At 65.0% G+C, this 57,083-nt stretch carries 52 protein-coding genes and 1 pseudogene (1 of these 53 running past the window's edge); 31 read left to right on the top strand and 22 right to left on the bottom strand.

What is annotated here, in order from left to right; all coding sequences use genetic code 11:
* Positions 1–1,378: the 3' portion of a ribonuclease J gene (locus tag CH293_RS24880; protein ID WP_230595701.1), read on the top strand. The gene continues 461 nt to the left of window position 1, outside the view; only the last 1,378 of its 1,839 coding nucleotides appear in the window; its start codon lies beyond the left edge, outside the window; its stop codon occupies positions 1,376–1,378.
* A 59-nt stretch (positions 1,379–1,437) separates the two neighbouring features.
* Here the strand turns inward: CH293_RS24880 and CH293_RS24875 are convergent, their stop codons facing one another.
* Positions 1,438–2,217, bottom strand: a complete 780-nt coding sequence (locus CH293_RS24875) for a sulfite exporter TauE/SafE family protein (RefSeq protein WP_037113336.1) — start codon at positions 2,215–2,217, stop codon at positions 1,438–1,440.
* Between the two features lie 61 nt (positions 2,218–2,278).
* Here CH293_RS24875 and CH293_RS24870 point away from each other — a divergent pair, with 61 nt between their 5' ends.
* Complete coding sequence (locus CH293_RS24870) at positions 2,279–2,902, top strand: TIGR03085 family metal-binding protein (RefSeq protein ID WP_037113337.1); 624 nt, start codon at positions 2,279–2,281, stop codon at positions 2,900–2,902.
* 60 nt (positions 2,903–2,962) lie between these two features.
* The gene (locus CH293_RS24860) at positions 2,963–5,671 is read left to right on the top strand and encodes a DNA translocase FtsK (RefSeq protein ID WP_176460117.1); all 2,709 of its coding nucleotides are present in this window, start codon (positions 2,963–2,965) and stop codon (positions 5,669–5,671) included.
* Between the two features lie 33 nt (positions 5,672–5,704).
* Here CH293_RS24860 and CH293_RS24855 read toward each other — a convergent pair whose 3' ends face one another.
* Together CH293_RS24855 and CH293_RS24850 are read right to left on the bottom strand one after the other, a co-directional pair.
* Positions 5,705–5,986: a YciI family protein gene (locus CH293_RS24855; RefSeq protein WP_019664124.1), complete on the bottom strand. Its 282-nt coding sequence runs from the start codon at positions 5,984–5,986 to the stop codon at positions 5,705–5,707.
* 43 nt (positions 5,987–6,029) lie between these two features.
* Positions 6,030–6,614 carry an amino-acid N-acetyltransferase gene (locus CH293_RS24850; RefSeq protein WP_230595699.1) on the bottom strand — a complete coding sequence of 195 codons (585 nt, stop codon included), beginning with the start codon at positions 6,612–6,614 and terminating at the stop codon, positions 6,030–6,032.
* Between the two features lie 116 nt (positions 6,615–6,730).
* Between CH293_RS24850 and pgsA the strand changes: the two genes are divergently transcribed.
* The 5 genes from pgsA to CH293_RS28295 all read left to right on the top strand — a co-directional run bounded on the left by pgsA (position 6,731) and on the right by CH293_RS28295 (position 10,076).
* Positions 6,731–7,351, top strand: coding sequence for a CDP-diacylglycerol--glycerol-3-phosphate 3-phosphatidyltransferase (gene pgsA / locus CH293_RS24845; RefSeq protein WP_037142456.1), 621 nt, complete (start codon positions 6,731–6,733; stop codon positions 7,349–7,351).
* 222 nt (positions 7,352–7,573) lie between these two features.
* Positions 7,574–7,948, top strand: a complete 375-nt coding sequence (locus CH293_RS24840) for a helix-turn-helix domain-containing protein (RefSeq protein WP_037112849.1) — start codon at positions 7,574–7,576, stop codon at positions 7,946–7,948.
* Positions 7,949–8,112: 164 nt separating this feature from the next.
* Positions 8,113–8,931, top strand: a complete 819-nt coding sequence (locus CH293_RS24835; RefSeq protein WP_037112851.1) for a PspA/IM30 family protein — start codon at positions 8,113–8,115, stop codon at positions 8,929–8,931.
* Between the two features lie 45 nt (positions 8,932–8,976).
* On the top strand, positions 8,977–9,768 hold the full coding sequence (locus CH293_RS24830) for a hypothetical protein (protein WP_052059520.1): 792 nt from the start codon (positions 8,977–8,979) through the stop codon (positions 9,766–9,768).
* Positions 9,769–9,902: 134 nt separating this feature from the next.
* Positions 9,903–10,076: a hypothetical protein gene (locus tag CH293_RS28295; RefSeq protein WP_176460116.1), complete on the top strand. Its 174-nt coding sequence runs from the start codon at positions 9,903–9,905 to the stop codon at positions 10,074–10,076.
* On the opposite strand, the gene CH293_RS24825 is transcribed toward CH293_RS28295, so the two are convergent.
* Together CH293_RS24825 and CH293_RS24820 are read right to left on the bottom strand one after the other, a co-directional pair.
* Positions 10,030–10,944, bottom strand: coding sequence for a diacylglycerol kinase (locus tag CH293_RS24825; protein ID WP_176460115.1), 915 nt, complete (start codon positions 10,942–10,944; stop codon positions 10,030–10,032). The two genes, CH293_RS28295 and CH293_RS24825, sit on opposite strands and share 47 nt — an antisense overlap.
* Positions 10,941–12,530, bottom strand: a complete 1,590-nt coding sequence (locus CH293_RS24820; protein ID WP_037112854.1) for an FAD-binding oxidoreductase — start codon at positions 12,528–12,530, stop codon at positions 10,941–10,943. The genes CH293_RS24825 and CH293_RS24820 overlap by 4 nt, the downstream gene beginning before the upstream one ends.
* Before the next feature lie 130 nt (positions 12,531–12,660).
* On the opposite strand from CH293_RS24820, the gene CH293_RS24815 reads away from it, so the two are divergent.
* The 6 genes from CH293_RS24815 (at position 12,661) to CH293_RS24790 (ending at position 18,072) form a co-directional block, all read left to right on the top strand.
* Positions 12,661–13,269 (top strand): TetR/AcrR family transcriptional regulator, encoded by a 609-nt coding sequence (locus tag CH293_RS24815; protein ID WP_037113342.1) that lies wholly within the window; start codon positions 12,661–12,663, stop codon positions 13,267–13,269.
* Complete coding sequence (locus CH293_RS24810) at positions 13,266–14,852, top strand: glycerol-3-phosphate dehydrogenase/oxidase (protein WP_094721764.1); 1,587 nt, start codon at positions 13,266–13,268, stop codon at positions 14,850–14,852. Before CH293_RS24815 ends, CH293_RS24810 begins: the two co-directional genes overlap by 4 nt.
* 42 nt (positions 14,853–14,894) lie before the next feature.
* A complete protein-coding gene (locus tag CH293_RS24805) occupies positions 14,895–16,043 on the top strand; it encodes a glycosyltransferase (protein WP_176460114.1) in 1,149 nt (382 codons plus the stop codon).
* 23 nt (positions 16,044–16,066) lie between these two features.
* A complete protein-coding gene (locus CH293_RS24800; RefSeq protein ID WP_019664112.1) occupies positions 16,067–16,261 on the top strand; it encodes a DUF3046 domain-containing protein in 195 nt (64 codons plus the stop codon).
* A 211-nt stretch (positions 16,262–16,472) separates the two neighbouring features.
* Positions 16,473–17,507, top strand: a complete 1,035-nt coding sequence (recA, locus tag CH293_RS24795; RefSeq protein ID WP_019664110.1) for a recombinase RecA — start codon at positions 16,473–16,475, stop codon at positions 17,505–17,507.
* Positions 17,508–17,523: 16 nt separating this feature from the next.
* Complete coding sequence (locus CH293_RS24790; RefSeq protein ID WP_094721762.1) at positions 17,524–18,072, top strand: regulatory protein RecX; 549 nt, start codon at positions 17,524–17,526, stop codon at positions 18,070–18,072.
* Between the two features lie 94 nt (positions 18,073–18,166).
* Here the strand turns inward: CH293_RS24790 and CH293_RS24785 are convergent, their stop codons facing one another.
* From CH293_RS24785 to CH293_RS24770, 4 genes are all read right to left on the bottom strand, one after another.
* Positions 18,167–19,048 carry an amino acid ABC transporter permease gene (locus CH293_RS24785; protein WP_094721761.1) on the bottom strand — a complete coding sequence of 294 codons (882 nt, stop codon included), beginning with the start codon at positions 19,046–19,048 and terminating at the stop codon, positions 18,167–18,169.
* Positions 19,048–19,725, bottom strand: a complete 678-nt coding sequence (locus CH293_RS24780) for an amino acid ABC transporter permease (RefSeq protein ID WP_094721760.1) — start codon at positions 19,723–19,725, stop codon at positions 19,048–19,050. Before CH293_RS24780 ends, CH293_RS24785 begins: the two co-directional genes overlap by 1 nt.
* A gap of 82 nt (positions 19,726–19,807) precedes the next feature.
* Positions 19,808–20,635, bottom strand: a complete 828-nt coding sequence (locus CH293_RS24775) for a glutamate ABC transporter substrate-binding protein (RefSeq protein WP_094721759.1) — start codon at positions 20,633–20,635, stop codon at positions 19,808–19,810.
* Between the two features lie 62 nt (positions 20,636–20,697).
* Positions 20,698–21,426, bottom strand: coding sequence for an amino acid ABC transporter ATP-binding protein (locus CH293_RS24770; RefSeq protein ID WP_170945372.1), 729 nt, complete (start codon positions 21,424–21,426; stop codon positions 20,698–20,700).
* Between the two features lie 237 nt (positions 21,427–21,663).
* Here CH293_RS24770 and miaB point away from each other — a divergent pair, with 237 nt between their 5' ends.
* Together miaB and CH293_RS24760 are read left to right on the top strand one after the other, a co-directional pair.
* Positions 21,664–23,187 (top strand): tRNA (N6-isopentenyl adenosine(37)-C2)-methylthiotransferase MiaB, encoded by a 1,524-nt coding sequence (gene miaB, locus CH293_RS24765; protein ID WP_080733089.1) that lies wholly within the window; start codon positions 21,664–21,666, stop codon positions 23,185–23,187.
* Positions 23,184–23,792, top strand: a complete 609-nt coding sequence (locus CH293_RS24760; protein WP_037112866.1) for a hypothetical protein — start codon at positions 23,184–23,186, stop codon at positions 23,790–23,792. Before miaB ends, CH293_RS24760 begins: the two co-directional genes overlap by 4 nt.
* 192 nt (positions 23,793–23,984) lie before the next feature.
* Here the strand turns inward: CH293_RS24760 and CH293_RS24755 are convergent, their stop codons facing one another.
* Positions 23,985–25,385, bottom strand: coding sequence for a DUF349 domain-containing protein (locus tag CH293_RS24755; RefSeq protein WP_037112869.1), 1,401 nt, complete (start codon positions 25,383–25,385; stop codon positions 23,985–23,987).
* 209 nt (positions 25,386–25,594) lie between these two features.
* Between CH293_RS24755 and CH293_RS24750 the strand changes: the two genes are divergently transcribed.
* The 5 genes from CH293_RS24750 (at position 25,595) to CH293_RS24730 (ending at position 30,866) form a co-directional block, all read left to right on the top strand.
* Positions 25,595–26,359 (top strand): hypothetical protein, encoded by a 765-nt coding sequence (locus CH293_RS24750; protein ID WP_217900785.1) that lies wholly within the window; start codon positions 25,595–25,597, stop codon positions 26,357–26,359.
* A complete protein-coding gene (miaA, locus tag CH293_RS24745; protein WP_094721757.1) occupies positions 26,356–27,273 on the top strand; it encodes a tRNA (adenosine(37)-N6)-dimethylallyltransferase MiaA in 918 nt (305 codons plus the stop codon). Before CH293_RS24750 ends, miaA begins: the two co-directional genes overlap by 4 nt.
* A gap of 19 nt (positions 27,274–27,292) precedes the next feature.
* The gene (dapF, locus tag CH293_RS24740) at positions 27,293–28,162 is read left to right on the top strand and encodes a diaminopimelate epimerase (protein WP_094721756.1); all 870 of its coding nucleotides are present in this window, start codon (positions 27,293–27,295) and stop codon (positions 28,160–28,162) included.
* A gap of 222 nt (positions 28,163–28,384) precedes the next feature.
* Entirely contained in the window at positions 28,385–29,833 is a 1,449-nt protein-coding gene (gene hflX / locus CH293_RS24735) for a GTPase HflX (protein WP_052059547.1), read from the top strand.
* A 7-nt stretch (positions 29,834–29,840) separates the two neighbouring features.
* The gene (locus CH293_RS24730) at positions 29,841–30,866 is read left to right on the top strand and encodes a hypothetical protein (RefSeq protein ID WP_094721754.1); all 1,026 of its coding nucleotides are present in this window, start codon (positions 29,841–29,843) and stop codon (positions 30,864–30,866) included.
* Between the two features lie 4 nt (positions 30,867–30,870).
* Here CH293_RS24730 and CH293_RS24725 read toward each other — a convergent pair whose 3' ends face one another.
* From CH293_RS24725 to CH293_RS24710, 4 genes are read right to left on the bottom strand one after another with little or no spacing between them, the layout of a single operon-like run.
* On the bottom strand, positions 30,871–31,128 hold the full coding sequence (locus tag CH293_RS24725; RefSeq protein WP_019664096.1) for an HPr family phosphocarrier protein: 258 nt from the start codon (positions 31,126–31,128) through the stop codon (positions 30,871–30,873).
* Between the two features lie 54 nt (positions 31,129–31,182).
* Positions 31,183–33,264, bottom strand: coding sequence for a fructose-specific PTS transporter subunit EIIC (locus CH293_RS24720; protein WP_037112878.1), 2,082 nt, complete (start codon positions 33,262–33,264; stop codon positions 31,183–31,185).
* A gap of 10 nt (positions 33,265–33,274) precedes the next feature.
* Positions 33,275–34,291, bottom strand: coding sequence for a 1-phosphofructokinase family hexose kinase (locus tag CH293_RS24715; RefSeq protein ID WP_094721753.1), 1,017 nt, complete (start codon positions 34,289–34,291; stop codon positions 33,275–33,277).
* Positions 34,288–35,055 (bottom strand): DeoR/GlpR family DNA-binding transcription regulator, encoded by a 768-nt coding sequence (locus CH293_RS24710; RefSeq protein WP_037112882.1) that lies wholly within the window; start codon positions 35,053–35,055, stop codon positions 34,288–34,290. The genes CH293_RS24715 and CH293_RS24710 overlap by 4 nt, the downstream gene beginning before the upstream one ends.
* Before the next feature lie 188 nt (positions 35,056–35,243).
* Here CH293_RS24710 and ptsP point away from each other — a divergent pair, with 188 nt between their 5' ends.
* The 3 genes from ptsP (at position 35,244) to CH293_RS24695 (ending at position 39,486) form a co-directional block, all read left to right on the top strand.
* The gene (gene ptsP / locus CH293_RS24705) at positions 35,244–36,953 is read left to right on the top strand and encodes a phosphoenolpyruvate--protein phosphotransferase (protein ID WP_094721752.1); all 1,710 of its coding nucleotides are present in this window, start codon (positions 35,244–35,246) and stop codon (positions 36,951–36,953) included.
* Between the two features lie 23 nt (positions 36,954–36,976).
* Positions 36,977–38,242 (top strand): uracil-xanthine permease family protein, encoded by a 1,266-nt coding sequence (locus tag CH293_RS24700; protein WP_094721751.1) that lies wholly within the window; start codon positions 36,977–36,979, stop codon positions 38,240–38,242.
* 101 nt (positions 38,243–38,343) lie between these two features.
* Positions 38,344–39,486, top strand: a complete 1,143-nt coding sequence (locus tag CH293_RS24695) for an acyl-CoA dehydrogenase family protein (RefSeq protein WP_037112885.1) — start codon at positions 38,344–38,346, stop codon at positions 39,484–39,486.
* A gap of 132 nt (positions 39,487–39,618) precedes the next feature.
* Here the strand turns inward: CH293_RS24695 and lexA are convergent, their stop codons facing one another.
* A complete protein-coding gene (lexA, locus tag CH293_RS24690) occupies positions 39,619–40,317 on the bottom strand; it encodes a transcriptional repressor LexA (RefSeq protein ID WP_019664089.1) in 699 nt (232 codons plus the stop codon).
* A 423-nt stretch (positions 40,318–40,740) separates the two neighbouring features.
* Between lexA and CH293_RS24685 the strand changes: the two genes are divergently transcribed.
* Together CH293_RS24685 and nrdR are read left to right on the top strand one after the other, a co-directional pair.
* Positions 40,741–41,139, top strand: a complete 399-nt coding sequence (locus CH293_RS24685; RefSeq protein WP_094721750.1) for a hypothetical protein — start codon at positions 40,741–40,743, stop codon at positions 41,137–41,139.
* 127 nt (positions 41,140–41,266) lie between these two features.
* The gene (nrdR, locus tag CH293_RS24680) at positions 41,267–41,731 is read left to right on the top strand and encodes a transcriptional regulator NrdR (RefSeq protein ID WP_026347603.1); all 465 of its coding nucleotides are present in this window, start codon (positions 41,267–41,269) and stop codon (positions 41,729–41,731) included.
* An 11-nt stretch (positions 41,732–41,742) separates the two neighbouring features.
* Here the strand turns inward: nrdR and hrpA are convergent, their stop codons facing one another.
* On the bottom strand, positions 41,743–45,642 hold the full coding sequence (gene hrpA / locus CH293_RS24675) for an ATP-dependent RNA helicase HrpA (protein WP_176460113.1): 3,900 nt from the start codon (positions 45,640–45,642) through the stop codon (positions 41,743–41,745).
* Between the two features lie 84 nt (positions 45,643–45,726).
* Here hrpA and CH293_RS24670 point away from each other — a divergent pair, with 84 nt between their 5' ends.
* On the top strand, positions 45,727–46,371 hold the full coding sequence (locus CH293_RS24670) for a Pr6Pr family membrane protein (RefSeq protein ID WP_019664085.1): 645 nt from the start codon (positions 45,727–45,729) through the stop codon (positions 46,369–46,371).
* A 10-nt stretch (positions 46,372–46,381) separates the two neighbouring features.
* A complete protein-coding gene (locus tag CH293_RS24665) occupies positions 46,382–47,641 on the top strand; it encodes an aspartate aminotransferase family protein (RefSeq protein ID WP_094721748.1) in 1,260 nt (419 codons plus the stop codon).
* Here CH293_RS24665 and CH293_RS24660 read toward each other — a convergent pair.
* The gene (locus tag CH293_RS24660) at positions 47,625–47,849 is read right to left on the bottom strand and encodes a hypothetical protein (protein ID WP_037112892.1); all 225 of its coding nucleotides are present in this window, start codon (positions 47,847–47,849) and stop codon (positions 47,625–47,627) included. The genes CH293_RS24665 and CH293_RS24660 overlap by 17 nt on opposite strands.
* Positions 47,850–48,058: 209 nt before the next feature.
* Here CH293_RS24660 and CH293_RS24655 point away from each other — a divergent pair, with 209 nt between their 5' ends.
* Positions 48,059–48,721, top strand: coding sequence for a hypothetical protein (locus CH293_RS24655; RefSeq protein WP_037112893.1), 663 nt, complete (start codon positions 48,059–48,061; stop codon positions 48,719–48,721).
* Here CH293_RS24655 and CH293_RS24650 read toward each other — a convergent pair.
* Positions 48,711–49,388, bottom strand: coding sequence for a PhzF family phenazine biosynthesis protein (locus CH293_RS24650; protein WP_037112894.1), 678 nt, complete (start codon positions 49,386–49,388; stop codon positions 48,711–48,713). The two genes, CH293_RS24655 and CH293_RS24650, sit on opposite strands and share 11 nt — an antisense overlap.
* A 78-nt stretch (positions 49,389–49,466) precedes the next feature.
* Here CH293_RS24650 and CH293_RS24645 point away from each other — a divergent pair, with 78 nt between their 5' ends.
* Positions 49,467–50,402, top strand: coding sequence for a LysR substrate-binding domain-containing protein (locus tag CH293_RS24645; RefSeq protein WP_037112896.1), 936 nt, complete (start codon positions 49,467–49,469; stop codon positions 50,400–50,402).
* On the opposite strand, the gene CH293_RS24640 is transcribed toward CH293_RS24645, so the two are convergent.
* The 4 genes from CH293_RS24640 to sthA all read right to left on the bottom strand — a co-directional run bounded on the left by CH293_RS24640 (position 50,390) and on the right by sthA (position 56,794).
* Positions 50,390–52,900, bottom strand: coding sequence for an RNA helicase (locus CH293_RS24640; protein WP_037112897.1), 2,511 nt, complete (start codon positions 52,898–52,900; stop codon positions 50,390–50,392). The two genes, CH293_RS24645 and CH293_RS24640, sit on opposite strands and share 13 nt — an antisense overlap.
* Before the next feature lie 60 nt (positions 52,901–52,960).
* Positions 52,961–53,998 carry an alpha/beta fold hydrolase gene (locus tag CH293_RS24635; protein ID WP_037113345.1) on the bottom strand — a complete coding sequence of 346 codons (1,038 nt, stop codon included), beginning with the start codon at positions 53,996–53,998 and terminating at the stop codon, positions 52,961–52,963.
* A gap of 216 nt (positions 53,999–54,214) precedes the next feature.
* Positions 54,215–55,192, bottom strand: a complete 978-nt coding sequence (locus CH293_RS24630) for a proteasome assembly chaperone family protein (protein ID WP_094721747.1) — start codon at positions 55,190–55,192, stop codon at positions 54,215–54,217.
* A 186-nt stretch (positions 55,193–55,378) separates the two neighbouring features.
* Complete coding sequence (gene sthA / locus CH293_RS24625; protein WP_019664076.1) at positions 55,379–56,794, bottom strand: Si-specific NAD(P)(+) transhydrogenase; 1,416 nt, start codon at positions 56,792–56,794, stop codon at positions 55,379–55,381.
* Positions 56,795–56,849: 55 nt separating this feature from the next.
* Between sthA and CH293_RS28685 the strand changes: the two are divergent.
* A pseudogene (locus tag CH293_RS28685) lies at positions 56,850–57,083 on the top strand (hypothetical protein); the annotation flags it as partial.

The following is a 57,083-nucleotide window of genomic DNA, read 5'->3' as shown; positions in this document are numbered from 1 at the left end:
CTCCAAGTTCACGTTGGCCCTGGTCGCAGCCAAATGCCGCGAGCACCGTCTGCGCCCGAACCTCGTCGAGGTCATCGAAGGCCAGAAGACCAAGCACGGGCCCTTCGAATGCGAGTACTTCGCCGTCAACCACTCGATCCCCGACGCGCTCGCCATCGCGATCCGCACCGACGCTGGTCTCGCGCTGCACACCGGCGACATCAAGCTCGACCAGCTGCCGCTCGACGGACGGCTCACCGACCTCGCAGGCTTCTCCAGGCTGGGCGACGAGGGCGTCGACCTGTTCCTCGTGGACTCCACGAACGCCGAAGTGCCCGGATTCGTCACACCCGAGCGTGAGATCGGTGGCGTACTCGACACCGTCATCGGCAAGGCCAAGCAGCGAGTCATCGTCGCGTCGTTCGCCAGCCACGTGCACCGCATCCAGCAGGTCATCGACGTCGCCGAGCGATACAACCGTCGCGTCGCCTTCGTCGGTCGATCGATGGTCCGGAACATGCAGATCGCCCAGGACCTCGGCTACCTCCGGGTGCCCGACGGCCTGGAGGTGAACATCGACACCGCGGCGACGCTCCCCGACGATCGCCTGGTGTTGATCTCCACCGGTTCGCAGGGCGAGCCATTGTCGGCACTGTCGCGCATGGCCCGTGGGGAGCACCGTCAGATCAACGTCAAGGCCAACGATCTCGTCGTTCTCGCGTCGTCGCTGATTCCCGGAAACGAGAACTCCGTCTTCGCGGTCGTCAACGGCCTCGCCAAGCGCGGCGCTACCGTCGTGACCCAGCAGAACGCCAAGGTCCACGTCTCGGGCCACGCATCCGCGGGTGAGCTGCTCTACCTCTACAACGCAGTGCGCCCCACCAACGCGATGCCCGTACACGGCGAATGGCGACACCTGCGCGCCAACGCTGCACTCGCGAAAGCGACCGGTGTTGCCGAGGACCGTGTCGTTCTGGCCGAGGACGGCGTCGTCGTCGACATGGTCGACGGTCTGGCCCGCATCGTCGGTCAGGTGCCCGTCGGTCACGTCTACGTCGACGGCCTGTCCGTCGGGGACGTCGGCGATTCGACCCTGTCCGACCGCCTCGTGCTCGGTGAGGGTGGATTCATCGCCATCACCGTGGCCGTCGATTCGACGACCGGCCGTGCCATCACGACTCCCGAGGTGTCCGGTCGCGGCTTCTCCGACGACCCGGCTGCGCTCAAGGAAGCGGCCCAGCTCGTCGAAGCGGAACTGCAGCGACTGGCGTCCGACGGCGTCACCGACACCCACCGCATCGCGCAGGCTGTTCGCCGCGTGGTCGGTCGGTGGGTCGCCGACAAGTACCGTCGCAAGCCGATGATCGTCCCGACCGTCATGGCGGTCGGCCAGAAGTAGCGTCGTACGACACTTCGTACGATCTACTCCGGCGCTTGCTGGCTTGACGCGTCCACGCGTCAGGCCAGCAGCCGCCACAGGCCGATGAGGCCGATCACGACGATGGTGATCCGCAGCGCCCACGGCGACAACTTCCGGCCGTAGCGTGCGCCGACGGATCCGCCCACGAGAGATCCAGCTGCAATCAATCCGGCCGCGGCCCAACTGATGTCGTCGAACGCCACGATGGTGTAGGTGACCGCGGCGACGACGTTCACGATGAGCGACAGCAAGTTCTTGGCGGCATTCATGCGCTGCATGGAGTCCGGTAGAAGGACGCCCATGACGCCGATCAGCAGAATGCCCTGCGCTGCAGTGAAGTAGCCGCCGTAGATTCCCACCACGAACGTCCCGATGGTCAGCAGCGTCAACTTCGTTCGGCTGACGTGGTCCACCGCGACTCCCGCCGCCTCGGAACGCCGTCTGGCCCACCCCTGGATGCTCGGCTGAGCCACCACCAGAACGAGTGCGCCGATCAGCAGGACCGGAACGACCGCGCTGAACACCGACGGGGGCAGGTGAAGTAGCAGCCACGCACCGCCGAGCGCACCGAGGAACGACGCAGGCATCTGCCATCGCAGCCGCGACCACTGGCCCGAGAGCTCGCGACGATAGCCCCAGGTACCCGATACGCTCCCCGCCACCAGCCCGATCGCGTTCGACATCGTCGCCACGACGGGCGGGTAACCGAAAGCGACCAGAGTCGGGAACGTGATCAGCGTTCCCGATCCCACCACGGCGTTGATCGCACCTGCGCCGAATCCGGCAACGAGAATGACGAGAATTTCGGAGATCGGCACCGACCCGAGATTACGGTCCATGTCGTCCGCACAGCGCAGCGGGCACGTACGGTGGATCGATGTGACCCTTGCACAGCACGAACGCGCAGAACTGGTACTGAGTTTGACGGCAGCGGGGGAGTCCGCACCGACACTGTGCGGCGACTGGACCACGCGGGACCTCGCGGCCCATCTCGTTGTCCGCGAACGCCGGTTGGATGCGGCGCCGGGGATACTCCTCCCACTGTTCGACTCCTACACGCAGAAGGTGCAGAACGAGGTGGCGCGCCGGCCGTTCTCCGAACTCGTGGCGGAGGTCGCAGCCGGGCCGCCGGTGTGGTCGCCCTTCAAGGTCCTGGACCCCCTGATCAACGTCGGCGAGATGTTCGTTCACCACGAGGATGTTCGACGCGCCCAGTCCGGATGGTCTCCCAGGCTGCTGTCCGCCGATCTCCAGAATCGACTGTGGAGGCTCGCGACGGTCGTGGGACGCCTCGCGTATCGGCGGTCACCGGTAGGTGTCGTTCTCGAGACCCTCGATGGACGCTCGGTCACGGTGAAAAGAGCCGGGGGAGAACAGGTCGTGCTGGCGGGTCGGCCATCGGAGCTGCTGCTTCACGCGTTCGGGCGCAGTGAGGTCCACCTCGACAGGACCGGAAACGCGGCGTCGATCGAGGCTGTCGACGACCTGGATCGGAGTTTCTGACGGGCTGTTACTCGTGTTGCGGATGGTTTCGAAGGGGCCGTTGCGACTAACCTAGGGGCCATGGCAGGAAAGACCAGCACACGGAGTTCGAACGCCGGCAGCGCCGGAGGTTCGTCGACATCGCGTGCTTCGGGGGGATCACGCAAGCCGCCCGGAGGGCGAACCGCACGTACGGTGACCACGCCGAAGAAGCCGACAGCGCCCCGCAAGGCAGCGCCGAGAAACGCAGCCCCACGGAATGCGGCGCCGCGCGGATCAGGATCGAGGCGGCCGCCCAAGAAGAAGTCGGGTGGAGTGATGTCCGCCGTCGGACGCGGTATGTCGTCCGGGTGGTCGATGGCTGCCCGCGGAGTAGGGGCCACCACCCGCACTGTCAGCAAGGCAAAGGACATCGAGCACGGTCATCGCCGTGACGGACTTGCCCTCGGCTTGATCGCCGTCAGCGTCGTCGTTGCCGCCGCGGTCTGGTTCTCGGCTGGCGGTCCGGTGGGCGAGTGGATCGAGATAGCGGTCCGAGCGATCGTCGGGGACGCCGGGTACATCGTGCCCGTCCTCGGAGTCGCCGTGGCCGTTCTGCTCATGCGAACCGAACCGAATCCGGACATCCGCCCGCGACTGGTCCTGGGCTCGATCCTGCTGATTCTCCCGATCCTCGGTCTCTGGCACATGGCGGCGGGGTCGCCGACGGACGCCGAAGGTCGCGCGTCGGGGGCAGGATTCGTCGGGTACGTCGCAGGTGGACCGATCGCCGACGGTCTGACCGTGTGGCTTGCCGTGCCATTGTTGCTGTTGGCCGGTCTGTTCGGTGTGCTGCTTCTGACCGGGACAACCGTGCGGGACGTTCCGGATCGCCTCCGATCGCTGTTCGGGACCGACAGCCGCGGTGACGAGTACGGCGACTACGACCCGGCCGACTACGGTTCGGAGTTCGGTGACAACGACTACGGCGACGGTCGATACGGGGACTACGACGCGGCGGCCTTCGACGCTGACGGTTACCCCGTGGACAACTCTGCCGGGCATCTCGGTGGGGATCCGTACGGCAACTACCCGACCGAGGAGTACATCCCGGTCAAGAAATCCCGAGCCCGCAAGCCCGGCGCGGAGCAACTGCCGACCGAGGTGATCGAACCGGTCGCGTCGGAACCCGAACTTCCACTCGAGCCACCGACGGCGCCGACGCCACCGCGACCCAGGCCCAAGCCCGTCGTGAAGGCGGCCGAGCCGAAACCGGCCGCGGACGAGGACAAGATCGTCGTCGACCGCGTCGTCGACGGGGATTACACGTTGCCGTCGCTGTCGTTGCTCATCGACGGCGATCCGCCGAAGACTCGCAGCCAGGCGAACGACGCGATGATCGAGGCCATCTCCGAGGTTCTCGAACAGTTCAAGATCGACGCAGCGGTCACCGGATTCACGCGCGGCCCGACGGTGACGCGCTACGAGGTCGAGCTGGGACCGGGTGTCAAGGTCGAGAAGATCACGGCCCTTCACCGCAACATCGCGTACGCGGTCGCGACGGACAACGTCCGACTGCTCGCCCCGATCCCCGGCAAATCAGCCGTCGGTATCGAGGTACCCAACTCCGATCGCGAGATGGTACGACTCGCCGACGTACTCACCGCTCCGTCGACCCGCAAGGACCACCATCCTCTGGTGATCGGCCTCGGCAAGGACATCGAAGGCGATTTCGTCAGCGCGAACCTGGCGAAGATGCCGCACCTGTTGGTCGCCGGTTCGACGGGGTCCGGTAAGTCGAGCTTCGTCAACTCGATGCTCGTGTCGTTGCTGGCGCGAGCCACGCCCGACGAGGTTCGGATGATTCTGATCGACCCGAAGATGGTCGAGCTGACGCCGTACGAGGGCATTCCGCATCTGATCACCCCGATCATCACGCAGCCCAAGAAGGCCGCAGCCGCCTTGGCCTGGTTGGTCGAGGAGATGGAACAGCGCTACCAGGACATGCAGGTCAACAAGGTGCGCCACGTCGACGACTTCAACAAGAAGGTACGTTCCGGCGAGATCACCGCACCCCTGGGAAGCGAGCGGGTGTACCGCCCGTACCCGTACATCCTTGCGATCGTCGACGAGCTGGCCGACCTGATGATGACGGCGCCCCGCGATGTGGAGGACGCGATCGTCCGCATCACCCAGAAGGCGCGTGCTGCCGGTATCCACCTGGTGCTCGCCACGCAGCGGCCGTCGGTGGACGTCGTGACCGGTCTGATCAAGACCAACGTGCCGTCACGCCTGGCTTTCGCGACGTCGTCGTTGACCGACTCGCGGGTCATCCTCGATCAGGCGGGTGCGGAGAAGCTCATCGGCATGGGCGACGCGTTGTTCCTCCCCATGGGTGCCGGCAAGCCGACCCGTCTGCAGGGTGCGTTCATCACCGACGAGGAGATCTCGGCCGTCGTCGACTTCGCCAAGAACCAGGCGGAGCCGGAGTACAACGAGACGGTCACCGCCGCCAAGGCGTCGGACAAGAAGGACGTCGACCCGGATATCGGCGACGATATGGACGTGCTGCTGCAAGCGGTAGAGCTCGTCGTCACCAGTCAGTTCGGGTCGACGTCGATGCTGCAGCGCAAACTCCGCGTCGGATTCGCCAAGGCGGGACGGCTGATGGACCTCATGGAGAACCGTGGCGTCGTCGGGCCGAGCGAAGGCTCCAAGGCCCGCGAGGTGTTGATCAAGCCCGACGAGCTCGACGGCTTGCTGTGGTCGATCAGGGGCGGCGACCCGGACGACGCGCCGGCAGAGGACTGACGGCGCGTCACCGAGCGGGGTCCTGACGCGGTGTCAGGACAGGGCGCCCATGACCGGCTTCCACTCGACGATCGTGGACGTCTCGACGAGATTCTCCACGGCGAACGGATCCTGCTCGAACAGCGTGGCCACCGACGCGGTGTCGGTTCCCTCGACGATGATCAGCGCGCCGCTACCGTCGACGTACGGACCGGACGACACCAGCACGTTCTGCTCGAGCAGATCGGCGAGCCAGGCGCGATGCGTCGCGCGGTGGGTGTCGCGGCCGTCGGTGGTGCTGGGCGAATAGGTGTAGTGGACGGCGAACAGTGCCATGTGAGATTCCTTCGTCTTCGAACTGCGGGACGATGAAATCCTGTCAGAGCGACAGCAGCATCCGGGTGTTGCCCAGTGTGTTGGGCTTCACATAGCTGAGGTCGAGGAACTCCGCGACACCGGTGTCGTAGGACCTGCACATCTCGGCGTACACCTCCGCGGTGACGGGCGTGCCGTCGATCTCGACGAACCCGTGTCGGGCGAAGAAGTCGGTCTCGAAGGTCAGGACGAACAGACGTTGCAACGACAGGTCGCGAGCGACCTGGACGAGCTTGTCCACGATCAGGCGGCCCGCACCGTGTCCCTTGGCCGACGGGTCGACCGCGACCGTACGTACTTCGCCGAGATCGGCCCACAACACGTGCAAGGCGCCGCAACCGATGACAGTTCCTGCGCGTTCCGCGACCCAGAATTCCTGGACTGCCTCGTACAAGGTCACCAGATTCTTCTCGAGGAGGATCTTGCCTGCGTAGATGTCGATCAGTCGCTTGATCTCCGGGATGTCGGACGTCCGTGCTCGTCGAATCACCAGATCGTCGCCTCCGCGGGAAGACTGTCCGGTGTTCGAGGCTGGGTCCGAGGAGGTGTCGAGATCGTCTCGACTCGCCCGGTTCGGCGCAGAAGTCATGTGGTGAACAGTAGCCAACACACGAGCAGATATTCTTCTGGTGTGTCCGTCTCCGAACTTGCCGCCGCACTACCGGGACACCTGTGCCGACACGTACACCTACGGATCGGTACGGCATGACCGAACGCGTACCACCGACGCCGCAGTTGCCCCACGGCAATTCTGCGACCGGCAGTACCGAGGTCGTCCCGATCCTCAACATCGCCAACGTCCTCACTGTTCTCCGCATTGCGCTCGTTCCTGTGTTCCTGGTCGTCCTGTTCGCCGGCGACGGTCACGACACGACGTGGCGAATCGCGGCAACCGTCGTATTCGCGGTAGCCGCCATCACCGATCGGATCGACGGACAATTGGCGCGCAAGTACGGGCTCGTCACCGATTTCGGCAAGATGGCCGACCCCATCGCGGACAAGGCTCTGATCGGCGCAGCCCTCATCGGGCTCTCGATTCTGGGCGACCTTCCCTGGTGGGTGACCATCGTGATCGCAGCTCGCGAAATCGGGATCACCCTTGTCCGGTTCATCGTGATCCGTCACGGCGTCATCCCGGCGGGACGGGGCGGCAAGATCAAGACTCTGGTGCAGAGCTTTGCGATCGGGTTCTATCTGTTCCCCCTCCCGGACGACGTGCGCTTCGTGTCGGTGACTCTGATGGGCGCCGCCGTCGTGCTCACCGTGTACACGGGCATCGATTACATCGTCCAGGCAATCCGGCTTCGGCGTGGCGTCACGTCATGACCCACCCGCTGCACCGGGAGGACAAGACCTGACCCGAAATACGGTCGGAAAAGGTGTGTCGATGTCGCTTCGGCGGGTAATCGAGAACACGGCCGTATAGGGTCGGGAACCAATCGCGCACGGTCCTTCGTTGTAGCTGAAGATGAACGTCCCGTACGTACAGATGAACAAGAACCACAGATGACGAAGAACCACAGATGACGAAGAACGAGGAGGAGCGAGATGGCGCTGCTATTGCGTGAAGCACTCGGCGACAGTCTGCGGCGCACTCGCGTTGCGCAAAGCCGGACCCTGCGCGAGGTCTCCAACACTGCACGGGTGAGTCTCGGTTACCTCTCCGAGGTCGAGCGTGGCCGCAAGGAAGCGTCGAGCGAGCTGCTCAACGCGATCTGCGACGCATTGGCCGTCCCCCTTGCCGACGTCATGAGCGACGTCAGTGAGTCGCTGTCGGAATCGACGCTGGCTGCCCGTGCTGCCGACGCAGATGCTGCTGTAGGTGCGGACGCGGCTACCGACGTGGACGCGGTGTCGCCTCGTATCGCCGACGACACTCGTGTTGTCATTCCTGCGCCCGCGCGGGCTCTAGCCGCTGCCTGATCGGCAGACATGAGCCCTCGTACCGCTAGGGTGGAAACGACACTCACGACAAACCGACCAGACCAGTATTCTCGTGTCACTGGCAGTTCTTCGACGGTCGCTGTACACCTCAGCTGACCCCCTACGCGCGAACCCGGCGCTCGATATGGAGGCAGGATCAACCCATGGCTAATCCTTTCGTCAAGGCCTGGAAGTACATGATGGCCCTCTTCAATTCCAAGATCGACGAGAAGGCCGACCCCAAGGTTCAGATTCAGCAGGCCATCGAGGACGCGCAGCGGCAGCACCAGGCGCTGTCCCAGCAAGCTGCTTCGGTGATCGGCAACCAGCGTCAGCTGGAAATGAAGTTGAGCCGTCAGCTGGACGAGGTCGAGAAGCTGAACGCGAACGCCCGTCAAGCGGTCACGTTGGCCGATCAGGCTGCGGCAGCCGGTGACGTGGACAAGGCAACGCAGTACACCAACGCCGCCGAAGCGTTCGCCGCACAGCTCGTCACGGCCGAGCAGGGCGTCGAGGACCTGAAGGTCCTGCACGATCAGTCGCTGCAGGCAGCGTCGCAGGCCAAGAAGGCCGTCGAGCAGAACGCCATGGCGCTGCAGGCCAAGGTCGCCGAACGCACCAAGCTTCTCAGCCAGCTCGAGCAGGCCAAGATGCAGGAGAAGGTCAGCGAGTCGCTGCGATCCATGGACAGCACGCTGTCGGCGCCGGGCAACACGCCCAGCCTCGATGCGGTCCGAGACAAGATCGAGCGACGCTACGCGGACGCACTCGGTTCGGCCGAGCTCGCACAGAATTCCGTGTCCGGTCGCATGATGGAGGTGCAGCAGGCGTCGGTGCAGATGGCCGGTCACAGCCGTTTGGAGCAGATCCGCGCGTCCATGGCAGGGGACTCCCTTCCTTCGGGTAACTCCGCAGCGGCGCCCAAGCCGTCGATCCAGAAGGCCTCGAACGCCACTCCCGAGCCCCCGGCACAGAACCAGTAGCTCGTGTCGAACGAACAGCATGGCCGGTCACGAAAGTGGTCGGCCATGCCCGTCTCCGAGTCGGTTTCGATGGTGCGAGCAGCCACCGACACGGCTCGGCGGTCTGTGGAGTCCGCCGTCGACGCGGTCGGTCGGTGGAACGATCCTCGGCAGAAACATCTCAGACGGATCAAGCGAGCTCGTCGAAGGGGTACCTGGCTGGGCAGTGCGTCCGGTGCGACCGCCGCGTCGACCGCGGGTTTGGCCGTCGCCTCGGCTCCCGAGTGGACGTTGTTCGCCGGAGGCGGTGGTGCGGCGTTGCTTGCGGTACCGGCTGTAATGGCCTTCGGTCGCTACCGACGTCTGCGAGCGGAGCCCCTCCCGGCTGCTCGTCCTGGTAAGGCCGTGTTGCCGCCCAGATCTTCGGCAGCCTACGAACCCGTGCGTCGACTCGTGGGTGCACAGAACAGCCTGTACGAGCTCGTGGGGATTCTGACCCGGTCCGAGTTCGTCGACTCGGCAGAGGTGTCCGACATCACGGACGTCGCCGACGCCGCCGCCCGTACGCTGCGCGACATGGCCGCGGACATCTCGTCGTTGGAACGAGCGGCGGACGGAAGCGCCCGGGCTGCCTCGCACCTGTCGCCCACCATTGCGACGGCAGCCGTCGAGTTGGACAAGGGCGTCGACCAATTCGAGGACCTCGTCGCGGCGGCCGCACGTCTGACGAGCCCGGGCGGCTTGCCAGGCAGTGCGGTGGAGCTACGCAAGGCCGAGTTGCTCTCCGCCACCGATCGTCTGGAAGGGTGGGCCAGTGCGCTGGCAGAACTGGCGGCGATCAGAGGCCGGCACTCCTGAGTCTTCCGCGTCCTCAGGTGTGCGTTCCGAGACTTAAGGGTATTCCCCCATCTTCCCCTGAATTCCCTGCTGGAGTGGTGTTTTCGCGTCTGCGGCATGCCAGGATCGGAAGCACACCAAGGAAAGGGAATCACATGTTCTGGAAAGTTCTCGGCATCATCGTCCTGGTCTGGCTCGCGTTCGCCGTTCTCGGCACGGTGATCAAGGGATTGTTCTGGGTGGCGGTGGCGGCGGCAATCGTGTTCGGCATCTACTGGTTGGTCAAGTCGATCTCTGCGGGCGACCAGCGCGATCTGACCAAGCTGTAGTTCCCACGAGGGCGGTGACGGCTCCGGGAACCGAGTCGATCCGTACCGGCAGCGGCGCGATCCTCTCACCGTCGGCGTACGCGATCATCCCGGGAGCACTGAGGTGCACCCGCGAGGCGCGGTAGGTCTCGACATCGGGGAGGTCGACGTGCGTGCCCTTGTACAGCGTGGGGGAGAGCCGGACCAACCGAGTGCGGCTGGACGCCCTGACGATGGTCACGTCGAACAGTCCGTCGTCGGGATCGGCGCTCGGACAGATTGCCATACCGCCCCCATAGGTAGGACCGTTGCCGACGGTCACCAGCGTCGCATCGACGTCCATCGACTGCCCGTCGAACTCGATGGAGTACGGGATGCATCGAAACCGGCTCAGTTCCAACAGCATTGCGATGTTGTACTTCGACGGGCCGGAGGGCCACGTCATTCTGTTGGCGCGTTCGGTGACCAGGCTGTCGAATCCGCTCGACAGGACGGTCGCGAACCACCTGTTTCCCACGCGCCCGAGGTCGAGCGACCGACGTCGATCGTCGATGACGATGTCCGCCGCCGCCACCGGGTCGTCCAGTGGGACTCCGACGAGGCGAGCGAAGTCGTTGCCCGTCCCGGCAGGGGCGACAGCCAGCGGGGTCGTGGTCGTGGCGACTGCTTGCAGAGCGAGGTTGACCAGTCCGTCGCCCCCGACGGCCACGAGACAGTCGGTGCCGGTGCGGACCGCTCTCCTCGCCTGATCGAGTGCCTCGCCCGGAGTTCTGCCCTCGATGGTGACGACGTCGACGCCTCGCTCGCGCAATCGTGCAACGACAGCTGTGGACACGCGGACTCCGCGCCCGCGGCCCGCAGTGGGGTTCGTCAGAACCGTGACAGTCACGGAATCAGTTTGCCAGGATTCAGAATTCCCGCGGGATCGACCGCGCCCTTCACGGCTCGAAGGACTGCGGACCCGACGGGTCCGATTTCGTCGGGCATCCACGATCGGTGGTCGCGGCCCACGGCGTGGTGGTGTGTGACAGTCGCTCCACTGTCGACGATGGCTTCGGTCGCCGCACGCTTGGCGGTCGTCCACTGCGCCGACGCGTCGGGTGCTGCCGCGCAGACCACTGTGAAGTAAAGCGACGCACCGGTGGCGTACAGATGCGACACATGACACATCACGATCGGAGGAGTGCCGAGCCCGGTGAGCGCCTCGACGAGAGCGGTGGTGACCCGGGTGCGTACCGTGCTCAGATTCGACCAACTCGTTGCTGTTTCGAGAGTCTCGGCCAGGGCACCTGCGTCGAGCAGCGCATCACGTAGGTACGGCGAATCGAACCGCTTCTCTTCCCATCTCCTTGCACCCTCGGCGTCCGTCACATGCCCGCCGGAGGCGAGCACCACCGCGTCGGCGGCCGTTGCAGCGTCGATCGCCGAGTCGTCGCCGTCCGGGCTGTCGAACGTCGCCACGACGGTGCAGCCGCCCTGCTCACCGTCTGGACCGGCCCGGCCCGACAGGGCGGCGTCGATGGCGGATTCGGCTTCGTCCGACAGCCTCACGACCGTCGGCCTGCCCGTCGCCACGGACAGCTCTCGCAGTGCCTCGACTCCGGAGGCGAAGTCCGGAAAATGCCAACACCGGTATTCGGTGTGACGAGGGATCGGCCGGACTCGTACGGTCACCGACGTCACGATTCCCAGAGTGCCCTCGGAACCGAGGAAGATCTGACGCAGGTCCGGTCCCGCCGCAGACGCAGGCGCTCGTCCGCAGACGGTCGTACCGACCGGGGTGACGACGGTCATCGCCTCGACCATGTCGTCGAAACGCCCGTATCCCGAGGACGACTGGCCCGACGACCGTGTCGCGGCGAACCCTCCGATGCTGGCAAAGGCGAACGACTGCGGAAAATGACCGAGGGTCAGGCCGTGACGGCCGAGCATCTCCTCGGCTGCCGGGCCGGTGACTCCTGCCTGCAACGTTGCGGTGCGAGATTCGACATCGAGATGTGTCAGCGCGTCGAGTCGACGTGTGCTGACCGTGACGACGGTGTCGAACCATTCGCGGACCGGGTCGACTCCGCCGACGACGCTGGTGCCACCGCCGAACGGAACGACGGCGATTGCGAAGTCGCTGCAGTACCGAAGAAGGGATTCCAGCTGCTGTGTATTCGCGGGGAAGAGGACTGCGTCCGGTGCGTGCTGCACCCCGCCGCGGCGCCTGGCGAGCAGATCGGTCGTGCTCTTGCCGCCGAGATACCGAAGTCGAACGTCGTCGTCGGTGGAAACGTATGCGGCACCGACGATGTCCTCGAAACCTCGGCGTCGGTCGTCGGTCAGTCGCGACCGAGTCGGTCGCACCGGAGCGACCTCCCGCTCGGACCGATCCGGTGCGCCGGAAATGCCCAGCGCGGACTGCAGCAGGTCTCGAACCTCGGTCGACAGAACGCGCTTGTTCTCGGCGGTTCCCCACGCATCCCAGGCCATCGTCGAGGGCGACGCGCCGGGCAGCTCCACCGGGGGATGTTCCTGCATGATCTATAGTGTTACACAGCTTGCATATTTGTAACCCGGTCTCGGTATTTCGTTCTCGAGGCCACCGAGCGAGGTGCCGACAGTGAGTGACCAGTCCGTTGCAGGCTCGTCTGCCGTGAAGGATTCGTCCTCCGTCGAAGACCAGGTACTCGACGCGGCGCGCTCCTGCATCCTCGAACACGGTGTCCGGCGCACCACTCTCGCCGAGATCGCTCGACGTGCCGGGGTCAGCCGGCCGACGGTCTACCGGCGCTGGGCGGACACACGGGCCGTCGTGTCGTCGTTGCTGACACGTGAGATCGGTTCGGTAATGCCGTCGTTCGATCTCGACGCTCCTGTCCGACCACAGGTGTCCTCCGCGGCACGCGATGTGGCGGACAACGTGCGTTCACACCCTCTGTTCGTCAAGATCATCGAGTCCGACTCGGACATCCTGTCCACCTACATCCTCCACCGGCTGGGCACCAGCCAGTCGCTGATCATCGACGCGCTGGCGCCCGTCGTAGCTGCAGGGCAACGGGACTCGTCGATCCGCCACGGGAACACGATTCATCTGGCGACCGTCGTTCTCCTCATGGTCCAGTCCGCAGTCCAATCGGCGAACATGGTCGCGCAGCGCATTCCCGGTGACGAGTTGATCGCGGAAGTCTCCTACGCCGTCGACGCGTACCTTCGCCCGGCTGGTCCGTGAGACCCTCCGGCAGCTCGGCTCCCTCCGGCAGTTCGGCCCCCTCGGGCAGTTCGGCGCTGAACGGCTCCCGACGTGAACGCGATATCGAAAAGCTCTGGGGCGGTGACGTTGTCGACGTTCTGGTCGTGGGTGGCGGTGTCACCGGTGCAGGCATTGCGCTCGACGCGGCGTCACGCGGACTGAGCGTTGCTCTCGTCGAGAAGCACGATCTGGCATTCGGGACGAGTCGGTGGAGTTCCAAACTGGTGCACGGCGGCCTGCGGTACCTGGCGTCGGGCCACGTCGGGATCGCCCACGAGAGTGCGGTGGAGCGCGGAATTCTGATGACCCGTACAGCCCCACATCTGGTTAAGCGCCTCGCGACGATCATTCCGTTGCACGAGTCGATATCTCGGGTCGATGCCGCCGTGATGAGGGCCGGCCAGGCCGCAGGAGACGCACTCAGAGCGGCCGCCGGGACGTCCGCGGAGCTGCTGCCGCGCGCAGATCTCATCGGAGCGGGCAGCGTGGTCGACGCCGCGCCCACCGTTCGGCGTCGCGGACTGCGCGGCGGCGCACGATCCTGGGATGGGCAGTTGGTCGACGACGCCCGGCTCGTCGTGGCCATCGCGCGTACAGCCGCGTCGTACGGCGCCTCCGTCCTGACCGGACTGGGCGCATCCGACGTGGACCGAACGTCGGCTCTGATCACCGACACCGAGTCCGGGGAGCACACTCGCATCAGGGCGCGGATCGTCGTCAACTCCGCAGGGGTGTGGGCTGGTGAAATCGACCCCCGAATCACCCTGCGTCCCAGCCGCGGGACGCACCTCGTCTTCGACGATGCGACGTTCGGCGGGCTGAATTGTTCGCTCACCATCCCGATACCCGGTGAGCGCAACCGCTTCGTGTTCGCACTTCCAGCGCCGCTCGGCCGCGTGTACGTCGGATTGACCGACGAGGCGACCTCGGGTCCGGTACCGGATGTCCCCGTCGCCTCGGACGCGGAGGTGGACTTCCTGCTCGCAGTTCTCGCAACCGTCGTCGACCCGGCGCCGACGCGCTCCGACGTCATCGGAACCTTCGCTGGTCTTCGTCCGTTGCTGGCCGCTGGTGATGGAGCTTCGGCCGACCTGTCCCGTCGGCACGCCGTGCTCGACGACGGTGCCGGACCCATCGGTGTGGTGGGCGGCAAGCTGACGACGTACCGATTGATGGCCGAGCAGGCCGTCGACGTGGTGGCGACGGCTCTCGATGAGACACTCGGACCTTCACGCACGGCATCGATTCCGCTCGTGGGGGCCGCGACGCAGCAGACCCTCGATGCCATCGACGCCCCGGAGTCCGTGGTCCGACGGTTCGGAGCCGACGCCATGCTCGTCCGAGCACTCGCGGACCGGATGCCGGGTGGGTGGGCACCGGTTGCGGAAGGGATCGACATCTGCGAGGCGGAGTTGGCTTTCTCGGTGCAGTACGAGGGTGCTCGGTCCGTGGGTGATCTGCTCGACCGACGCACGAGGATCGGGCTCGTGGACGTCGACCGGGAGCGAGCCGTGGACTCCGCGGAGCGAGCCCTCGTGCAGTTCCTGCACACGCGTCGGTGACCACAGATACGCGTATGTGAACAACTGTGGCACGCTGAACCCGTGCGCGTAGCGGTAGTGGCAGGCCCCGACCCAGGCCATGCTTTTCCGGCGATAGCACTGTGCCTGAAGTTCGTCGAGGCGGGGGACGAGCCGGTGTTGTTCACCGGTTCCAGGTGGATCGACGGTGCGCGAGCAGCTGGTGTGGACGCCCGGTTGCTCGAGGGCCTCACTCCACGGCCCGAGGACGACGACATGGATGCGGGCCAGCGAATTCACTCGCGCGCAGCATTCGTCGCGACGGAGTTTCTTCCGGATCTTCGGTCTGTATCGGCCGATCTCGTCGTCTCCGACATACTGACTGCCGGAGGCGGTATGGCGGCCGAGAAACTCGGCGTTCCCTGGGTGGAGCTCTCGCCTCACCCGTTGTACACGCCGTCGAAAGGGTTGCCTCCCATCGGAAGTGGTCTTGCGTGTGGCGTCGGATTCCGCGGCAGGCTTCGTGATCGGATGATGCGCGCCGCGACCGGACGATCCATCGCCCAGGGCAAAGCGCAACGCAGTGCGGCACGGATCGGGATCGGGCTTCCCTCCGAGGACCCGGGTCCGACGGCCAGGCTGATCGCGACGATTCCCGCCCTCGAAGTCCCGAGGCCGGATTGGCCGTCGGAGGCGCATGTCGTGGGTCCTCTGCACTGGGAGCCGACGAACGAGATTCTCGAACTCCCGCCCGGCGACGGCCCGGTCGTGATGGTGGCGCCGTCGACGGCGTTCACCGGGGCGGCGGGAATGCTCGAGATGACACTGGAAGGAATGCAGGGCAGCGGTACGCGCGTGGTGGCGTCGATACTCGACGACCCTCCGTCGTCGTTGCCGACGTGGGCCGTAGCTGGTCTCGGGCGTCAGGACGCGCTGTTGCGCGCAGCAGACGTCGTGGTGTGCGGTAGTGGGCACGGTCTCCTGTCGAAGGCTCTGATCCACGGTGTTCCGGTGGTCGCGGTCCCCGGCGGCGGGGATCAGTGGGAGCTGGCCAACCGCGCCGAGCGGCAGGGAAGCGCTATCGTGGTTCGTCCGCCGACCCCGGAGTCGATCGGATCCGCCGTGCGGGCAGTGTTGGAGGGCCCGTCCTACGCCCGCGCTGCTGCTGACGCCGCGGCAGGAGCACACGACGTCGAGGATGCGGTCGAGGTGTGCCGCGCTGCTCTCGCCTGACACCGTTTCGGTACGGTTGTACGGTGCGATTGACTGAATTCCGTGAACTGCTCGTCGAGGAGTTCGGCCAGATTCGGGGTGACTCGATCCTGGTCGATCACGTCATCACCGGTATCGACGGGCTCACCGGCGCCGAGGCGATAGAGGCCGGGGTCGATCCGCGTGAGGTCTGGCGCGCGCTGTGCAAGGAGTTCGACGTGCCGCGTAGTCGCTGGTGACAATTCTCGGCCCTTTCCGCGTGTCGGATGACGCAATCGAACACGTGTTCGCCTATGCTGGGTGTCATTCGGTTGGGCTCGTCGAGTGCGGCTGGATCGAACGTGTCGGTGGGCGGCTCTACGGTTACCGACAACACGCTGAACTACGAACCACGCTGACAGACCGCACCGATACAGACCACACGGATACAGACCACTCAAGGAGATCACGATGCCTGCATACGATCGCGACAAAGCGCTCGATCTCGCACTAGCGCAGATCGACAAGAACTTCGGCAAGGGATCGGTGATGCGGCTCGGTGACGAGGTTCGTCAGCCGATCGCCGTCATCCCCACCGGGTCGATCGCCCTGGATGTAGCGCTCGGCATCGGTGGACTGCCGCGTGGCCGAGTCGTCGAGATCTACGGTCCGGAATCCTCGGGTAAGACCACCGTGGCACTGCACGCAGTCGCCAATGCGCAGCGCAACGGCGGAATCGCCGCGTTCATCGACGCCGAGCACGCACTGGATCCGGACTACGCTCAGAAGCTGGGCGTCGACACCGACGCACTGTTGGTCTCGCAGCCGGACACCGGTGAGCAGGCGCTCGAGATCGCGGACATGCTGATCCGCTCGGGTGCGCTCGACATCCTGGTCATCGACTCGGTCGCTGCGCTCGTGCCGCGCGCCGAGATCGAAGGCGAGATGGGAGACAGTCACGTCGGTCTCCAGGCTCGTCTCATGAGCCAGGCGCTGCGAAAGATGACCGGTGCGCTCAGCAATTCCGGCACCACGGCCATCTTCATCAACCAGCTGCGCGAGAAGATCGGCGTCATGTTCGGCTCCCCGGAGACAACCACCGGCGGTAAGGCACTCAAGTTCTATTCGTCCGTTCGCCTCGATGTCCGCCGTATCGAGACGTTGAAGGACGGCACCGACGCAGTCGGCAACCGCACGCGTGTGAAGATCGTGAAGAACAAGGTTGCGCCTCCGTTCAAGCAGGCAGAGTTCGACATTCTGTACGGCAAGGGCATCAGCCGTGAAGGCTCGCTCATCGACATGGGCGTCGAGCACGGGTTCATTCGCAAGTCGGGCTCCTGGTTCACCTACGACGGCGATCAGCTCGGCCAGGGCAAGGAAAATGCTCGGAAGTTCATGCTCGAGAACCCGGACATCCGCGACGAGATCGAGAAGAAGATCATGGAGAAGCTGCAGATCGGGGCCGACGTCACGGCCACCGACGAAGCCGCACCTGTCGAGTTCTAAGTCTGGGTAGTTGTCAGTGGATTCAGGCGACGGTGGTGGCACCGAAGCGCAGGCACAGGATGTCTGCCTTCGGCTGCTGACCGACCGAGCACGCAGCAGGCATGAACTCGAAACGCGTTTGACGAAAAAGGGATTCACGTCCGCCGTCGCAACGGCAGTGCTGGACAGGTTGACCACAGCGAAATTGATCGACGACGCAGCGTTCGCGGAGCAGTGGGTGCATTCCCGGCACACGTATTCCGGCAAAGGCAAACACGTCCTGAGTCGGGAACTGCGTACCAAAGGCGTCAGCGACGATCTTGCTCGCGTCGCACTCGATCAGATCGACGCCGAAGACGAGCGCGAACGCGCCGGTGAGTTGGTACGGAAGAAGTGTCGGACGTTGTCTCTTCCGGAGCCGGGGAGTCCCGATGCGCGGTCCGAGCGAGACAAGGTGGTGCGCAGGCTCGTCGGCATGCTCGCGCGTCGCGGCTACTCGCAGGGAATGGCATTTGCAGTCGTGAAGGAACAGCTCGACCGTCTGGGAGCCGAAACCGAAGACTTCGACGGTGATGATCTCGGGTGATCGTCCACCCGTGACCAGCACATCCCGTCGAACACACGAGGCCCGCAACACCGATGGTGTTGCGGGCCTCGTCTTGTATCCGATCGACGCGAGGTCAGGCGGCGCCTGTGGGCCCTCCGCCGAAGTCGGCCGCCGGTACGACGGTACCGCCGGTCTTACGCTTCTTCTGACGCATCCGACCCTCGACCACGGTCGCGAGCTTCGTCAGCAACGAGTTGATGACGATCATGATGATCGCGACGATGATCAGCGACGGCAGGTAGTTGCCGTAGAACGCACCCACCTGCTGGCCGGCACGGACGACTTCGACGTACCCGATCAGGTAGCCGAGAGCCGAGTCCTTCAACGCTACGACCATCTGGGAGATGATCGCGGGCAGCATCGCGGTGACCGCCTGCGGCAGCAGGATCAGACTCATGACCTGGCCCTTGCGCATGCCGAGGGCGGACGCCGCTTCGGTTTGACCCTTCGGCAGCGAGTTCACGCCTGCACGAACGATTTCCGCGATGACGGATCCGTTGTACAGAGTCAGGCCCGTGACCACGGCGGCCAGTGCCAGGTATTTGACCTTGAAGACTTCGTACTCGGCATACACCGCGTACAGGAAGATCATCAGGATCAGTACGGGCACGGCGCGGAACAGCTCGACGATGACGCCGCTGATCACGCGTATCGAACGGTGATCGGAGAGCCGGCCGATGCCGAGAACCGCGCCGAGGATCAATGCGAACACGATCGACAGCGCCGCGGCTACGAGCGTCCCTTGGATGCCCGGTAACAGGTAGGTCGTCCACGTGGTGGATTCGAGGAACGGGTCCCACTTGTCCGCGGTGAGCTGACCTTTGGAATCGAGCGCGAGATAGATCAGGTAGGCGATGCCCAGCGAGATCAGTAGGACGACACCGGACAGAATTCGGTACCGGAGTTTGGCCTTGGGGCCGGGAACATCGTAGAGAACGGCTACGGCGTCGCTCATCACTTCACCGCCAATCGCTTGCTGAGGTAGCCGAACAGCAGTCCGGTCGGGAGCGTCAGGACGACGAACCCGAGGGCAAAGATTCCACCGACGACGAAGATGGCGGCCTCGTTCTCGATCATCGTCTTCATCAACAACGACGCCTCTGCGACTCCGATGACCGACGCGATGGTGGTGTTCTTGGTCAACGCGATCAACACGCTGCCCAGCGGGCCGATCACCGCGCGAAATGCCTGGGGTAGAACGATGATCGTGATGTTCTGGGTGAACGTCATGCCCAGGGAACGGCCGGCTTCGGCCTGCCCGACCGGGACGGTGTTGATGCCGGACCGAAGCGATTCCGCGACGAACGACGCCGTGTAGACGCTCAGACCAAGCACAGCCAGGCGGAAGTTGTTGTCTACGAGGAACGTGGTCGATTCCTGCGGAGCCAATGCAACGCCCAGGGTCTGATAAAGCCCGAAGGACGTGAACAGGATGATCAGTGTCAGAGGCGTGTTGCGGAAGATGGTGACGTAGCCGGTCGCGATGGCGCGCGCGATGGGGATCGGTGACACGCGCATCGCGGCGATGATCGTGCCGAGGATGAGGGCGCCGATCGCGGACAGAACCGTCAGTTTGATCGTCATGATGAACGCGTCGACGAGTTGATCGCCGTACTTGCTCAATAGGTTCAAGGTAGGGGTGTCCAATCGGCTGGAGCGGACTCGACTGCGGGTGCATCCGAAGAATCGGATGCACCCGCAGACGGGTGGTGCGTCAGTAGCGGTCGACGGTGGGCTCGGCCGGGAGCGTGTACCCCGACGCACCGACGGTGTCGTTGAACGCCTGCTCCCATGCGCCGCTCGAGATCATCTCTTCGATGGCGTCGTTGATCTGGTTGCGGCCTTCGGTGTCATCCTTGGCCAGGCCGATGCCGTAGTTCTCCGTCGTGAACGGCTCGCCGACGACCTTCAGCTCACCCGGGTACTGGGCAGCGTAACCGGCGAGAATGATGTCGTCGGTGGTGACGGCGTCGATCGCACCGTTGCGCAGACCCTCGACGCAGGCGGAGTAGGTGTCGTAGTTCTGCAGTTGAACGCCGGGGTACTCGTCGGCGATGTTCTGTGCGGGGGTGGACCCGGACACCGAGCACAGGCGCTTGCCCTCGAGCGATGCCGGACCGGTGATGTCGGTGTTGGCGTCCGTGACGAGCAGCGACTGTCCTGCAACGAAGTACGGTCCGGCGAAACCGACCTTCTCCTTGCGGGTATCGGTGATCGAGTACGTGGCGACGACGTAGTCGACCTCGCCGTTCTGGATCAGCGTCTCGCGCTGAGCAGACGGAGCTTCCTTGAACTCGATGTTCTCCTCGGACACGCCCAGTTGACCGGCAACGTACTTGGCGACCTCGACGTCGAAGCCGCTGAAGGTGCCGTCGGGGTTGCGCAGGCCGAGGCCCGGCTGGTCGTACTTGATGCCGACGATGAGGTTGCCGTCCTCGGCGCTCGACGACACACTGCGCTCTTCGTTGCCGCCACACGCTGTAGCCACGACGGCGAGCGCTGCGATTCCTGCTGCGACGCGGAGCGTGCGATTGATTTTCACGACTGTTTTCCTCCAGAGGTTGGTAGTGCGAAACCGTATGTGCTGTATGGGTGGACCGGCTGTCAGTGCCCGAGAATCTTGCCGAGGAAGTCCTTGGCGCGATCGGATTCGGGTGCGGTGAAGAACGTCTCGGGGTCGGTGTCCTCGACGACGGCCCCGTCGGCCATGAAGATGACTCGGTCACCGGCCTTGCGCGCGAAACCCATCTCGTGTGTGACGACGAGCATCGTCATGCCTTCCTTCGCGAGCGACGTCATCACGTCGAGGACCTCGTTGACCATCTCGGGGTCGAGTGCGGAGGTCGGCTCGTCGAACAACATCACTTTGGGGTTCATCGCGAGGGACCGTGCGATTGCCACACGCTGCTGTTGTCCGCCCGAGAGCTGAGCGGGATACTTGTCGGCCTGGTTGGCGATTCCGACACGTTCGAGGAGTGCCTGCGCGGACTTGCGCACCTCGTCCTTCTTGAGCTTGCGAACTTTCTGCGGGGCGAGCATGACGTTTTCGAGGATCGTCTTGTGTGCGAACAGATTGAAGGATTGGAAAACCATCCCTACGTCTGCGCGCAGTGCGGCGAGAGCCTTCCCCTCGGCGGGGAGAACGGACCCGTCGACCTCGATGGTTCCCGAGTCGATGGGCTCGAGACGGTTGATCGTCCGGCACAGAGTCGATTTTCCGGAGCCGGACGGTCCGAGAACGATGACGACCTGTCCGGCGGGAACTTCGAGGTTGATGTCCTTGAGAACGTGCAGATCACCGAAATGCTTGTCTACCGATTTCAGAGAGATCATGGGGGGTCGATCGGCAAGAGCACCGGAAGCCGGCGCGTCGGTGGCGTGCGTCATAGAGCAGAACCCTATTCGTAGTTTGCTCGTCTTCACCGGTTTTCACCCGCTGATTCGGATTATGTAATGGAAACTTTACTGATGGTCGGTATCGCCCCAGGTGCCGAGTGACGTGTGACATGGCCCGATGCACGCCGGCGTGGCAGAGCACGAGGAACGGCGCTGTTAGTCTGGTGTGTGTCGATGTTGAACGAAGAAGCTACACGGTCCGAGGCTCGGAGCTACGAGGTACGAACGCACGGTTGCCAGATGAACGTGCACGACTCGGAGCGGCTCTCCGGACTCCTCGAAGAGGCAGGCTACGTGCCGGCCGACTCGGGCACCGACGCCGACTTGGTGGTTTTCAACACGTGCGCAGTACGCGAGAACGCGGACAACAAGCTCTACGGAAACCTGGGAATGCTTCGGCCCGCCAAGGGGCGGAACCCTCGGATGCAGATCGCGGTCGGTGGATGCCTCGCTCAGAAGGACCGCGACACCGTCGTCAAGAAAGCTCCCTGGGTCGATGTGGTGTTCGGCACCCACAACATCGGATCCCTCCCCGTCCTCCTCGAGCGCGCACGACACAACGACGAAGCCCAGGTCGAGATCCTGGAATCGCTCGAGGCGTTCCCGTCGACCCTTCCGGCGAAGCGTGAATCCCCGTACGCGGGATGGGTCTCGATCTCCGTGGGCTGCAACAACACCTGCACTTTCTGCATCGTGCCTGCCTTGCGTGGCAAGGAAATCGATCGACGGCCGGGGGACATCCTCGCCGAAGTCCAGGCCCTCGTCGACCAGGGCGTCCTCGAAGTCACACTGCTCGGTCAGAACGTCAACGCGTACGGCGCGTCGTTCGCCGATCCGGCACTGCCCCGGGATCGCGGAGCGTTCGCCGCTCTGCTGAAAGCCTGCGGAGCAATCGACGGGCTGGAGCGTGTCCGGTTCACCTCACCTCACCCAGCCGAGTTCACGGACGACGTCATCGAGGCGATGGCGTCGACATCGAATATCTGCCCGACACTGCACATGCCGCTGCAGTCCGGATCGGACCGGATCCTCAAGTCGATGCGCCGGTCCTACCGCCAGAGCAAGTTCCTCGGAATCATCGACAAGGTGCGTGCAGCAATGCCTCACGCGGCGATCACCACCGACATCATCGTCGGATTTCCGGGCGAGACCGAAGAGGACTTCGAACAGACTCTCGAGGTCATGCGTCGGGCGAAGTTCGCCAACGCCTACACCTTCCAGTACTCCAAGAGGCCGGGCACACCGGCCGCGGACATGGACGGGCAGATCCCCAAGGAAGTGGTGCAGGAGCGATACAACCGCCTGATCGCACTGCAGGAGGAGATCGTCCTCGGTGAGAACCGAGCGCTGATCGGCACCGACGTGGAGATCCTGGTCGCGACCGGTGAAGGCCGCAAGAACGCAGCCACCCATCGCAAGAGTGGCCGGGCACGGGACGGACGGTTGGTGCACTTCAGCGGCGAACCCGAACAGCTCGCCGCAATCCGTCCGGGCGACGTGGTGACAACCACCATCACCGCGGCCGCGCCCTATCACCTCATCGCCGACGCAGGCGTCGCATCGCACCGCCGGACCGCCGCGGGCGACGCCTACGAACGAGGAACCGTGCCGAAGACGGCACCCATCGGCGTCGGATTGGGGTTGCCGTCCATCGGTGCCCCCGCCCCGTTGCCCGCCACGACAGGATGCGCACTATGACCGACGCCGACAAGAACCCCGAGCACGCGACCGACGACTACCGGGCACCGGACTACGACCGGGCCGAAAAGCAGATCGACTCGGAGATAGACCCGGGCGTGCGCGCCGTCGTCGTCGCCTCGCTGGTGATGCTTCTGCTGCTGTCGCTGGCCCTGCCCCACACCGGCGCCGTCAACGGATTCGACGTACTGTCCGGCAACGGTGCCGCCGTCGCCGACGCCATCGCACTGCCCTCGCGGATCTACGTCTGGCTTGTGCTCGTCTTCGCCGTCGTCATGTCCGTCCTCGCACTCGTCACCCGAATCTGGGCCCTCGCCTGGATCGCACTGGCCGGATCCGGAGTGGCGTCGGTCTTCGGCATGCTGTCCATCTGGTCCCGTCAGACCCTTCCCGCCGACTCCGTCGGCAGCGGCCCCGGAATCGGCCTCATCCTCGGATGGATACTCGTCGTCGCCCTGACGTTCCACTGGCTCAAGGCTGTCTGGAACAAAACCACCGCCCAGCTCGACGCCCAGGAACGCCGCCGCGCCGCATCGGTCGAAGCGGAGCAAAGCAATCGCTGGGACGGCCCCATCCTCGGGCGTCCGACCGACTACGAACGCTGACGGCGGGGACTCGGGCGAACACACAACGGAGCGAAAGCACAGCGGAGCGAAAGCACAGCGGAGCGAAAGCACAACGGAGCGAAAGCGCCGTTCGGTCAGTCTGACTGACCGAACGGCGCTATCGCTCCGGGACGGGGGTGCGCTCCGGGACGGGGGTGCTCTCCGGGGCGGGTGCGTGCTGTCGGGAAACGGCTAGAGCTCGCCGACCGCGCCTTCGGCGGCGTCGGCCCATTCGCGCCATTGCTGCGCCTGTTCGCGGGCGCGTTCGGCGTCCTTTTCCTTGCCCGCGGCGGATGCTTTGGCGGCCTGCTCCTCGAACTGCTCGACGCGCTCGCGGAACTGGGCGGCGCGGGCGAGCGCTTCGGGATCGGTCCGACGCCACTGTGCGTCGACGGCGTCGCGAACCGATTTCTCGATGGCGCGTAGCTTGCCTTCGAGTTCCTGCATCTTGTCTCTGGGCACTTTGCCCAGTGCGTCCCACTTCTCCTGCAAATCGCGGAGTGAGGCGCGGGCGGCGTCGAGGTCGGCGCCGGGGTCGATGCCGGCGTACTTCTGGAGCAGTTCCTCCTTGGCGACTGCGTTCGCCTCGAACTCGGCGTCACGTTCGGACGCTGCGGCGTTGCGTGCTGCGAAGAACACGTCCTGCGCCGCTTTGAAGTTCTTCCACAGTGCGTCGTCGGCGTCGCGGGGTGCGCGTCCGGCGGCTTTCCATTCGGTGAGCAGGTCCCGGAACGCTGCCGCTGTGGGGCCCCACTCGGTGGACGAGGACAGGGCTTCGGCCTGCGCAACGAGTTCTTCCTTGCGTGTTTTCGCAGCCCCGCGCTCTCGGTCCAGGTCTGCGAAGTGTGCTCCGCGGCGACGGTTGAAGTTCTCGCGAGCTTTGGAGTAGCGCTTCCACAGTGCGTCGTCGACCTTGCGGTCGACTCCGCGGATGGTCTTCCACTCGTCGAGAATTTCGCGCAGACGATCTCCTGCGTGCTTCCACTGCGTGGACTCAGTACCGATCTGTTCCGCCTCGGCGGCGAGCTCTTCCTTGCGTGCCGTGTGTGCGGCGCGCTCGGCTTCCTTCTCGTGGCGCGCAACGGCGGCGGCAGTCTCGGAGTGTTCGACGACGAGTTGCAGTCGCTCGGCGAGCGCGTCGAGGTCGCCGATGACCGCGGCGGTGGGCAGTGTCTCGGCCAGTGCTTCCGCGGCGGCCTTGGTCTTCTTCGCGTCCCCGGAACCGGCGGTGAGCCTGGCCTCGAGCAGAGCGATCTCGGTGGACAGATCGTCGTACCGGCGACCGAAATGCGCTAGACCCTCGGCCGCGTCACCGGCCTGCCACGAGCCGATCTGTCGTTCACCGTCAGCGGTCCTGACCCACGCCGTGCCGTCGTCGTCGACCCGTCCGAATTTGCTCGGATCACTCGGCGCCGCCAGGGCGGGCGTCACGGTTGTGACGTGCGTCGCCACCGGATGAGGCTTGGGGCCGCCACCAGGCTTCGGACTACCAGGCTTGGAGCCGCCGGGTTTCGGGCCGCCGGGCTTGGGGCCGCCGGGCTTGGGAGCACCGGGGGTGTTCTCCCCGCTGGTGTGGCCGTCGGTGTCGGTCATCGTTCCTCATCTCTGCCGCGCGTCACGGCTGCCTGTATCGCGCTGTATCGAGTGCTTCACCACCATCGGTCGGTATCGACCGATCGAACCATTCAAACAGGTGCGGGCGAGGTTGGTGTGCTCGTCCGGCGATTACGACGCCGAGTGTCTTCGCATGCGGTCGCTGCCGCGTCGTCCCGGTACTGCATCACCGGCTAGCGTTGGGTCCCGTGTTACGTGCCGTGGCCTTGGTGCCGTCCCCGCCCCTCCTGGTGCCCGAATTGACGGGAAGTGGTGCCGCCGACTCGATCGACGTCCGCGCGGCTGCCTGCGACGCTGCCTCCTACCTCGCATCGGTCGCTGACACCTGGGTGGCGATCGGTGTGGCCGACGTCGCTCGTCGGATCACGCACCCCGCCGCGGGGTCGTTCACGGGGTACGGCGTCGATGTGCGCGTCGATCTGTCCAACGGTGACTCCGAGTCCGATCCCACCATGCCGTTGCCTGCGCTGATCGCGGGATGGCTCCGCGGGCAGGTGTCGGCGGGGCAGGTGTCGGCGGGGCAGGCGTCGGCGGGGGAGGGATCGAGCGAGATCGCGGTCGACGTCGAGCTGGTCGCAGATCGTGGCGTTGCGAACGATCACCGGCGATTCGGGGCGAACCTGAGAACCGAGATCGACGGGCGGGGGACCGATTGGGGGCTGTTGGTCGTCGCCGACGGTGCGACCACATTGACTCCCAAGGCACCTGGTTCCTACGACGATCGAGCCGAGTCGGTTCAGCGTGACATCGACGACGCTCTTGCCGCAGCCGATACAGGAGCATTGACCCGGCTCGACCCCGTGCTCTGCGGCGAGGTCGGGGTCGGCGGATTGGCTGCCTGGCAAACCGCAGCCGGTGTCGTCGGTGACGACGTCGTCGATGTACGCACGCTCTACCGGGGTGCTCCGTACGGGGTCGGTTACTTCGTCGGCACCTGGACCCTCGCACGATGACCGACGTATCGAGCGAGAGCATGCGGCCGATCGCCGTGATCGGGCCGACGGCAACGGGTAAGTCCGATCTGGGTCTCGATCTTGCGGAAACGCTCGGCGGCGAGGTCGTCAACATCGATGCGATGCAGCAGTACCGCGGCATGGACATCGGCACCGCCAAGCTGGCGCTGGACGATCGTCGCGGAATTCCGCATCACCGGTTGGACGTCCTCGACGTGACCGAGACCGCGACGGTGGCGAACTATCAGAGCGCGGCGGTACGTGACGTCGAGGACATCATCGCGCGCGGCAAGGTCCCCCTCATCGTGGGTGGGTCGATGATGTACGTGCAATCTCTGCTCGACGAGTGGTCCTTTCCCGCAACCGATCCCGATGTCCGCGCCAAATGGGAGAAGGTGTTGGCCGACGGAGGTACCGAGGCGGTCCACCGTGAGCTCGCGCTGAAGGATCCGGAGGCCGCGGCGTCGATCCTTGCCACGGACGGTCGACGCATGGTGCGGGCACTCGAGGTCGTCGAGATCACCGGAGCACCGTTCGCGGCGTCGGCACCGACCATCGGCGAGCCCCGCTGGGGAACGCGCTTGCTCGGCGTCGACCGGGAGACCACCGAACTGGACGAGCGGATCGCGCGTCGTACCGATCTGATGTTCTCCGCGGGCCTCGTCGACGAGGTGCGCGCGCTGATCGACGTCGGTTTGAAGGACGGTGTCACCGCCTCGCGCGCGATCGGTTACGCGCAGGTCCTGGCGTTTCTCGACGGCACGAGCGACCTCGACCACGCACGTGAACGCACGTTCATCGGCACCCGCCGATACGTACGTCGACAGCGCTCGTGGTTCCGGCGCGACCCACGGGTGCATTGGCTCGACGGTGCGAACCCGTCCCTGCTGGCGTCCGCGCTCGAGGCGCTGTAGCGCGGATAGACTTCCGGTCATGCACTTCGCGAAAGGTCACGGAACGCAGAACGACTTCGTCGTGCTGCAGGATCCGAACGTCCAGATCGAGCTACTTCGGCCCCGGGTCGCCGCTCTGTGCGACCGTCGTCGCGGTCTCGGTGCCGACGGAGTGCTGCGCGTTGCACGGGCAGGGCAGTTGCGTGACGCAGGTGTGCTGGATCGCCTGCCTGCGGGTGTGTCCGCCGAGGACTGGTTCATGGACTACCGCAACGGTGACGGCAGCATCGCCGAGATGTGCGGCAACGGGGTGCGGGTGTTCGCCCACTACCTGCGGGCCACCGGGCTCGAGACCGAGGATCGATTCGTCGTCGGTTCACGAGCGGGAGCCAGGCCGGTCACGGTCCATCGCTTCGACGACACCACCGCCGACGTCACCGTCGAGATGGGCGACGTGCATCTGATGGGGTCGAGTGCTGCAGTACTGGGGGGCCGCCGCTTCGAGGGCATCGGTATCGACGTCGGCAACCCGCACCTCGCGTGCGTGGACCCCGACCTGGACGTCACCGCGCTCGACGGGATGGACTTCTCGTCGGCACCCGAACTGGACGGTGACTTCTTCACCGCGGGCGCGAACGTGGAAATCCTCACCCGCCTGCAGTTCGGCCGGGTGGACATGCGCGTGTTCGAACGTGGTGTGGGGGAGACGCGCTCGTGCGGTACCGGCACGGTCGCGGCCGCGGCCGCGGCGCTGTCGTACGAAGGGCTCGACTCCGGCCAGGTCGTGGTCGGTGTACCCGGCGGCGAGGTCACCGTGTCGATCGACGATTCCGGCGCAACGCTGCGGGGCCCGTCCGTACTGCTGGCGAGCGGCGACGTCGACGACGACTGGTGGCGTCGCATCGCATGAGCCCACGACCGGGCGGGAGCGGGAAACTCGCGTGCACACGCTGGGGATTTCGTGGATCATGGATGAAGTTGGACAGACAACGAGTTGTAACAACCGGAATCGTTCGATTCCCGGACCTAAGGATTGACGGAAATAACGGATACACAGAATCACGACCACGCCGACGACTCGCAGAACGGGTCCGCCTGGACGCGTGAAGAGAGCGAAGCGTGGTCCAAGAGGATCGCGCGCTCTCCGCTTCCCGCGTCCGATCAGGGTGATGGCAGCTCCGACAGCAGACCGTCGACGGGCGACATGCAGCTCGAGGAGCGCACCGCTCTCCGGCGCGTCGCCGGGTTGTCCACGGAACTCGCGGACGTCACCGAGGTCGAGTACCGCCAGCTTCGGCTCGAACGCGTCGTCCTGGTCGGGGTGTGGACGACCGGAACCGCAGCGCAGGTGGAGAGCAGCATGGCCGAGCTCGCCGCACTCGCGGAAACAGCGGGCTCCGAAGTACTGGACGCATTGGTTCAGCGACGAGACAAGCCGGACACCGCTACGTACATCGGCTCGGGCAAAGCGCACGAACTGAGGGACGTCGTGCTGTCCACCGGCGCCGACACGGTGATCTGCGACGGTGAGCTCACACCCGCGCAGCTCAACGCACTGGAGAAAGTGGTGAAGGTCAAGGTCATCGACCGGACCGCACTGATCCTGGACATCTTCGCCCAACACGCGACATCGCGTGAAGGCAAGGCGCAGGTCGCGTTCGCGCAGATGGAATACATGCTTCCGCGTCTGCGCGGCTGGGGTGAATCGATGTCGCGTCAGGCCGGCGGCCGTGCAGGCAGCAATGGCGGTGTGGGCCTTCGCGGACCCGGTGAGACCAAGATCGAAACCGATCGCCGACGGATTCGCGAGCGCATGGCGAAGCTCCGCAGGGAGATCAAGGGCATGAAACAAGCCCGCGACACCAAACGCGAGAGCAGGCTGAAGAGCACGACCCCCAACATCGCGATCGTCGGCTACACCAATGCGGGTAAGTCGTCACTGCTCAACGCGCTGACGGGTTCGGGTGTCCTGGTTCAGAACGCCTTGTTCGCCACCCTGGATCCGACATCGCGAAAGTCCACGCTGGAAGACGGGCGAGCCATCGTCCTCACCGACACGGTCGGCTTCGTCAGGCATCTCCCGACGCAGCTGGTCGAAGCATTCCGTTCGACATTGGAAGAAGTCACCGACGCCGATCTGCTTCTGCATGTCGTCGACGGGTCGGATCCGCTGCCCACGGACCAGATCAAGGCCGTGCGGGAAGTCATTGTCGACGTCGTCAAGGAACGTGACTCGACGATGCCGCCGGAGCTGATCGTCGTGAACAAGATCGATGCAGCAGATCCGGTCCAGTTGACCCAGCTTCGCGGGCTTCTGCCCGGAGCGCGGTTCGTGTCGGCTCGTACCGGCGAGGGAATCGACGAACTGCGCGATCATCTCGGTGAGATTCTGGCGTGGCCCGAAGCCGAGATCGACGTCCTCGTTCCGTACACGCGAGGCGATCTCGTCGCACGCATTCACACCGAGGGACGGATCTCCAAGTCGTCGCACGAGAGCGACGGCACTCGGGTCGAGGCGCGAGTTCCGACGGCACTGGCCTCCGTCCTGGCCGAGTTCGCGTACGAACCGGCTGCTGTCTGACATCGGCGTGCGTCCGGGTGTCCTTGCGGTAGCCGTAGCAGTGGCGGCGCTGACCGTCGGTGCCGGCGCATCGACCGCCCATGCTCGGCCGGAGGTGCGGCAGGAACCGTCGGACACCTACTGCACTCCGACCGACCCGGCACTCGAGGAGTTGTCGGGGATGACATTCGTCGACGGTGTGCTGTATGCGATCGGTGACAGCGGAACCGATCACCGGGTGGCCGTCCTGGACGACAGCTGTGCCGTGACACGGTGGCTGGACGTTCCGGTCGACCCGTACGACGTGGAGGACATGGCCTCGTACGACGGTGACCTCTGGTTGTCCGATACAGGTGACAATCAGAGCAGGCGTGACACCGTCGCGTTGACCCGGATGGATCCCGTCACCGGGCAAGGCGAGCTACACCGGTTGATCTACCCGGACGGGCCGCACGACGCGGAGGCTCTGCTGATCGAGCCCGGTGGTCGTCCTGTCGTCGTCACGAAGGAGCCGACCGGGGTGAGCGGAATCTACGTCCCCGCCGGTGGCGAATCCGTGACCGAGCTGGCGTCACCGGGGCCCACCGCTCTCACGAAGGCCGGGGAATCGACGTTCGAGCGGACCGACACGGCTGGGGGTCCGCCGTTCATCATCGGGTCGATTCTCGCGACCGGGGGAGCGGTGAGTGCCGACGGGGCTGTCGCTGCAGTGCGGACGTATACCGACACCTACCTGTTCGCGGTGCCCGACGGCGACGTCGTACGAGCTCTGTCCGGTGAGCCGGAGATCGTAGCGTTACCTGCCCAGCCTCAGGGTGAGGCACTCGCATTCGATTCGAACGGCAACCTCTTGATTGCCTCCGAAGCCGCAGGTGGGCCGGTTCCCCCCATCGAAGTGCTGAGCGGCGCAACAGCACTCGTCGAAACACCGACACCGGCGACGGGAGCTTCGCAGCAGCCGAGTGGCCGATGGCCGCTGGGTGCGCTCGCCGTCGCCGGTGTCCTGGCGATCGTGTCGATCTTCTACACCGTCGGGGCAGCCCGACGGCGTTGACGGGTCAGGCGTCGAGGTCGGACGCGACGAGCGCAGCCACCTTGTCCAGAGCCGCCTGGTCCTCGCTCTCGACGGTCACCTCGGTGCCCTTGGCTGCACCGAGGGTCATGATCATCAGCGCGGATCCGGCGTCCACCGGCTCCTCGCCGTCCACGGCGAGAGTGACGTCGACGCCTGCGTCGGCAACGGCCTCGGCGATGATCGCTGCGGGTCGCGCGTGCAGACCGATTGCGGATCCGACGGTGACTGTGGTGCTGGGCATGAATTGCTCCTTCTTCGTTGGGGGGTCAGGCGATGACGATCAGGGGGGTGATGATCAAGCGGTGACGAGGTCGGGGTCGATGGCCGCTTCCGAGGGGGCGTTCTTGCCCTTGGCGAACTGCTTGGCGGCGATCACGAGCACGGCGGCGACGATCGTGCCGACTGCGAGGGCGAGCAGGAACCACAGGATGCCACCGACGGCGAAGAACACGAAGATGCCGCCGTGCGGAGCACTGAGGGTGACGTCCATCGCCATGATGAGCGCACCGGTCACTGCGCCGCCCGCCATCATCGACGGAATCACGCGAAGTGGGTCGGCGGCCGCGAACGGAATCGCACCTTCGGAAATGAACGCTGCACCGAGGAACCATGCGGCCTTGCCGTTCTCGCGTTCGGCTTCGGTGAAGATCTTCGGGCGCACGGCCGACGCGAGTGCCAGAGCGAGCGGCGGCACCATGCCGGCGGCCATCACGGCAGCCATGATGCGCAGCGATGCGGTGTCGGTGACCGACAGGCCTGCAGTGGCGAACGCGTACGCGGCCTTGTTGACCGGGCCGCCGAGGTCGAAGCACATCATCAAGCCGAGGATGATGCCGAGGATGATGATGGAGCTACCGGACAGGCCGTTGAGCCAGTTGGTCAATCCGCTGGTGATGGCGGCGAGCGGCTTCCCGAGCACGAGGAACATGATGCCGCCGACGATCAGAGTCGCGAACAGCGGAATGATGACGACCGGCATCAAGCCGCGAAGCAGAGCCGGGATCTTCCACCTGCTGATCCACAGCGCGACGAAACCGGCGATCAGACCGCCGACGAGGCCACCGATGAAGCCTGCACCCACCAGGACGGCCACGGCGCCAGCCGTGAAACCTGGTGCAAGACCGGGCCTGTCGGCAATGGCGTACGAGATGTAACCGGCCAATGCAGGAACCAGGAAGCTGAAGGACAGCGCGCCGATCTGGAAGAGGACAGCTCCGAGGTAGATCTTCAGACCACCGTCGGGCAACGCGGTGAGCGAGTTGTTGACGACGATGTCCTCGGCACTCTCGGAGATGGTGTATCCACCGAGCAGGAAGCCGAGTGCGATCAGGAGTCCGCCCGCTGCGACGAACGGGATCATGTAGCTGACACCGGTCAGCAGGATCTGCCGAATGCGCGTGCCCCATCCCAGTTCGCCGGCGCCGGAGGACGCGGTGCCTGGATCGGCTGCCGTCCCGGAGACACGGGCGGCGTTCGGATCGTTCGATGCGCGCAGAGCTTCGGTGACCATCACGTCGGGCTCGTTGATGGCGCGTTTGACTCCGGACGAGATGACAGGCTTGCCGGCGAAGCGCTCCTTGCCCTTGACACCGACGTCGGTGGCGAAGATGACTGCTTCTGCGCTCGCGATCAGTGCTGGGTCGAGCGGCGTGCTTCCGCTCGATCCCTGAGTCTCGACGTGCACCGTGACGCCCGCGCGATCACCGGCGGCGACGAGTGAATCCGCGGCCATGTAGGTGTGGGCGATGCCCGTGGGGCACGCAGTCACGGCGACGATGTGCTTGGGATTTTCCGCCGCGGAGGACGGGGCCTCGGGTGCGGAGTGCTTGGCCGTGCTGACTGCGGCCCCGGCTGTGGTGGCCGCAGCAGCAGGGACAGCTGCCGACTTCGGTGCCGTGGCCTTGGGTGCGGGGTTGATGACACCGTCGACGAGAGCGACGACGTCCGCGGCCGTCGGAGCTTCGCGCAACGATGTCACGAACTCGGGCTTGACCAGCGCCCGAGCCAGGCTGGAGAGCAGCTTCATGTGTGCCGAACCCGCACCGGCCGGCGCCGCGATGAGGAAGACCAGATCGGCCGGGCCGTCGGGCGCACCGAAATCGACCTTGGGGTTCAGACGGGCGAATCCGAGCGACGCCGTCGTGACGGCCTCGGCGCGGCAGTGGGGGATGGCGATGCCGCCCGGCAATCCGGTCGCCGACTGCGCTTCGCGGGCCAGCGCGGCGTCGCGGAGCGGTTCGGCATCGGTGGCGCGCCCGGCGTCGGCGAGAAGGGTCGAAAGCCGTGCGATGACAGCGTCTTTCGATTCACCGAGGTCCGCGTCGAGGACTATGAGGTCCTCCGCGATGATCGCGGGATCGTTGGTGGGTGTGGACATGACGTCGCTCCTACGAGGTGAGGGTCTTCGAGCTGGGGGAGGGCTGTGGGTTGTGTGAATTCGGTGACTGCACGGCTTCGACGGTCACCGAGTCGGGACGAGTCTGTTCGGGGGTGGGAAGGGTGGTGCCGGGCAGAGCCGTCGCCGCGGTGCCGTACGCCACGGCTCGACAAATCAGGTCGGCGGGTGGGCATCGCTCTATGTCGGCGAGGATGTAGCCGGCAAGGGACGAATCTCCCGCGCCGACGGTGCTGATCGCGTCGATCTTCGGTGGCGAGGCGAACCACGCACCCTCCTGGGTCACCAGGACCGCTCCCGCGCTGCCCAAGGTGGCGAGCACCGCACCGACGCCACGCTCCAACAGGATTCGACTCGCGTCGATCGCCGCAGTCGGATCCCCCGCAGCTGCCGCACGCTCGAGGTTCTCGGCATCCGCTCCGGTGAGCTGCGCGAGCTCCTCGGAGTTGGGCTTGATCAGGTCCGGCGCAGAACGGGGGAACGACGCCGCGAGCGCGAGAAGCGGTGCATCCGACGTGTCCACGGCAACCTTGCACGCCGTCGTGGACTTCAGTGCCGCCACGAGTTCCCCGTACCAGCCGACAGGTATGCCGGGGGGAAGAGATCCCGACAAAGCCACCCAGGTTGCATCTCGTCCCAGGTCGACGACCGTCTCGAACAGTTCAGTCCTGGCTGCCTCGGACAACTCCGCGCCCGGCTCGTTGATCTTGGTGGTGACGCCACCGGGCTCGCTGACGGTGATGTTCGTCCGAGCGAGCGCGCCCGTCGGGACGGCGCAGTAGCGGACCCCCTTGTCGGACAGAGCCTCGAGCAGAGGGTCGTGCTCGGATGCAGGAAGCACCGCCATGGCCTGCACGCCGGAGGCGGTGAGAACCCTGGCCACGTTGACGCCTTTGCCTCCCGGGTCGCTCACCGACGCTCGCGCCCGATGCACGCCACCGCGCACGAGCTCGGTATCCAACACCACCGTTCGGTCGATACTCGGATTGGCGGTCAGTGTGACGATCATGCGATCACCACCTCGATTCCGTTGTCGGTCAAACTCTTACGGTCGGAGACCGCGATCTGGGCGTCCGTCACCACGACATCGATGTTCTCGAGTCGGGCGAAGCTGACCAGATGCTCGCGGCCGATCTTGGACGAATCGGCAAGTACGACCACATGATTGGCGGAGCGCACCATTGCTCGTTTCACGGCGGCCTCGTCGCTGTCCGGGGTCGACAGCCCGTGTCCGAGACTGAGTGCGTTCGTACCGATGAACGCCACGTCCACCCGCAGCCACTCCAGCGATGTCAGTGCTTCCTCGCCGACGGCCGCCTGTGTCGCACCTCGAACTCGGCCGCCCAGCATCCGAAGGCTGATTCCGGACAGGGGTGCAACTCTCGCTGCAATCGGAACGGAGTTGGTGACCAGGGTGAGCTCACGGTCGGGGCCGATCAACGCGGCCAATCGACCCGTTGTGGTTCCGGCGTCCAGCACGACGCTGCCACCCGAACCCGGGAAGTACTCGACCGCAGCGGCAGCGATCGCATCCTTCTGTTCGGCTCGCGTGTATTCACGTTCACCGACGCCGGGTTCGGTGACCGTCAGAGCCGACGCGGGCACCGCACCGCCGTGCACGCGCCGAACGACACCGAGGCGATCCAGCATCGCCAGGTCCCGGCGAACGGTCTCCGTGGTGACCCCGAACGAGGTGGACAGATCGGCCACCGAGACACGTCCACGACTGGTGATCAGCTCTGCAATCGATTGTTGACGTTCCTCTGCGTACATCTGTTCCTCCTCTCCGTCGTGCGTGCGGGCTGCGCTCTGGCCCAATTACGTGTTGGTTTATGTTGTTTTACGCCCGTATCTGTTGACATGTCAAGAGCAAAGAGTAATCTGAGTCACAACAAGTCGATCACAGCGGATGCGGACACATGCCCACTTCGCCGCGCGCACTTTTCGTTCAAGGAGGACACATGACGGGATCGCACCTCGCCGAGAACCAGGAGACCGGAGCATCACTGGCCGGTTCGGCGGTTCTGACCGGCACGCCCGTCGTACCCGGAGTCGGTTACGGCCCGGTGATCAGGCCCGGCGGTCGGCCGGACGTGCCCGTCGACGACACGGTGTTGGACGAGCAGGCACGCGGGCCCGAGCTCGAGAAGTTCCGTGAGGCGACGTCCGTGGTGGCAGGTCGGCTTCGGGGCCGCGCAGAGTTGGCCACCGGAGCGGCGTCGGAGGTGCTCTCGGCCAATGCAGCCATGGCTCAGGACCGCGGTTGGCTGAAGGCTGCCGAGAAGCACATCGCTGCCGGAGCGTCCGCGACGTCGGCGACCAATGCCGCGACCGAACAATTCGTAACGATGTTCACCAAGCTCGGCGGCCTGATGGCCGAGCGCGTCACCGACCTGCGTGACGTCCGGGATCGGGTCGTCGCGCAGATACTCGGATCGCCGGAACCGGGTGTTCCGGCCCCGACGGTTCCGTCCATCCTTCTCGCCGACGACTTGGCGCCCGCCGACACGGCCGGTCTGGACCCGAACTTCGTCGTCGGGCTCGCGACGTCACTCGGCGGACCCACCAGTCACACTGCGATCATCGCCCGTCAGCTCGGAATCCCCTGTGTCGTGGCGGTGTCCGGTCTCGACGACGTGGCGGAAGGGACGCCCGTGGTGGTCGACGGTATCGCCGGCAGCATCGTGCTCGAACCGGACCCGGCTCGGGCCACGCAGGCTGTGTCCGACGCGCGCGCAGAACTGGATCGGGTGTCACAGTGGGCCGGGCCGGGTTCGACATCCGACGGGCATCTCGTGGACATCCTCGCCAACGTCCAGGACGGTGCCGGTGCCCGCGCCGCTCGCCTGACCGCGGCCGAAGGCATCGGTCTGTTCCGCACCGAATTGTGCTTCCTGGACCGCGACGTGGAGCCGACGGCAGAGGAGCAGGCAGGGATCTACAGCGAGGTTCTCGACGCCTTCGCCGGGCGCAAGGTAGTCGTCAGGACCCTGGATGCGGGTTCGGACAAGCCGTTGCGTTTCGCGAACCACGCGGACGAGGCCAACCCTGCCCTCGGAATTCGCGGTATTCGAATCGCCGCGCAGAACAGGGGAATTCTGCTTCGCCAGCTCGACGGAATCGCCGCCGCCGCGACCGCGACGGGGTCGACGCCGTGGGTGATGGCCCCGATGATCGCGACCGCGGCCGAGGCCGAGGCGTTCGCGGACGACGTGCGGGCACGCGGGTTGAAGCCCGGGGTGATGATCGAGATTCCCGCCGCGGCGTTGATGGCCGAGCACATTCTCGAACACGTGGACTTCCTGTCGATCGGAACCAACGATCTCGCGCAGTACACAATGGCCGCAGACCGGATGTCTCCGCAGCTGGCCGACCTCACCGATCCGTGGCAGCCGGCGGTCATCGCGCTCGTCGCCCACACGGCGAAGGCGGGTGCGGCAGCGGGCAAGCCCGTCGGGGTGTGCGGTGAGGCGGCGGCAGACCCACTGCTGGCGTGTGTGTTGGTGGGTCTGGGGGTCACGTCGCTGTCCGCGGCGTCCGCCGCCGTAGCGCACGTCGGGGCGAAATTGTCCTCCGTCACGCTCGACCAGTGCCGCGCCGCTGCCGACGCCGCCCTGAAGACCGACAGCTCGACCGCGGCTCGTGCAGCGGTCACCGCGCTTCTGGCGTGAATGCCCTCTAGGATTCACTGCTTGTGAGTCGAAACTTCGGATGGACCCTGCACGGCGACGGAAAGACGCCCTCCGCGGGCGCGGTCGTAGCGCCCGACGAGCGGCTGTCATGGCCTCGCACGGTGGGTATCGGCATGCAGCACGTGATCGCGATGTTCGGCGCGACACTGCTGGTGCCGACGGTGACCGGATTCCCGGTCACGACGACGCTGCTGTTCTCCGGAATCGGCACCGCCCTGTTCCTGATCATCACGCGAGGCCGGATCCCCAGCTACCTCGGTTCGTCGTTCGCGTTCATCGCACCGCTCAGCGCAGCGCAGGCGGATGGCCCGGCAGCTCAGCTCGGTGCGGTCATGTCCGTCGGAATCGTGCTGGCCGCAGTCGGATTCGTCGTGAAGTTCGCCGGCGGGCGAGTGATCGAAGCTGTCATGCCACCCGTCGTGACGGGTGCCGTGGTGGTGCTCATCGGCCTGAACCTGGCTCCCGCAGCGACGTCGTCCTTCGAGGCGCAACCACTCGTCGCGGCAGTCACCCTCGTGGCCATTCTCGTGGTGACCGTGGCCGGTCCAGGACTCCTCGGCCGGCTGGGCATTCTCGTCGGCGTCGTCATCGGCTGGGTGTTCGCGGCGGTGGCCGGACAGATCGACGCAGCGAAACTCGACGCCATGAAGGCCGCCTCATGGATCGGAATGCCCGAGTTCCGTGGACCCACCTTCGAGCTGTCCGTCGTTCTGATCGCCCTGCCCGTGGTCATCGTTCTCGTCGCCGAGAACGTCGGCCACGTCAAAGCAGTATCCGCGATGACGGGGAAGTCGCTGGACGACCTCGCCGGAGACGCACTCATCGCCGACGGGCTGGCCACGACGCTCGCGGGTGCAGCGGGAGGTTCCGGCACGACCACCTACGCCGAGAACATCGGGGTCATGGCCGCCACCCGCGTGTACTCCACAGCCGCATATTGGGTCGCAGCCGTCACGGCAATCGTGCTCGCGTTCTCCCCGAAGTTCGGTGCACTGGTGTTCACGGTTCCCGATGGCGTCATCGGCGGCGCCACGCTCGTCCTCTACGGACTCATCGGCCTACTGGGAGTCCGGATCTGGTCCGACAACAAGGTCGACTTCACCGACCCGGTCAACCTCACCGTCGTCGCGGCCGCACTGGTCGCGGGAATCGGCGACCTGACCTTGACCATCGGATCGGTCGACCTCGGCGGAATCGCATGGGGCTCGGTGGGCATCCTCGTCGGCTACCCGGCTCTGCGCGCACTCAGCAGGCTCGCTACCCGCTAGTTCGGTCACCGATCCTGCGCGGCTCGGTCATCGACCGAGGTCGGGCGCGGTCGTAGTGTCGAGGGAACGCACGACAAGTGTCACCCTCGAAGGAGTAACCCGTGGACCGCACCCTGTTCGAACCCGAGCACGACCTCTTCCGCGAGTCGTACCGCAAGTTTCTGGACCAGCACGTAGCCCCCAACCATGCGCGCTGGGAAGAGCAGAACATCGTCGATCGTGACGTCTGGGTGGAAGCTGGTAAGCAGGGCTTCCTGGGAACGGCAGCACCCGAGGAGTTCGGCGGCGGCGGGGTCAAGGACTTCCGGTACAACGCCATCGTCACCGAGGAAACCACCCGCGGCGGATACAGCGGTATCGGGTTCACTCTCCACAACGACGTCGTTGCTCCCTACCTGATCGAGCTCACGAACGACGAACAGAAACAGCGCTGGCTCCCCGGGTTCTGCTCGGGCGAACTCATCACCGCGATCGCCATGACCGAGCCCGGTACCGGCAGTGATCTGCAGGGAATCAAGACCCGCGCGGTTCGCGACGGCGACGAGTGGGTCCTGAACGGATCCAAGACCTTCATCACCAACGGGATCAACGCCGACCTCGTCATCGTCGTCGCGTGTACTGACCCGGAGAAGGGTGCGCAGGGCTTCAGCTTGCTGGTCGTCGAACGCGACATGCCGGGCTTCGAGCGCGGACGCAACCTCGACAAGATCGGCATGAAAGCCCAGGACACCGCGGAGCTCAGTTTCACCGACGTTCGAATCCCCGCAGCCAACCTCCTCGGTGAGGAGGGAATGGGCTTCATCTACCTGATGCAGAATCTGCCGCAGGAACGGCTCTCGATCGCTGTCGTCGCAGCCGCAGCCATGGAATCCGCGCTGGACATGACCATCCAGTACTGCCGGGACCGCAAGGCGTTCGGCAAGTCCATCGGCAAGTTCCAGAACACGCGTTTCGTGCTCGCCGAACTGGCCACGGAAACGACCGCGACACGCATCATGGTCGACAAGTTCATCGAACTTCTCAACGCCGGCACGCTCACCGTGCAGGAAGCTGCCATGGCGAAGTGGTGGACAACCGAGAACCAGGTCAAGTTGATCGACAGATGCCTACAGCTGCACGGCGGTTACGGGTACATGAAGGAATACCCGATCGCCAAGGCCTACATGGATTCGCGCGTACAGACCATCTACGGCGGCACCACGGAGATCATGAAGGAGATCATCGGCCGAGGACTGGACCTCTGACCTCTTCGTAACCCCGAGCGCGCGCCGCCGCACCCCCCGGAACAGAGCGAACGTGACGTTCGGTCACTTCAAGTGACCGAACGTCACGTTCGCTCCGTGTCGGTATGGGGGAGGTGGTGATATGAGCGCAGTTCAGAGCTTGCGCATCACGGTGACGACCTTGCCCAGGATTGCTGCGTCGTTTCCGGGAATGGGCTCGAACAAGGGGTTGTGCGGCATCAACCAGACATCACCCTTGGTTCGCTTGAACGTCTTGACGGTTGCTTCGCCCTCGATCATGGCCGCGACGATGTCGCCGTTGTCGGCGACGCTCTGCTGACGCACGACAACCCAGTCTCCGTCGCAGATTGCTGCATCGATCATGGATTCGCCGACGACTTTCAGCAGGAACAGCGACCCCTGACCCACCAGTTCGCGGGGGAGTGGGAACACGTCCTCGACGGCTTCCTCGGCGAGGATCGGTCCGCCCGCGGCGATTCGACCGAGAACCGGCACGAAAGTCGGCGTCGGCAACTGGTCCTCGGACGGAGCGGAACCGTCGGCGACGGCGGCCGCGTGATCCGCTTGCACCTCGTCGAGCCCCCGCACGTCGACGGCCCGAGGACGGTTGGCGTCGCGGCGAAGGAAGCCCTTGCGCTCGAGCGTGCGCAGCTGGTGTGCTACTGACGATGTGGACGTGAGCCCGACGGCATCGCCGATCTCGCGGATGCTCGGTGGATACCCCCGCTCGGTGACCGACGCCCGGATCACCTCGAGCACCTTGCGCTGACGCTCGGTGAGTCCGGCGTTGATGTCCGTTCCCTCGCCCTCGAACGCCTTCGCGGTCGGCACGGCAGCAGGCTTGCCCGCAGCAGCCTTGCTGGCCGTACTTTTGGTCGCCGTAGTTTTCGCTGCCGCAGTTTTCGTCACAGCGGGCTTCCCGGCAGCCTTGCCGTTCGACCCAGTGCCGTTCGACCCCGTGCCGTTCGACCCGCTAGAGGTCTCGTCTTTCATTTGTGCGTCCTCCTGCGTGATGCGTGCGTGTGCCGGAACTCGAACGTGCTCGAAGACCAGAACGCGTGGGATGGATGTGACGTGTGGTTTCTGACACGAACTTAGCCCGTTATCGCTGTTGGATCAAACATCTGTTCGATCCGTGTCGCGTTTTCTACTGACTTTGTCGGAGGTGCGTGATAGAACTTTCGAACAAGCGTTCATCGAACGCCTGATCGAATAGCGTTCGAATCCACGTCTCGTTCGACACCGGAGGTTCCGATGAGCATCACTACCGAGCGGCCCGTCCGTACGGAGCAGCACCAGCAGACTCGCCGTGCTGTCCGTACCCGTCAGACAGAGTCGCAGCGTCGTGCGACGATGCAGCGTCGCCGTCATGTCGGCGTGTCCGCGGTCCGCGGCGGCCAGCACGACCGGCGGGCCGACGGGTGCGCAGATCAGGCGCATCGTAGTCAGCGCATCACCGTGCTCGGTGCGGTGGCGGGAGTGGTGGGGACCGCTGTGGTGCTGTTGGCGCTCGTCGGAATGGCAAACCTTCGCGCATCGTCGCTCGAATCCGTTTCCGCGCCCTCCCATGTCACGGTCCAGGTCTCGGACGGCACGGTCTTCAGCAGCACGGTCTCCGGCAGCACGGTCCCTGACGGCACAGTAGGCCCGTAGCGCTGTGTTGTGTCTGCCCCGTCTGCCAGGGGACGGAGCCGGCTCGGTTCCGCTCCGAGTATCCTCGAAGCCTGTGCCTCCTGTGTGCCGTTCGGGGGTGCGTGACGGCTACGACGGAGGCTCAACCATGCATTGCCCGTTCTGCAGACACCCCGACTCGCGCGTGGTGGATTCGCGGGAAGCAGACGAGGGTCAGGCAATTCGTCGTCGACGTTCGTGCCCGGAATGCGGCCGTCGGTTCACCACTGTCGAGACTGCGGTGCTGGCTGTGGTGAAGCGCAGTGGGGTGACGGAGCCCTTTTCCAGGGAGAAGGTCGTCAAGGGTGTGCGACGCGCATGCCAGGGCCGCGATGTCGACAACGATGCGTTGAATCTGCTCTCACAGCAGGTCGAGGATGCGGTCCGAGCGTCGGGATCGGCCGAGATCCCCAGCCACGAGGTGGGTCTGGCCATTCTCGGCCCCCTGCGTGACCTCGACGAGGTCGCCTACCTGAGGTTCGCGTCGGTGTACCGCTCGTTCAGCTCCGCCGAGGATTTCGAGAAGGAAATACTCGATCTTCGTGCGCACCGGCAGGCTGCCGCGGTCGACTGACGCTCGCCGGTTCACGAGCGTGCCGCGACCTCCATGGCCCGCATGAGACGCTTCTCCGACACCGGATAGGCCGTGCGGATGCTCTGCGCGAACAGGCCGACTCGCAGTTCTTCGATCATCCAGAACACATCCTGCACCGCTGAAGTGTGGTGCTTGGTCTCCGGTAGCGAGCGGAGCATCCTGTCGTATGCCTCGTACACGCGGTCGAGTACGTCCATACCTGCATCGTCACGTCCGGCACTGCTCGGCAGAGAATTCAGGCGTGCCGTCGCGGCGTTGAGATAGCGCGGGATATCCACGAGGCGCGTCGATCCGAACTCGAACACGAAACCGTCGAACACCAGTGAAGACAGCTGTTCTCGTACATCGTCGGCCGCGTCGCCCTGTAGTGGATCCAATACGGAACGCAGTTCCAGTGCTGCGGTGAGAATCGGCCGAACCAGTCCGAGTATCTCGCTGGTCCGTCGAGCGGTGTCGGCTCCGACCGCGGCGGCGAGTACCGCGAACTTCTCGGGAGACCGGACAGGACCTCCGTGCGTGGTCATCGACTCGTCGACAGCAGTTTTCCTGCAGTCGTCGAGCAGGCTTTCGACGCTGCCGTAGGGGTTCTGGCCGAGGGCCAGTCGTTCACGCGTCGGGATGCCGGCAAGCAACGCCTTCGTGCCTCGTGGTGCCGACTCCAGAAGAAGTGCGCGCGTTCCTTCGCGCATCGCGGCGCGCTGAGCAGCCGGGGTGCTGAGAACACGGACGGCCACGCCGCCGTCTTCCTGTATGAGGGCCGGGTAACCGGTCACCGTCTGTCCCGCGACCGATGTGGAGACCGTTGCGTCCAAGGTTCCCAGCGTCGACGACGTCCATGCCAGGGTCGCCGGTCGCTCGGCTACACCCACCGCACTCGCGACTTCACGATCGACTCGAGGCGCCAGTGCTTTTCGCAGTGCAACCAGGTCCTTGTTCGATCCGAGCGTCTTGCCGTCGGTGTCGACCGCGACGAACGTCATCCTCAGATGTGCGGGCAGAGAACCCAGATCGACATCGTCCGGATCGATTCGTGTGGACCCCAGCCGCGAGAGTTCACGAGCCAGCGCTGTCACGATCGGCTCCGAGCGCGGTTTCATCGACGCCAAAGCGGCAGAGGCGAAGTCGGGTGCAGGAACGACGGTGCGCCGTTGGGCCTTGGGCAGAAGTTTGATCAGGGCCGTGACAAGTTCTGCGCGCATACCGGGCACGAGCCAGTCGAACCCCACCGGCTGGACCTGTGCGAGAAGTGCGATCGGGATCCTGGCTGTGACACCGTCGGCTTCGGACCCCGGTTCGAACTGATAGGTGAGGGGGAAGAGGATCTCTCCCTGTCGCCACGCATCGGGGTAATCGCCGCCGAGAACCGACGCCGCGTCAGCATTCACCACCGTCTCGGTGGTGAAGTCGAGAAGATCGGGTGTACTCCGGCGAGTTTTCTTCCACCAGGTGTCGAAGTGACGGGCGGACACGGCCTCCGCGCCGATCCGTGCGTCGTAGAAGTCGAACAGTGCATCGTCGTCGACGACGATGTCGCGGCGGCGGGCCTTGTTCTCCAACTCGCCTACGTCGTCCAACAACTCACGGTTCCTGTGGAAGAACGGGTGCTGAGTCTTCCACTCGCCCTGTACGAGTGCGTGCCGGATGAACAGCTCGCGTGACGCCTCCGGGTCGACGGTGTGATAGTTGACGGGCCTGCCTGCGACCAGTGGGATGCCGTAGAGCGTGACGCGCTCGTAGGCCATTGCGGCTTGGCGTTTGGTGGACCAGTGCGGTTCCGAGTACGTCCGCTTGACCAGATGCGGTGCGAGCCGCTCGGCCCACTCCGGTTCGATTCGCGCTGCCATTCGGCCCCACAACCGTCCGGTCTCCACGAGTTCGGCGGCCATCACCCAACGCGGAGGGTTCTTGAACAATCCACTGCCGGGGAACACCGCGAAGTGAGTGCCGCGCGCACCGAGGAATTCGCGTTTGTCACCCTCGCGAAGGCCGATGTGCGACAGCAGACCCGAGAGAAGAGACTGGTGCAGAGCTGTCGGGGTCGACGGGGAATCGGGGATGGTCCACCCCATCCCTCGGGTGATCTGCCGCAGTTGACCGTGCAGGTCCTGCCATTCCCTGATGCGCAGGTAGTGCAGGAACTCGGCACGGCACATTCTGCGAAACTGGTTGGAGGACAAGTCGGTTCGCCGGTCCCGAAGGTACTTCCACAACTCGACGTACGCCAGGAAATCCGAGTTGGGGACGGCGAAGCGTGCATGCTGTTCGTCGGCGGCTTGCTGGTGTTCGGTGGGACGCTCCCGTACGTCCTGGATGGACAATGCCGACACGACGACGAGAGCATCGGCGAGTGCCCCGGTGTTGTTGGCTTCCACCAACATCCGACCCATTCGAGGATCCACGGGCAGAGCCGCGAGCTCGCGCCCGATGGGCGTGAGCTCCGGTTCGCCGGTTCCGCTGGACGGTTTCAGCGCACCGAGCTCCTCGAGCAGGCCGATTCCGTCCCGAATGCTGCGCGGGTCGGGCGCCTCGACGAACGGAAACTCCTGGATCTTCCCCAGACCGAGGGACGTCATCTGCAGGATGACCGACGCCAGGTTGGTCCGCAGGATCTCCGGCTCGGTGAACTGGGGACGGGACTCGAAGTCGTCCTCCGAATAGAGTCGGATGCAGATTCCGTCGGCGACGCGTCCGCACCGGCCTGCCCGCTGCCTGGCGGACGCCTGGGAGATGGGCTCGATCGGCAGCCGCTGGACTTTGGTCCGCAGTGAATAGCGGGAGATGCGAGCTGTTCCGGGGTCCACCACGTACCGGATGCCAGGAACCGTCAACGAGGTCTCCGCGACGTTGGTGGACAGTACGACTCGTCGGCCCGTGTGCGGGGTGAACACTCGATGCTGCTCGGCCGCCGACAGGCGCGCATACAGTGGCACTATCTCGGTTCCGCGGAACTGTCTCTCGCGCAGTGCATCCGCAGTGTCACGAATCTCGCGCTCGCCGGACAGGAAGACCAGGATGTCGCCGTCGCCCTCGCCGATCAGCTCGGCGACGGCGTCGCACGTGGCGTCCACCGGATCGAGATCCACGGTGCTGTCGTCGACATCGATGGACAGCGGGCGATACCGCATCTCCACAGGGAACGTGCGGCCGGACACTTCGACGATAGGCGCCGCAACGCCGTCCCGTGCGAAGTGCTGGGCGAACCGTTCCGGGTCGATGGTGGCGGAGGTGATGATCACCTTCAGATCCGGGCGGCGGGGGAGGAGCTGAGCCAGATAGCCGAGGATGAAGTCGATGTTGAGGCTGCGTTCGTGTGCCTCGTCGATGATGAGCGTGTCGTACTGCCGCAGAAGGCGGTCACGTTGGATCTCGGCCAGCAGAATGCCGTCGGTCATGAGCTTCACGAGCGTCGAATCCGACGACTGATCGGTGAACCGGACCTTGTAGCCCACCGACTCACCGATCGATTCGCCCACTTCCTCGGCGATGCGTTCGGCGACGGTCCGTGCTGCGAGACGACGAGGCTGCGTGTGCCCGATCGATCCTCTGATGCCGCGTCCCAGTTCCAAGCAGATCTTGGGTATCTGCGTCGTCTTGCCCGATCCCGTTTCACCGGCGACGATCACGACCTGGTTGTTCGCGATGGCGTCGGCGATGTCGTTCTTGCGGAGACTGACGGGTAGCGACTCGGGATACTCGATACGGGGCAGCGCCGCGCGCCGGTTCGCGACCACCGATTCCGCCTTCGCGACCTCACGTTCGACGGTGTCGACGGCGTCGGGTGTGCGGGCGCGGTCGAGTCTGCGACGCAGCCGGTGTTCGTCCCGAATCGAGACGTCGGCCAATCTGGTCGACAGTGCGCGACGACGTTCTGCGGTGGATGAGGTAGACATGCTGGCACAAGGATAGTTGCTGCAGCGTCCGCGGTGTCGGCGCGGTACACACCGATGGGTCGTCGGCCTGTGCAAAGATCGGCTATGCCTACCGATTCCACGTCGATAGTAATCAGAATTGCGAGGGTTGGGTTCGCTCTTCTGACAGCCGCAGCACTGGCGACGATTCTCGCGAAAGGTGTCGGGACCGAAGGTTTCTCGGTCGCGAACTATTTCAGTTACTTCACCGTCCTGAGCAACGTGCTGACCGTCGTCGTGCTGGGTATCGGCGGCATCGTCGATCCTCCAGGCGAGGGATGGCAGTTGTTCCGGGGTGCCGTGACGCTGTACATGGTGATCACCGGGATCATCTACGCCGTTCTTCTGGCGAACATCGACGTCGGTGTCGCGGATCCGTGGACCAACAACGTGGTGCACAGAATCATGCCGGTGGTCCTGCTTCTCGACTGGGTGATCGTTCCCGCACGCAAGCGGATCTCGGAGGCGCGGTCTCTTCTGTGGCTGCTGTTTCCGCTCGTCTACGGGATCTACAGCCTGATTCGAGGCCCGATCGTCGACTGGTACCCCTACCCGTTCCTCGACCCGCGAGGGCAAGGTTATGTCGCGCTCGTCATCGGACTGGTGGTGCTGACCGTGGCATTCGTGCTGATGGCACTCGCCGTGAACGCCGTCGGCCGACTCGGCAGCAGATGGCGACTCGGCAGTGGCGCGGACGACCGCAGTGACTAGGCTTCGGAGCATGTCTTCCGCGACCGAACCGAGTTTCGAATCCAGACACTCCGCGCTGTGGCACGGTTTCGCCGACATGGGCGCAGTCACCGCGTCCGGGCCGTTCGTCGTCGCCCGCGGTGACGGCGCCTACATCTACGACCGCGACGGTAACGAGTACCTCGACGCCACTGCCGGACTCTGGTTCACCAACGTCGGGCACGGTCGTCGCGAGATCGCCGACGCGGTGGCGACCCAACTGTCTTCCCTTGCGCATTACTCCAACTTCGGAGACTTCGTGCCGGAGACAACGTCGGTCCTCGCCGAGCGTCTCGCCGAGATCGCGCCGGTTGCAGGCAGCAAGATCTTCTTCACCTCGGGCGGATCCGACTCGATCGACACCGCGGCCAAGCTGGCTCGGCGCTACTGGCACGAGGTGGGCAAGCCCGAGAAGACGCTGATCGTGGGGCGGCAGAAGGCGTATCACGGTATGCACGTGGCGGGCACGTCACTAGCCGGCATTCCGGTCAACCACGAGAACTACGGCACACTGATGCCCGACGCCAGGACTGTCGCGTGGGACGACGCGAAGAGTTTGCTGGCACTGATCGAAGAGGTCGGGTCCGATAAGGTCGCTGCCTTCTTCTGTGAACCCATCATCGGCGCCGGTGGCGTCTACCTGCCGCCGGACGGTTACCTGGCGGAGGTCAGGCAGATCTGCCGAGACAATGACGTGCTGTTCGTCGCGGACGAGGTCGTCACCGGGTTCGGCCGTATCGGCGGATCGTGGTTCGCGTCCTCTCGGTTCGATCTCGCACCGGATCTGATGACCACCGCCAAAGGGCTCACCTCGGGATACGTTCCGATGGGTGCAGTGTTCATCGCCCCACAGATCGCCGAGCCGTTCTTCGCAGGCGGAGCCTGGTGGAGGCACGGGTACACCTACGGCGGCCACGCCGGTGCGGCCGCCGCGGCCCTCGCCAACCTCGACATCGTCGAACGCGAGAACCTCCTGCAGGAATCCGCTCGCCTGGAGTCGTCGTTGCAGACCTACCTCGCGCCGCTCGCCGATCACCCGCGTGTTCAGGAAGTGCGCAGCGGGCTCGGTGCGGTGGCGGCGATCCAGCTCGCGGATCCAGCCGAAGCCTTGCCGTTCGTCAAGACACTCCGCGAGCACGGGGTGTCCGGCCGCGCAGCCGGACAGGGAGCCATGCAGATCTCTCCGGCGTTCGTCATGACCGACGCCCAGGTGCAGGAGCTCGCGACTCGTATTCTCAGCGCGCTCGGCTGAACCTGGCCCGGAGGCGCTGCCCGCGAGTCGGTGTGGGCAGTGATGGCGGCGGTTCGGTTTCCGCAGCCTCGGCGAACCGACGGTGCAACTGCGCGCGTACCTCGTCCGGTGCGTAGGCGCGGCGAGTGCGCTCGGACTTCACGACGAGTGCTCCGGTGGCCGCGACACCGACGACGCCCGCGAGGCCGAGTAGCTTCCACAGCTTCATCGCTTCACCGTACTGGGATGCGGGGCCGGGAGTGGAGCCGGCAGGAACGACCCAGGATGGCCGGGTGTGGAGCCGGCAGGAACGACCCATGATGGCCGGGAGTGGAGCCGGCAGGAACGACCCAGGATGGCCGGGAGTGGAGCCGGCAGGAACGACCCAGGATGGCCGGGAGTGGAGCCGGCAGAAACGACCCCTTTACGCTGGGTCTCATGACTGTTTCGTCGATTTCGCTCGACACTGCTGTCGATGCCACTCGAACCGGTGACATCTGGATCTTCCGTGGACATTCGGCGGCCGATCGGGCGATACAGACGTTGACCAACAGTCCGGTGAACCACGTCGGAATGGCCGTGGTCGTCGACGATCTTCCGCCGCTGATGTGGCATGCCGAGCTGGGGAAGACGCTGCAGGACATGTGGACGGGCAATTTTCAGCGCGGAGTCCAATTGCACGACCTGCGAGCGGCGGTTCTGCAGTGGTCCGACAAGTACTCTCAGCGATGCTGGCTGCGGCAGTTGAGTGAGCCCGTGACCCGCGAGCAGGAGGATGCGCTGATGCGCACCATCGCGCGGATGGACGGAACCGCGTTCCCGACGACGGCGAAGTTGGCGGGCAGTTGGTTCAAGGGACGGGTACCGACGTTTCGTCGCCGATCACGCGAGGACGAGGCCGCCGGATCCGCGGCACTCGAAACCGCGTACTGCGCGGAAGTGGTTGCGATGACGTACGACTCGATGGGGTTGCTGACGGGCAACAAGAAGGCGAACTGGTTCGACCCCGGAAAGTTCTGGAGCGGCGATCGGCTCCCTCTTGCGCCCGGCGTCACGCTCGGCGACGAAATTTTCGTCGACGTGCCCGCTGTCACACGGTGATGGTGTTCTCCGACACGGTACGACCACCCAGCTCGATCCAGTCCCCGTCGCGACCGGTGACGAGAACGGAACCGCGTCCCTGAGCGACGACGAGTGCCCGCCCGAGTACTCCGGTGATCCAGACTGCCGCCGCGCCGGTGGCCTCGTCCTCGGCAATTCCCATGCTGGGTGCGAACATTCGTGACCTGATGTGCCCCGCGCCTTCGTCTGTCCAGGCCCAGGCGTAGTGGTGATCATCGGCGAACGACGCGGCATCGAGTTCGTCGACGTCGGCAGCGGAGTCCAGGTGATGCTCGACGAAGTGCGGTGTCCATTCCTGTTTGGCTCTGATCCAGGACATGTCACCGTCGTAGCGGACCGCGAGGTCGGAAGCGGGAACGGTCAATACATCTATCGGGGTGCCCTGTGCGCGCAGCCACCACGACAGCCCGACCGTGGGATGTCCGGCGAACGGCAGCTCCTGCGCCGGGGTGTAGATGGTCGCTTCGGCGCGAGCCGGATCGCCCGAACTGCGGCTGTAGAAGATGGTTTCGCTGAATCCCAATCGATGCGCCAGTGCCTGTCGTTCGTTCTCGGGGACGTCCTGGGCGTCGACGATTCCCAGGGGATTGCCGTAGTTGCCGTCCTGATCGGTGAACACTCGCACTACCGACACGTCGATACCCATGGCGGCAGAGTCTACGCGAGCGCTGACAAGCACTCCGGGCGAAAGGTGTTGCCGATGAGTTGGCCTAGACTGATCGGTATGTCCGATCAGAGTTATCAGCCGACGCTGTCGCAGTTGCGCGCATTCGTGGCGGTCGCCGAGCACCGCCATTTCGGTACCGCGGCAGCACGGCTGAAGGTCAGCCAGCCGACGCTCTCGCAAGCGCTCGCATCGCTGGAGCAGGGCCTCGGCGTCCAGCTGGTCGAGCGCAGCACGCGAAAGGTGCTGGTGACCACTGCAGGCAATCAGCTCCTGGGGCGGGCGCGAGCCACTCTGGAAGCGGCGGACGGCTTCGTCACGGAAGCGTCCGGCTTGGGCAGCACGTTGGCGGGCCCGCTCCGGTTGGGCCTCATTCCCACCGTCGCACCGTACGTTCTGCCCGCCCTGCTGCCGGCAATCGGTGCCGAGTATCCGGATGTCGTGCCGTTCATCGTGGAGGACCAGACCGAACGACTGCTCGCCTCGCTGCGGAGCGGTGCGATAGAAGCTGCCGTCGTCGCGTTGCCGACCGAAGAGAACGGTCTGGTCGAAATCCCCGTGTACACCGAGGACTTCGTCTTGGTCGTGCCGCCTGCCCACGATCTTGCGGGCCGAACCGGGCTCGCGCTGAACGTCCTCGCGGGGCAACCCATGTTGCTCCTGGACGACGGGCACTGTCTTCGTGATCAGACACTCGATCTGTGTCGATCCGTCGACGGTGCGCCGATGTCGAGCGACACGAGGGCGACGTCTCTGGCCACCGTCGTTCAGTGCGTCGCGGGCGGTCTCGGCGTGACACTCGTCCCGCGTTCGGCGGTGGAGGTGGAAACCGGCAGGGGAGCACTCGGTATCGGCGAATTCGCGGACCCCAAACCCGGCCGCACGATGGGACTGGTCCACCGAGCGTCGAGTGCGCGCGGCGACGAGTATCGAGCGATCGCCGACCTCATCTCTCGCATCGGTGCCCGGGTGGCCGGCCCGAATCAGCCCGCCTGAACCACGATCTCGTCGAACACGATCTCACCCGCAGCATTCGATTCCTCGAGGTCGATCGTTCCGACGAGCGACCATCCCTGGTCCCCATTGGGATCTTCGATGATCTGCCGCACCGTCGTCTCGTCCTTGCCCACGACGAGATCGAACAGGGCCGGGCCCCGCGCCGACGGGCCGGTGCCCATCTCCCCGTACTCCTCGAAGTACGGTGCCAGATCGAATTCCCAGTCGGGGCCGTCGTCGAGCTCGTCGAGAGCATTCCATCGGCGCCCGGCGGCGAGTTCGATTCGCTTGAAGACGGCGTTGCGGACCATGACTCGAAAAGCCCTGGGGTTGGCGGTGATCGGTTTCGGAGAATCCCCGCCGTACGCCTCCGGCCTGGTCTCCGGCTCCTCACCGGGGTCGGTCAGGTTCTCCCATTCGTCGAGCAGGCTGGAGTCGACCTGACGGACCAGCTCGCCCAACCATTCGGTGATGTCCTGCACCTCCTCCGTCCTGGCCTCGGGGGGAACCGTCTGGCGTAGTGCCCGATAGGCATCGGCGAGGTAGCGGAGAACGAGTCCCTCGGAGCGGCTGAGCCCGTAGTGACTGATCAGTTCCGCGAACGTCATGGTCCGTTCGATCATGTCGCGGACGACGGATTTCGGCGACAACGCAACGTCGTTCAACCAGGGGTGGCCTCCCCTGTAGATCTCGAACGCGGGGACGAGGAGCTCGGACAACGGCTTGGGCCACGTCACCTCTTCGAGGAGCTCCATCCGCTCGTCGTACTCGATGCCGTCGGCTTTCATCTGCGCTACCGCTTCACCGCGTGCGGCGTGCTGCTGAGCCATCAAGATCTGGCGTGGGTCGTCCAATGTCGATTCGATGATCGACACGACGTCGAGGGCGTGTGTCGCGGATTCCGTGTCCAGCAGTTCGAACGACGCCAGCGCGAACGGGGACAGCGGCTGATTCAGCGCGAAGTCCGGTTGCAGGTCCATCGTCAAGCGGGCGTATTTTCCGTCGGCATCCGGCTCGGTCGATTGCTCGACGATTCCGGCGGCAACGAGCCCGCGGTAGAGGGTGATCGCCCGAAGAATGTGTTTGCGTTGGGCGGGGCGAGTCTCGTGACTGTCCTCGAGCAGGTGGCGCATCGCGGTGAAGCAATTCCCGGGCCGGGCAATGACATTGAGAAGCATGGAGTTGTTCACCGAGAAACGGGACGTCAGTGGCTCCGGGCTTGCCGCGACGATCCGCTCGAACGTCGGCTCACCCCAGGACACGAACCCGTCCGGTGCCTTCTTGCGTTGAACGCGCTTGAGCTTCTTGGGGTCGTCACCTGCTTTGGCGACCAGACGTGCGTTCTCGATGTCGTGTTCCGGCGCCTCGACGACGACGGTCCCGAGGGTGTCGTACCCCGCGCGCCCAGCGCGGCCTGCAATCTGATGGAACTCGCGGGCGCGGAGTTGGCGCGTACGAACCCCGTCGTACTTGGTCAGCCCGGTGAACAGCACCGTTCTGATCGGGACGTTGATGCCGACGCCCAGCGTGTCGGTACCGCAGATGACCTTGAGCAGGCCGTCCTGAGCAAGTTTCTCCACGAGTCGTCGATACTTGGGCAGCATCCCCGCGTGGTGGACCCCGATGCCGTGGCGGACCAGCCGAGACAGCGTCTTGCCGAATCCGGTCGTGAAGCGGAACTGGCCGATCGCGTCCGCGATCTGGGCCTTCTCCTGCTTGGACGCGACGTTGACGGAGGTAAGAGCCTGAGCGCGCTCGAGGGCAGCTGCTTGCGTGAAGTGCACGACGTAGACCGGGGCGAGGTGTGTCTCGACGAGTTCCGCGATGGTTTCGCTGATCGGTGTGGTGACGTACGAGAACATCAGGGGGACCGGTCGTTCCGTGCCGGACACCACCGTGGTCACCCGCCCCGTGCGCCTGGTCAGATCGTCCCGGAAGAACGAGACGTCACCGAGGGTGGCGGACATCAGAAGGAACTGCGCGTTCGGGAGTTCGATCAGAGGAACCTGCCAGGCCCAACCGCGATCCGGCTCGGAGTAGTAGTGGAACTCGTCCATGACGACCTGTCCGATGTCCGAGTCCGCGCCCTGGCGCAGCGCCAGGTTCGCGACGATCTCCGCCGTGGCGCAGATGATGGGCGCTCCTGCGTTGACCGAGGCGTCACCTGTCATCATCCCGACGTTCTGTGCTCCGAAGATGTCGCAGAGAGCGAAGAACTTCTCGCTGACGAGAGCTTTGATGGGCGCGGTGTAGAACGTCCGCCGCCCTGCAGCCACGGCCGCGAAGTGGGCACCGACGGCAACCATGGATTTGCCCGATCCGGTGGGCGTGGCCAGGATGACGTTGGAGCCCGACACCAGCTCGATCAGCGCCTCTTCCTGCGCCGGATACAGCGACAGGCCGCGCTCGGCCGTCCACTCCTGGAAGATGTCGAACAGGGTGTCCGGATCCTGCGCCTCGTCGGTGGTGGGATCGGGGACGAGATCGAAGAGGAGCACCTCTACAGGTTATGGGTCGACGGGGAAGTCGATGTCACCGGAGTCCTTCGAGCCCGGCCGTCACGTGGCGCTGCGCTCGTCCGAACCCATCGCGCCGAGCACGGCCAGACGTGTACTCGCACTGCCGGAGATCATGTCCTCCCCGACCCCTGTCGCAAGGAGGTGTCGCCACCGCGCCTCGTCGAACTCGAGCGTCGTCGTCTCGTCGAAGAATGCTTCGAGTACGCGGAGGAATCGAATCGGGTCGTCGCGGAACGGGAAGTGACCGGATCTGCGAAACACCTCGAGCTTCGACCCGGGCATCGCTGCATGCGCGAGGCGCGCGTGGCTGATCGGAATCACCGAATCCTCGTCGCCCCAGACCAGGAGGACAGGCAGGCTTTCGGTGAGATAGCAGCGATCGAGCATCGTCACCACCTGTCCCCGCCAATCGACGACGGCTCGAAGGGTGCGTAGATATGCCTCGGACGCAGTCGGGTCGGGGAGACCGCTCAGCACACGCACGAGGTCCGGGGTGTCGTGCAGCAGCCCACCCGGTCGAAGCGGAGATCCATTGACTCGTCCCACGACCGACCCGGCCAGCTTCACCAGAGACAGTGCACCCGGGATACGCAGCAACTTCACGGCCTCGCTGACGAGGGGGAGCGAGGCGATCCTCAGGATCGGATGAACGTCCTTCGTCACGCCTCCGGATGCCACCAGGACGAGACGGTCGACCATGTGCGGGAACTGGTACGAGAACTGCATCGCGACGCCACCACCGAGCGAATGCCCGACGACCGTCACGTGCTCGATGCCGAGCACCGACAGTAGATCCCGCATCCCGTTGGCGTAGGCAGCCACCGAATAGTCCGCGCGAGGTTTGTCCGACTGCCCGTGCCCGAGTAGATCGGGTGCGATGACGGTGTAGTTCTGCGCGAGGTGGGGAATGACGTCGTTCCAGGTCTCGGAGTTGTCGCCGATCCCATGGATGAGCAGCAACACAGGTCCCTCGCCTGCGATCCGGTAAGCGCGCCTGTACCCATGGACGGTGCGGAAGGCGAGCCGCGGTGCAGAATCCGGCACCGGACGCAGCTTGCGTGTGCGCGGATTGCTCATACCGCCTCCTTCGTCCGACGAATTCCGTCCTGCCGTGGCAGGGATCTCGACTAAGACTCTCGCACGAGTTCGCGGCATCGGCGAGATATCGAGCGGATTTACAGTTACAGGTATGTTTCGGCTTGTCGGGGGCTGTTCGTTACACCGAAAAGGGCGATGTCAGGGGTGAAACATCACACCTGACATCGCCCGTGAAGAATCGGTCACCGAAACCGATCAGGGGTTGTCGTGGCCCTCGTCCGTGGCGTCCGGGTCGGTCGGGGCACCGGACTCGGTGCCGAAACCGGTCTGCTCGGCGAGGAACTTCTCGAATTCCGCACCCAGTTCGTCACCGCTCGGAAGGTCCTGATCCTTCGCCAACAAGGTCGACTGCTGCTCCTGGGCTGCGACGTACGTGTCGTACTGACGCTCCAGCGCGTGCACGACCGACTGGACTTCCTCGTTGCCGGTGATGTGCTCGTCGACTTGTTCTTTGACGCGAGCCGCCGCCTGCCCCAGCGCGACGAGGGGGAGGTCGAGCTCGCCGGCGGTGCTGACGTTCTCGAGCAAGGTCTCCGCGGCCGCCGGGTAATCCGTCTGCGCGAGGTAGTGCGGAACGTGAACGGAGAATCCCATGGACTCGTGACCGTGCTGGGCCATCCGTAGTTCGAGCAGCGACGAGGCGCTACCGGGAACCTGCAGTTCACCGGACCAGCTCTGATCCTCGGGAACCAAGTCCTTGTTGGACGAGTGGGCCGTCACACCGAGCGGGCGAGTATGCGGGATGGCCATCGGGATCGAACCGAGACCGATGGTGCGACGAACCCCGAGTTGCTCGGCCAGAAGGCGTACCGCAGTGGTGAACTTCTCCCACCGCAGATCCGGCTCCATCCCGGACAACAGAAGGAACGGCGTGCCGGTGTTGTCCTTGACGGCGTACAGATTGAGCTCGGGAGCGTCGTAATCCGAGAAGTGATCGGACTTGAAAGACATCGTCGGGCGCCGCGACCGATAGTCGATCAGCTCGTCCACATCGAACGACGCGACCAACTCCGTTTCCAGCGTCTCCCGCAGATGCTTCGTCGCCAGCTTGACCGCATGACCGGCGTCCGAGAATCCTTCGAGACCGTGGACCAGGACCGGACCCACTCCGTCGCTGGAAGAGATCTGTGGAGCCGGAAACTCCAGCTCGTACATACTCGACTTCTCGTCCATGCCGGACCCCTTTCGCTAGTTCGTTCGAGGCCCGGTGCGCGAGGAAAACGCCGAAACCGACTTCGAGACAGGATACTCGTCCGGTTCGGGCGGTAGCACCGGAAGTCGCTTTCACGACGCCCACTCCCCAGTGGAACACCTCCGGTCGTGTCGTTCATTCCCCGTGACCGCTCGACGAGACTTCGGTCAGCCCCCGAAACTCTCGAGTGCCCGGATCTTGTTGGTGACGTCCAGGGCCGCGACCTTGTACGCCTCCGACAAAGTGGGGTAGTTGAACACGGCGTCGACCAGGTAATCGACGGAGCCACCGCACCCCATGACTGCTTGTCCGATGTGGATCAGGTCGGTGGCTCCCGAACCGAAGATGTGCACCCCCAACAGCGACCTGTCCTCCGTAGACACGAGTAGCTTCAGCATGCCGTAGGAATCACCGGCAATCTGGCCTCGTGCCAGCTCCCGATAGCGCGACACACCCACCTCGTACGGGACGGAATTCTTCGTCAGCTCCACCTCCGTGGCGCCTACGTAGGAAACCTCGGGAATCGAGTAGATTCCGATCGGCTGGAGGTCCATCAGCCCTTTGCTCGGTTCACCGAACGCGTGGTACGCGGCCAATCGTCCCTGATCCATCGACGTAGCGGCCAGTGCAGGAAACCCGATGACGTCCCCGACCGCATAGATGTGATCGACCTTCGTCTGGAAGTTGTCGTCGACGAAGATGCGGCCACGAGCGTCCGCCTCGAGTCCCGCGTTCTCCAGTGACAGTGCATCGGTCAAACCCTGGCGTCCCGCCGAGTACATGACGGCTTCGGCCGGGATTCGTTTACCGCTGGCCAGTGTGGTCACCGTTCCGGACGGTCCGACATCCACTGCCGTGACTGCTTCACCGAAACGGAACGTCACCGCCAGATCACGCAGATGGAACTGCAGTGATTCGACGATCTCGCGGTCGCAGAAGTCCAGCATGGTGTCTCGCTTCTCGACGACGGTCACCTTCGTGCCGAGTGCAGCGAACATCGACGCGTATTCGATCCCGATGACGCCCGCGCCGACCACGACCATCGACGCGGGGATGAACTCGAGATTCAGAATGCCGTCGGAATCGAGGACTCTGTAGTCGTCGAACTCGATGTCCGCGGGTCGCGCCGGGGCGGTGCCCGTGGCGATCACGACGTTCTTCGCCTTGACGGTGATCCGCTCGCCACGCTGGTCGTCGTCGATGTCGACGGTGTGCGCATCCAGGAAGCGACCCGTACCGGTGATCAGTTCGATTCGGTTCCGCAGCAGCTGCGAGCGGACGACCTCGATCTCCTTGCCGATCACATGAGCGGTACGAGCAAGCAGATCCGCCGGAGTGATGTTCGCCTTGACACGGTAGCTGGCACCGTACAGCTCTCTCTGATTCATTCCGGTGAGGTACAGAACGGCCTCGCGCAGAGTTTTCGACGGGATGGTCCCGGTGTTCACACAGACACCGCCGAGCATCTTTCCCTTCTCCACCATGGCAACCCGTTTACCGAGCTTTGCCGCCGCGATGGCGGCCTTCTGCCCACCGGGTCCCGAGCCGATCACCACGAGGTCGTATTCCATCGATGCAGACATGGATCATGAATACTCCGCGTGCGCGAAGTTCGGATGCCGCTCCGGTCACAAGCACGTGAACACCGAACAGTTCGGCATGTACGAATGTCGCTACTCCTGCATGGGTTGTGGAAGTGTGATGTCAGGACATTTCAACCCGAGTGTGGAGGAAGCAATGCCGCAAACAGTGCGTGCCGTGGTCGCGAAGGCGAAGGGTGAGCCGGTCTCGATCGAGCAGGTCACTATTCCTGATCCTGGTCCCAACGATGTCGTGGTGAGGATCGCCGCGTGTGGGGTCTGTCATACCGAT

The sequence above is a fragment of the Rhodococcus sp. 14-2470-1b genome (assembly GCF_002259415.1).
GTDB lineage: Bacteria > Actinomycetota > Actinomycetes > Mycobacteriales > Mycobacteriaceae > Rhodococcoides.
The sequence above is the reverse complement of the archived record's forward strand: the minus strand, read 5'-3'. Positions and strand labels throughout refer to the sequence as shown.

What these genes read in the sequence shown, in the direction of transcription:
- CH293_RS24635 (WP_037113345.1), bottom strand. Translation starts at nt 53,998, where the DNA reads ATGAGCAATCCGCGCACACGCAAGCTGCGTCCGGTGCCGGATTCTGCA.
- CH293_RS24850 (WP_230595699.1), bottom strand. Translation starts at nt 6,614, where the DNA reads ATGACTTCTGCGCCGAACCGGGCGAGTCGAGACGATCTCGACACCTCC.
- CH293_RS24725 (WP_019664096.1), bottom strand. Translation starts at nt 31,128, where the DNA reads ATGCCCAGCACCACAGTCACCGTCGGATCCGCAATCGGTCTGCACGCG.
- CH293_RS24715 (WP_094721753.1), bottom strand. Translation starts at nt 34,291, where the DNA reads ATGATCGTCACACTGACCGCCAATCCGAGTATCGACCGAACGGTGGTG.
- CH293_RS24830 (WP_052059520.1), top strand. Translation starts at nt 8,977, where the DNA reads ATGCCCGTCTCCGAGTCGGTTTCGATGGTGCGAGCAGCCACCGACACG.
- CH293_RS24665 (WP_094721748.1), top strand. Translation starts at nt 46,382, where the DNA reads ATGTCTTCCGCGACCGAACCGAGTTTCGAATCCAGACACTCCGCGCTG.
- CH293_RS24650 (WP_037112894.1), bottom strand. Translation starts at nt 49,388, where the DNA reads ATGGGTATCGACGTGTCGGTAGTGCGAGTGTTCACCGATCAGGACGGC.
- CH293_RS24770 (WP_170945372.1), bottom strand. Translation starts at nt 21,426, where the DNA reads ATGATCTCTCTGAAATCGGTAGACAAGCATTTCGGTGATCTGCACGTT.
- ptsP (WP_094721752.1), top strand. Translation starts at nt 35,244, where the DNA reads ATGACGGGATCGCACCTCGCCGAGAACCAGGAGACCGGAGCATCACTG.
- CH293_RS24840 (WP_037112849.1), top strand. Translation starts at nt 7,574, where the DNA reads ATGGCGCTGCTATTGCGTGAAGCACTCGGCGACAGTCTGCGGCGCACT.
- CH293_RS24685 (WP_094721750.1), top strand. Translation starts at nt 40,741, where the DNA reads ATGAGCATCACTACCGAGCGGCCCGTCCGTACGGAGCAGCACCAGCAG.
- CH293_RS24855 (WP_019664124.1), bottom strand. Translation starts at nt 5,986, where the DNA reads ATGGCACTGTTCGCCGTCCACTACACCTATTCGCCCAGCACCACCGAC.
- CH293_RS24710 (WP_037112882.1), bottom strand. Translation starts at nt 35,055, where the DNA reads ATGTACGCAGAGGAACGTCAACAATCGATTGCAGAGCTGATCACCAGT.
- CH293_RS24660 (WP_037112892.1), bottom strand. Translation starts at nt 47,849, where the DNA reads ATGAAGCTGTGGAAGCTACTCGGCCTCGCGGGCGTCGTCGGTGTCGCG.
- CH293_RS24820 (WP_037112854.1), bottom strand. Translation starts at nt 12,530, where the DNA reads ATGGCCTGGGATGCGTGGGGAACCGCCGAGAACAAGCGCGTTCTGTCG.
- dapF (WP_094721756.1), top strand. Translation starts at nt 27,293, where the DNA reads ATGCACTTCGCGAAAGGTCACGGAACGCAGAACGACTTCGTCGTGCTG.
- miaA (WP_094721757.1), top strand. Translation starts at nt 26,356, where the DNA reads ATGACCGACGTATCGAGCGAGAGCATGCGGCCGATCGCCGTGATCGGG.
- CH293_RS28295 (WP_176460116.1), top strand. Translation starts at nt 9,903, where the DNA reads ATGTTCTGGAAAGTTCTCGGCATCATCGTCCTGGTCTGGCTCGCGTTC.
- CH293_RS24655 (WP_037112893.1), top strand. Translation starts at nt 48,059, where the DNA reads ATGACTGTTTCGTCGATTTCGCTCGACACTGCTGTCGATGCCACTCGA.
- recA (WP_019664110.1), top strand. Translation starts at nt 16,473, where the DNA reads ATGCCTGCATACGATCGCGACAAAGCGCTCGATCTCGCACTAGCGCAG.
- CH293_RS24630 (WP_094721747.1), bottom strand. Translation starts at nt 55,192, where the DNA reads ATGGACGAGAAGTCGAGTATGTACGAGCTGGAGTTTCCGGCTCCACAG.
- CH293_RS24755 (WP_037112869.1), bottom strand. Translation starts at nt 25,385, where the DNA reads ATGACCGACACCGACGGCCACACCAGCGGGGAGAACACCCCCGGTGCT.
- CH293_RS24760 (WP_037112866.1), top strand. Translation starts at nt 23,184, where the DNA reads ATGACCGACGCCGACAAGAACCCCGAGCACGCGACCGACGACTACCGG.
- miaB (WP_080733089.1), top strand. Translation starts at nt 21,664, where the DNA reads ATGTTGAACGAAGAAGCTACACGGTCCGAGGCTCGGAGCTACGAGGTA.
- CH293_RS24860 (WP_176460117.1), top strand. Translation starts at nt 2,963, where the DNA reads ATGGCAGGAAAGACCAGCACACGGAGTTCGAACGCCGGCAGCGCCGGA.
- CH293_RS24720 (WP_037112878.1), bottom strand. Translation starts at nt 33,264, where the DNA reads ATGTCCACACCCACCAACGATCCCGCGATCATCGCGGAGGACCTCATA.
- CH293_RS24835 (WP_037112851.1), top strand. Translation starts at nt 8,113, where the DNA reads ATGGCTAATCCTTTCGTCAAGGCCTGGAAGTACATGATGGCCCTCTTC.
- CH293_RS24645 (WP_037112896.1), top strand. Translation starts at nt 49,467, where the DNA reads ATGTCCGATCAGAGTTATCAGCCGACGCTGTCGCAGTTGCGCGCATTC.
- sthA (WP_019664076.1), bottom strand. Translation starts at nt 56,794, where the DNA reads ATGTCTGCATCGATGGAATACGACCTCGTGGTGATCGGCTCGGGACCC.
- CH293_RS24670 (WP_019664085.1), top strand. Translation starts at nt 45,727, where the DNA reads ATGCCTACCGATTCCACGTCGATAGTAATCAGAATTGCGAGGGTTGGG.
- CH293_RS24785 (WP_094721761.1), bottom strand. Translation starts at nt 19,048, where the DNA reads ATGAGCGACGCCGTAGCCGTTCTCTACGATGTTCCCGGCCCCAAGGCC.
- hrpA (WP_176460113.1), bottom strand. Translation starts at nt 45,642, where the DNA reads ATGTCTACCTCATCCACCGCAGAACGTCGTCGCGCACTGTCGACCAGA.
- pgsA (WP_037142456.1), top strand. Translation starts at nt 6,731, where the DNA reads ATGACCGAACGCGTACCACCGACGCCGCAGTTGCCCCACGGCAATTCT.
- nrdR (WP_026347603.1), top strand. Translation starts at nt 41,267, where the DNA reads ATGCATTGCCCGTTCTGCAGACACCCCGACTCGCGCGTGGTGGATTCG.